The organism is Sporanaerobacter acetigenes DSM 13106 (assembly GCF_900130025.1).
GTDB lineage: Bacteria > Bacillota > Clostridia > Tissierellales > Sporanaerobacteraceae > Sporanaerobacter > Sporanaerobacter acetigenes.
In genome coordinates this window covers 1-57671 of record NZ_FQXR01000009.1, presented here as the reverse complement: position 1 = coordinate 57671, position 57671 = coordinate 1, and the positions used below count along the sequence as shown (strand labels likewise).

Genomic DNA, 57671 nt, shown 5'->3' with positions numbered 1-57671 from the left:
TAGATCTCACTTAGAGCCTACTATTCTCCTTGGAGGAGAACTTGATGAAATAGGTGGAAATGCTAAAATAGGCAGTAAAAAATTAGTATTAACAGAGGCTTGTGAGTACAAAGGAAATATTCTTAAATATCAGCCTACAATGGCTATAATATTAAATATGGAAGAAGATCATTTAGATTACTTTAAAAATATCGATCATATCGTAGCAACATTTGCAGAATATGCTAGTGGTATAGGTGAAGATGGATATCTCATCATAAACATTGATGATGGGAATGCACAAAAAGTTATAGAAAATACCAAATGCAATGTCACCACCTTTGGACTTAATGGTAATGGAGATTATGTAGCTGAAAATATAAGTTTTACCAGTGAAGGCTATCCAAAATTCATTCTAAATATAAGAAATAAAGAAAAATATCCTATTACACTAAATGTCATGGGCATACACAATATATACAACGCCCTTGGGAGCATTGCTGCAGCTCATACCTACCATGTACCTATGGAAGATATCATAGAGTCCATAAAAGACTATAAGGGTACTCATAGACGACTAGAATCAAAAGGAGCCATAAAAGGAGCTAAAATAATTGATGACTATGCTCATCATCCAACAGAAATAAAAGCAAGTTTAAATGCTCTTAAAAAAACAACTCAAAACAGACTTTGGTGTGTATTCCAACCTCATACCTATTCAAGGACTAAAATCTTGTTAAATAGTTTTTCCGAATCCTTTTATGATGCAGATAAAGTTATAGTTACAGATATTTATGCAGCAAGAGAAATTGATACTGGAATTATTCACTCTAAAAATTTAGTCAATGTGCTCAAAGAAAAAGGTATAGATGCAGTATATATTGATTCCTTTGACAAAATAGAGAGTTTTTTACTAGCCAATATTGAAAACGGAGACACCATTGTCACCATGGGAGCTGGCAATGTATACAAAATAGGAGAAGCTCTTCTTGAAGATGAAAAAAAGGCAATTTAGTGAAAAAGGTCCTTATTCTATAAGGACCTTTTTTTCTACTCCATAGATATTTTCTATGATTTCCTTAACCATTGGCTCATCGTATATAAAATAAGACAATTTTTTATTTTTTATTTTTTTATAAGTTCCCACGCCAGGCAATATAATAAAATTAAAATCCTCTGATCCCATTGCCAATGCACTTTTCCCATAATTTAAGGCTTCAGTCAAATTCACATCTGTCTTTACATAATCAAAACTAGTCTTTATAGCTAAAGGCATTTTTATACTTAACACTTTATCAAAAAAAGACCTTAAAAATTCTTGTTGCGCTTTAACTCTACCTAAGTCTCCATCACTATACCCACTTTTCCCATCATTATCTTTTCTATATCGCAGAAATTCCACAGATTTTTTCCCATTTAAAGTCTGTTTACCCTCAGGTATATCTATATACAATGGCGGTTTTGCTGTAGGATCTTTATACTTCATATGAAAAGGTACCGTTACTTCTACCCCTCCAACAGAGTCAACAATTCTTTCTACTCCTTCATAATCTATCATAATATAATGATGGACAGGTACTCCTTCCAATACATAAGAAACTACTTTTTTAACTCCACTAGCACCATGAGAAGCATATACTGCATTTATTTTCCTCTGTTCTGCTTCTTCATATCCCTTTCTATAAATATAAGTATCCCTAGGAATTGATATCATATCTACTTTCTTTAATTTCGGATCAAAAGAAATAAATATAATAGTATCAGATCTTATATCTTCCATACCCATAAGGACAAAATTTATTCTACTGCTCTTTTCATAAGCCTTTTCTAAAGTATCTATGGTTTCTTTTTTTTCTTCTACTTTTTTTTCTCCATTTTTCTGTGAAATATTTTTTTCTTCTTTGAGAAAATTTTCATTTTCATCTTCATGATTTCTCACTTTGGTCTCCAAATAAGTATAAGAACCCAGAAAAAAAGCCATAACAATACATACAGAAAAAATAATAAGAATTTTTAAATTTTCTTTCATCTATAATTCACCTTTTCTAAGCCTCCTTTCCCATCTTCACAATAATATTTTGTACAATAGATAAATTTTTACTCATAAAAAAAGCCGATCCTATTGGATCGGCTTTTTTATTCTTATTTTGTATAATCGTAAAATCCTTTGCCAGTTTTTCTACCTAATTGTCCACCTCTGACCATCTTTCTTAGTAGTGGATGAGCTCTATATTTTGAGTCACCAAATTCTGTATAAAGTACATCCATTATAGCTAAGCATACATCAAGTCCTATCAAATCTCCCAAAGCTAAAGGTCCTATTGGATGGTTTGCACCAAGTTTCATAGCTTCATCTATATCTTCAACTGTTGCAACACCATCCGCATAAATGCCAACTGCTTCATTTATCATTGGAATAAGTATTCTATTCACAACAAATCCTGGAGCTTCTTCTACTTGAACTGGAGTCTTCCCTAATTTTTCAGCCAATTCAAATACTGTATTTCTAGTTTCTTCACTTGTTGAAATACCTTTTATAACTTCAACTAATTTCATAACTGGAACTGGGTTGAAGAAATGCATTCCTATAACTTTTTCTGGTCTATTTGTAGCACTTGCTATTTCAGTTATTGATAATGATGAAGTATTGCTTGCAAGTATTGCTTCTGGTTTACAGATTTCGTCTAATTTCTTAAATGTTTCTTTCTTTACACACATATCTTCTGAGATAGCTTCTACAACAAGGTCACAGTCTTTTAAATCCTCATATTTTGTAGTTATTTGAACTTTTGCTAATACTTTTTCTTTATCTTCTTCAGTCATCTTACCTTTTTGTACTTTTCTATTTAAATTTTTGTCAACACTTTTTAAACTACCTCTTGGGTTTCCTTCGTCAATACTTCTAACCCACATAACTACATCATAATCATTTTCTGCCAACACCTGAATGATACCAGAAGCCATAGTGCCTCTTCCAAGAACTCCTACCTTTTTCATAAAAACACCTCCAAAATTTATCTTAATTTATAGTTTGGGCTACGTTTCTCTAGAAACGCTCCCATACCTTCTTTTTGATCTTCTGTTGCAAAGCAAAGACCAAACAAATCTCTTTCTATAGCCATTCCAGTTTCAATATCAGTTTCCATTCCTCTATTTATAGAAGTCTTTGCAAATCTCACAGCTATCTGTCCCTTTGAAAGTATCTTATTCGCCAATGCAATAGCTTCATTCATAAGCTCATCTTGAGGAACTACTTTGTTTACCAAACCTATCCTATATGCTTCATTGGCATCTATCATATCTGAAGTAAATATAAGTTCTTTTGCTCTGCCCATTCCTACAAGACGTGCAAGTCTTTGAGTACCAGCAAATCCTGGTATAATTCCAAGTCCCACTTCTGGTTGTCCAAATTTAGCTTTTTCTGAAGCTATTCTTATATCACAACACATAGATAGTTCACAGCCACCACCAAGAGCAAAACCATTTACAGCTGCAATAACTGGTTTTTCCATTAATTCAATTTTTCTAAATACGCCTAGTCCATTTTTAGCAAATTGTCTTGCTTCCTTTGAATTCATTTCCTTCATTTCAGCTATATCTGCTCCTGCTACAAAAGCTCTTCCTTCACCTGTTATTATCAATATATGTATATCTTCATCATTTTCTATCATATCTATAGCTTTGTCCAATTCACATAGAACTTGAGTATTGAGTGCATTTAGTGCTTTAGGTCTATTGATTGACAATATACCTATATTTCCTTCTCTTTTAAAAATCAAATTTTCAAAATCCACACTATCCCTCCTAGACACAAAACAATATTTTCTCAATTTGTTTATATTTTATCAAATTCAAGTATATAGTGCAATACCATCTTTGATAACTGTTTAACAATCCCTATTGGTAAAAAAAGATTTTTTCGCATAAATCTTTAAATTGCTCCTGTTTTCTTGACTATACTCCAAAACCTCTCATTTCAGTTTTTTTTAACATTCTTTACTTATATTCAATAATGACGTTAAAAATTTATCAACTATAAATGAGATGAATATTCATCCCATTTATATTCTAATATCCAGGTTTACCTAAAAGTCTAAACATATTCTTTTTATATTCCTCAACTCCAGGCTGATTAAATGGATTTACTCCCAATAAATATCCACTGATAGCACAACTTTTTTCAAAGAAATATATAAGTTTGCCAAAATTGTATTCATTCATTTTTTCTATATTTAAAATAATATTGGGAACTCCTCCACTTGTGTGCGCCATAAGAGTACCTTCAAAAGCCTTCTTGTTCACAAAATCTATAGTTTTCCCTGAAAGAAAGTTGAGACCATCTAAATTTTCTTTATCTTCTTTTAAGATCATATCAACTTTAGGTTCTTCTATATTTATAACTGTTTCGAATATATTCCTCCTTCCATCCTGTATTAACTGACCTAAGGAATGGAGATCTGTAGTAAAGCTTGCAGAAGATGGATATATACCTTTTAAATCTTTCCCTTCACTTTCACCAAACAATTGTTTCCACCATTCTTGAAGATAAAACAAACTAGGTTCATAACTTGTAAGCATTTCTATTTCTTTGCCTTTTCTATACAATACATTTCTTATAGCTGCATACTGATAAGAATAATTTTTATCTAAATCTAAAACCCCATACTCTTCCATGCCATCTTTGGCACCATTCATTATCTCATCAATATTTAAGCCAGATACTGCAATTGGAAGTAAGCCTACTGAAGTAAGGATAGAATATCTTCCTCCAATATCATCTGGAACTGTAAATGTTTCATAACCTTCTTTAGAAGCTAGTTCTTTCAATGCTCCCTTTTTGCTGTCTGTTGTAATATATATTCTATTTTTAGCCTCTTCTTTTCCATATTTCTCTTCTATATATTCCTTAAATATTCTAAAAGCAATGGCAGGCTCTGTAGTTGTACCAGATTTAGATATAGTATTAATACTAATATCTTTTCCATCTATAAGCTCTAAAAGTTCCAATATATAAGAACTACTCACATTGTTCCCAACAAAATATATTTCTGGTCCATTTCTCTTTTCGCTAGTTAGCATATTATAAAAGTTGTGATTCAATGCCTCTATGCAAGCTCTTGCACCTAAATAAGAACCACCTATACCTATGACTATGAATACCTCCGAGTTTTTTCTTATCTTTTCTGAAGCTAGTTTCACCCTTTCATATTCATCTATATCAAATTCCTTTGGATAATTAACCCATCCTGTATACTCACTACCTGGTCCTTTTTCATTATGGAGCATATTGTGAGCTATATTTATATATTCCTTTATATTTTCCAACTCATAATCTTCTATAAAACTATGAGTATAGTCTAAACTAATACTTCTCACATTAGCACCCCCTCATATTTTTCTCAATATATATAATATCACATTCCTCAAAAAAAATCCTAAAAATTGCTACAGCAGGGACGGTTCTCACTGTCACAAAAGCATCCTAGAAGATATAATTTCTAGGATGCTCTTTTTACATTGTCAGGATAATTTGGACTATCTGGGTTTAAATCTCTCATGATATACTCATATATCAAGGGCTCTACCTTTATTCCCATATGATTTAAACCTTCATTTCCAAACAATACATTGAACTCCAATATATAATATTTATCACCCACTACCGCTATATCAAATCCTGCATGATTTATCTTAAGTGAACTAGCTACATTCTCCACCAATTTTATACTAGCTTCAGGAACATCTCTAAAAGAATAGGTACCACCTTTAGCTATATTGTTGTGAAAAGCTCCTTCCCTTCCTATTCTCCAATAAGACGCTACAACTCTATCTCCAACATAGACAATTCTCAAATCCCTATCTATTGGAAGTTTCTCTTGAATATAAAGAACTTCGTTGTTGTTCATATATTCCAACAATTCTCTTCTATTTTCTACAAGGAACACTCCCCTTCCCATAGAATTTCTGACTTCTTTACATACACAAGGATATCCAAATTCCTCCTCTATATCTTCTACACATACTCTATCTAAATTTGTAATCTTTGTATAAGGTACATTTTGAGGAAAAGTAGCCCAAAGTATTCTTGTCATCTCAATTTTGTTGTGCCCAAGGTGATATGTGCTTATATTCGGAAATATTTTCTTATCTAGACCATATACAAGAGTGTTTAACTGCCAATATTCTGGAAAAAGCACATAATCTGCCTCTTTAATAATCTCCTTTTCTCTAAACATATTTTCTGGCTTTATATATATAATATTTGGAATACCAATGGTCCTATATGGATTAAAAGAAATAAATTTCAATTTTACACCACCCTTTCATTTTAGCAAAAATATAATACATCATGCTAAATCGGGTGTCAATACATTTTTTATTCCATAACTTCAACAAGAACTAATGCAAAATCATCTTCTTGTTCTCCCCATTGGAAATTTTCTACTTCCCTATTTATAGCATTTAGAATATCTCCTCTGTTGTTTTTTATAACACTTAAAACTCCTTCTAAGCCAAACTGATTTTTTCCCTTGTCATGAACTTCAGTTATCCCATCTGTATAAAAAAGTATTTTGTCGCCTTTATGAAATTCAACATTATCTTCTAAATAAAATATCTCGTTAAATATGTATGAAATAGGGAAACCTCTGATCTTTAGTATTTCTAATTTTTCATCATTAAAAAGTATTGGAATGCAATTATGCCCAGCATTTGAATATTTAAAAGTATTTGTCCTAGTGTCTAATACACCATAAAACATAGTAAAATATTTGTCATCATCCAAATTTAAATCCACAAATTTCTTATGCAGTTCTGTAAGCGCTTTTGATGGACTCATAATCTCATCCTTTATAGAACGCATAGTTTGTCTCACAAACATAGTCATCATAGATGCTGTAACACCATGACCAGCTACATCACTTATATATATTCCTACATGATTTTCATCTATGCTGAATATATCAAACATATCTCCACTAATCATTTCGCATGGTTTATATATATAATTAAATTTTATATTTTTATATATGCCTTTTTTAGGAAGAATTTTTTGTTGCAAAGTTTTAGCAAAAAGTAAGTCTTTACTCATCTTTCTATTTTTTTCTTTCAGTTCCTTCTCCAGTTTTCTTTCTCTAGTCACATCTCTGAAAACTTCCACAGCAGCATATATATTGCCTTCCGAATCTGCCACAGGTGAACTTTTTGCTGAAAAAATCCTATTTCCTACCTTTTCCTCTTTTTGAACTATTTCTCCAGTTTCTATACTCCTTTTGGTAATACAAAAACTACAAGGTAAATCTTTTCCCAAAACTTCATAGCATTTCTTTCCCTCTATATCCTCCCCTAAACTTTCCTTCATTGTTCTATTTGCATATATTATAATTCCATCTTTATCTACAATTCTTACCCAATCTGCCATTCCCTCTAATGCGTGATAATTGAGTATACCAAAGTCCCTATATCTTTGTACTTTTTCTTCTATGAAACTAACCTTCTCTTTATTTAACATATCCATCACCTAATTTTCAGAAGATTTAAAGCCCTTTACCTAATCATAGCATACTATCCAATTGAAAATAAAGTAGTATTTGAAACAAGCATTCATTCCATATAGAAACTCCATAGAACGAATGCTTGTTTTATCTACCTAACTGTTGAACCGTGTATAACATTTAAAAATTCTGGATTAAAAATATCTTTTTTTACAAAAGACTCTCTTTCTATATCATAAGTATAGTCAGATAGCTTTAAAACAGCTGAACCTGTTTGTAGTGTCAAAATATGATAGTCATTCTTTGATGTGAAAACCCAAAACTCTAATGTTCCAATTTGAACATATTCATCAAATAATATATATTCTTTATCCTCATCATGAACTAGCAAAAACCACTTTTGACCATCATCCCACATCATTTCACCATTTTTATCTCTTTGAGCAGTAGTATATAATTCTATAATTTCTTCTTTGTTGTCATTGTCTATATCAACTTTAACACTATCCAACAAAGTCAAATCGGAAGTATCTAATCTATCTGTTGATGGAAATATGGCAGTGAATTTTTCTCTTTCTTCTACCTGTTCTTCCTCTTCTATCTGTTCTTTCTCTTCACGTAAAATCTTCTCGTATATTTTCCCAAAAGTATCATTTTCTTGTATTTCTTCAAGTACAAATGAGCCCCTTTCTTTTATGCTGTAAGTCAAGAAATAATATTTATTTTTCTCAATAGCACTCCATAAATCTTCATCCAAAACTTCAAAGGAAAGTTTATTAAGTTCGTTTTCATCTTCTCCAAAAGTTTCGATAGTTATAAAATGAATTTTCCCTGATTGATTTTTTTCTATAACTAATCCAGAAGTAATTTTAATTTCTTTTTTGTTTTCATCTACATTCTTAAGAACAAAGAAAGCACAAATTATAGCTAATATGACAATTAAAATTATAATATTTCTAGATTTATCGCTCATATTTTCACCTTCCTTTTTCATTAATATTATCATTTAATAACTAGAATATCAACCTTATTTTGTATATCAGTACAATTAATATTTTAAAAAATAGCAAATTTTACTGTTTGTATTTCATTTATTACAATATTAGTGTAAAATATTATTAAAGTACAAAGAAAGGAGAATTTTTATGGAAAATAATTCCGAAACAAAAAAGTCTAAAGAAAAATTTGGAAATTTAAAAGCTAAAATTATTTTAGCACTTATTTTGACTTTATTCTTAAGCACTATGGTTTCAAATTTAATTTATGATCTTTTAGAAAGATTTATCCATATCAACCCTAAATTTGCCATGTTTTTTTCAACCCTTATAAACATTGGAATAGGTCTTTTGTTTGCTTATATTCTAATCAAGACATTCTTTGTAAAAAACATTAGAACAATATTAGCAAGCATAGACAAAATAGCTCAAGGTGATTTAACTCAAGTTAAAGTTCTAAAAGACAAAAGCGAATTTAATGCCATCAATACATCTTTAAATAAAGTAACAGAAAGTTTTAAAGATATATTAAAAGAAATAAAAGCGAATTCTGAAATACTTGCAGAAAGTACAAAAACACTATCTTCTATTATAGAGGAAACAACAGGATCTACAGAAAATATTGCAAGCAATGTAAATGACATAGCTCTTGGTTCAGAAGATACTTCTAAAAATATAGTTGAATTAAACGAAGCAATTTCTAATTTAACTGAACTTTCTCAAACAACTGATAAAGATACCAATATAGCAACAGAACTTTCTAAAGATATGGCTAATTGTGCAGAAAAGGGCAGCAAAGACATGGATATGATCATTGAAAAAGTAACTCTAATTGACAATTCTACCAAAAACACTTCTACTATCATCGAAGATTTAAATGAGAAAATTAAGGATATTGACAATATTGTCGTCATAATAAACGAAATATCTGAGCAGACAAACTTACTAGCACTAAATGCTGCTATAGAAGCTGCCCGAGCTGGAGAAGCAGGAAAAGGATTTGCTGTTGTAGCTGAAGAGATTAGAAAATTGGCAGATGAGACCCATACATATTCAGAAGAGATATCTAAAATCACAAGTTCTGTAATTTCTAGCAGCACCAATGCAGTAGAAAGTATAGAAAAAGTAAGCAATATTGTTGATGAAAGTGTAGATGTAGCAAATTTAACAAAATCTTCTTTTGAAGAATTGTTAAATAAAATAGTTGAAATAAATTCACTAATAATAGATATATCTAAAGCTGCTAAAGAAGAAAGAAGCAATAGTGAATACATTCTTGAAAGAGCCACAGAAGTTTCTGCAATATCACAGGAAACAACAGCTTCGTCCGAAAACAGTGCTGCTGCCGTAGAAAAAAATCTTGCTTCAATGGAAGAAATTACAGCTTCGATTGAAGATTTAACAAAAATTGCAGAAAAGCTTAACAATATGGTGGAGAGATTTAATATCTAATCTCTCCACTTTTTTTAATTATTTTTTAGGAGGTCTTGGACCATAATATTGGTAATAGTCTACTTTTATTCTTCCATTATATAATTTTCTTTTTCTATCTGCTTTTCCCCCATAAAGCTTTTCAAAATTCTCATTTGAAGTAATTATATAAATAGACCATGTGTCCAATTGCCTAAATATCTTTCCAATTTCGATATATAATTTTTCAACTTTTTCTTTATTCCCAAGTCTTTCCCCATAAGGAGGATTGGAAATTATCACACCATATTTGTCATGAGTTTTAAAATCCAGTACATTTCCTACACTAAATTCAATACAGTCATCAACTCCTATTTCAAATGCATTTTCTTTGGAAATTTCTATAGCTTCTTTGTCTATATCAAAAGCTTTAATATTTAATTTTCTATCTTGGAGTATTGCTTTTCTTGCATTTACTTTTTCTTCTTTCCAATATTCTTGATTTATTCTTGGCCAATTCTCTGATGCAAAAGATCTTTGAATACCTGGTGCAATGTTTTTCCCTATCATAGCTGCTTCTATAGGAATAGTTCCTGACCCACAAAAAGGATCTACCAATATTCTCTCATGATTCCAATAACTTAAATTTATTAAAGCCGCTGCAAGAGTCTCCTTTATAGGCGCTTCTACACTTGCTTCTCTATAGCCCCTTTTATGTAACCCTTCACCACTAGTATCTATAGTCAAAGTTGCAATATCCTTTAAAAGAGCTACTTGAATAGTAAACTTTGCGCCTGTTTCTTTAAACCATTCTGTATGATATTTAGTTTTCAATTTTTCAACTACTGCCTTCTTAACTATTGCTTGACAATCTGGGACGCTCATGAGCTGTGAATCCACAGCTTTGCCTACTACTGTGAACTCTCCATCTTCTGTTATCCAATCTTCCCAGGGGAGAGCTTTGGTCTTTTCAAATAATTCTTCAAAAGTAGTTGCTTTAAATTCTCCAATTTTCAACAATACTCTATCAGCACTTCTCAACCAAATATTAACTCTTGGAATATCTTTTTCTTCTGCACTAAAAATAACTTTCCCATTTTCTACTTTCACATCTTTATAGCCTAAATTTATAATTTCTCGCTTCACTACGGATTCCAATCCAAAAGTAGATGTTGCAATTAACTCTATATCGCTCATTTTATCTCTCCTTTATCTTGTCCTTCATTTATATTATAACTAAAATTTTAAATAATTACTTTATAAATGTGTATTTTTTTATACATGTGGGTATAAACTTTTATAGAAAAGAAAGTAATCCCCATTGGGGAATAAAACATAAAATTAACAAGGAGGATTTGAATATGAAAAGTTTAGGAACATTTTTACAAAGCGGAGATTGGAAGGGCGAAAAACATGTACCAGTTATACACGCTCCTGAAAATGCAAAAAAAGGTGAAGAAATTGAAATAAAAGTATTGGTAGGAGAAGAAATCAAACATCCAAATACACTAGAACATCATATTTCATGGATTAAAGTATTTTTCCATCCAGAAGGCTCTAAGTTCCCTATTGAAATAGGAAATTATAATTTTTCAGCTCATGGTGAAGGTGAAATTTATGAAGAACCTGAAATTGCAATCAAAGTTAAACTTGACAAACCTGGCTCAATACATGCATTGAGTTATTGCAATATTCATGGTCTTTGGGAAAATAGCGTAGAAATCAAAGTAGAGGACTAATAAGTCCTCTTTTTTCCCCTTGACAAGGGAAACTCTTTATATTATCATATAACATAAATTACATATTGAAACTATGAAAGATTCAGTAGTCCACTATAGTTAAAAGACAGAGAATAGACTATTGGTGAGAAGTCTATAACAAGTAGTGAGACGAATTACACTCTGGAGTTCCAATGAGAAATCATTGCGTCTATCACACGTTAAAGTGATTTAAGGCTTTTTGGCGAATTAAGGTGGTACCACGGGGTTCTTCTCGTCCTTAGATGGAGAAGAATCCCTTTTTATATTTATTTTAAAAAAGAGGAGGTTTTCATTTTGGCTAATGTACTTGATTTGTTAGAAGAAAGAGGCTATATTGACCAAGTTACTTATGAAGATGAACTACGCGAACTTTTAGATAAGGAATCTGTTACTTTTTATATTGGCTTCGATGCTACAGCAGACAGTTTGACCCTTGGACATTTTGTTCAAATAATGGTTATGAAGCATATGCAAGAAGCTGGGCATAAACCTATTGCACTACTTGGTGGTGGTACAACATTAATTGGAGACCCAAGTGGAAAATCAGATATGAGAAAGATGCTCACAAAAGAACAAATCGATCACAATGCAAAGAGATTTAAAGAGCAGCTTTCACAATTTATCGATTTTAGTGATGACAAGGCATTGGTGGTAAATAATGCAGACTGGCTTTTAAATCTCAATTATGTTGAATTTTTAAGAGAAATCGGTGTACATTTTTCAGTAAATAGAATGCTTACTGCTGAGTGCTATAAACAAAGACTAGAAAAAGGACTAACTTATTTTGAATTTAGCTATATGCTTATGCAGTCCTATGATTATCTAAAACTTTACAGAGACTACGATTGTAAACTTGAAATAGGTGGAAGTGATCAATGGTCCAATATATTGAGTGGATATGAATTGGTGAGAAGAATTGAAAATGATAAAGTCTATGCTATGACATTTAAACTATTAACCAATGCTGAAGGCAAAAAGATGGGAAAAACAGAATCTGGTACTATTTGGCTAGACAGTGAAAAAACTTCACCTTATGAACTATATCAATACTTGAGAAATATTGATGATAGAGATGTAGAAAAATGTCTATCAATGCTTACATTGCTTCCTATGTACGAAGTAAGAAAATTATCATCCCTTGAAGGAGCAGAAATAAACAAAGCTAAAGAAGTTCTTGCTTATGAAGTAACCAAAACAGTTCATGGAGAAAAAGAAGCAGATAAAGCTCAAAAAGCTGCAAAAGCATTGTTTGAAGGTGGAAGCCAAGGTGGTTCTATTCCCACTACTGAAATAGATAAATCTAATTTTACAAATGGCATGGGAATATTGGACTTAATGACAAATTTAGGCTTGACTAGTTCTAACAGTGAAGGTAGGAGACTTATAAAACAAGGTGGAATCTATATTGGTGACAACAGAGTAGATGATCCAAATCTAAAAATAGAAATAGCTGATTTTGATGACAATAAATTGATGATAAGAAAGGGCAAAAAAGTTTATCATCAAGTTAAATTAGTCTAGAAGCTATAACTTTCACACTAATAAGAAGTTCTGCAATATATTGTAGAACTTCTTATTTTTTTACATATTGCCTTCTTATACCTGTATGTCCACATATTAAGGGTTTATCTGAAAAGTCATTAATGATATACTCATAAACAAATTCAAAAAAGAAAGGGGGAAAGTCAAGTATCTTTATGTATTACACTCAAAATCCAAGGAGGTAATAAATAATGAAAAAAAGAACCATGAAAAAAACTCTATTATCAATAACTGTAGCCCTGCTACTACTTTCTTCAACAAGCTTTGCTAGTGCTGGAGGATTCACGACCGTAAGGTATACAATAAATACAAACTACTCAAATTATTATCAAATAAATAACCAAAATGTCCAACATAGATACGTAACCTATTCACCATATAAATATACTTATAATAGATATGCTGTACCTAATACTACTAACACCAATAATAATAATAATAATACTACTAATACTAATAATAATAATAATATCAATACTAATAATAATATCAATACTAATAATAATATCAATACTACTGTATCAAGTACAGCAAATACAATGGAGTTAGAAGTCTTAAAACTCATAAATGAAGAGAGAAAAAAAGAAGGACTAGCTCCCTTTACTTACAGTGAAGAACTTTCAAAAGTAGCTAGAACTAAATCTCAAGACATGGCAGATAAAAATTATTTTAGCCATACCTCACCTACTTATGGAGATCCTTTCACTATGATGAAGAGCTTTGGAATAAAATATAGAACTGCAGGAGAAAATATCGCAAAAGGATATTACAGTGCTTCTTCTGTAGTCAATGGCTGGATGAACTCCGAAGGACATCGTGCAAATATATTGAATCCAAGCTTTAACAAAATTGGTATAGGTTATGCTACCAATAAAAGTGGTACAACTTATTGGACGCAAATGTTTATAGATTAGCATTGACTAATTTAAAATAGCGTTTATAATTATAGTTAGAATTCTAATAGTTAGAATTCTAACTATTTTTTTTATCTGAGGTGAAAAAATGATAAATAATTCTATTTATGAAGATATCAGATATGATTTGATTAAATTCATGTCCCTATTTCACAGATTATTTAGTCCAACATTTAAAAAAGAAACTAATGACAAATATAGCTGCAATAAAAATCAAGTAAAAACCATAATGATCATTGGTAGAGCTGAAAAAGTCACACCTACTATATTAGGAAAATGCATGGACATGGAAAAAGGAAGTCTTACTTCCCTCATTGATTCCATGGAAAAAATGGGGTTAGTATATAGAGTTAATGATGAAAAGGATAGAAGAAAAACCTGGATTTACCTCACAGATGAAGGCGAAAAATACTATATAAATCAAGAAAAAAAATTCATGGCAAGAATAAAAGAAGTATTTGGAACTCTTTCGGAAAAAGATGTAAAAGAATTCAATGATAGTTTAAAAACCATAGTGACAATATTAGATAAAATGAGAGGTGAATAATATGAATCGTTCAAAACAATTAGGTGAAGAAAATATAGGTAAGTTACTTTTTCAGTTTTCTATTCCTGCTATTGTAGGAATGATGGTAAATGCTCTATACAATGTAGTAGATAGAATATTTATAGGTAAAGGTGTTGGAAGTTTAGGAATTGCAGGCATATTTGTTGGATATCCGATTTCTCTCATACTTATGGCCTTTTCTATGCTTATAGGAATTGGAGGAAACTCTTTGGTTTCTATAAAATTGGGAGAAAAAAAAGAAGAAGAAGCTCAAAAGATTTTAGGAAATGCTTTTATATTGCTAATACTTATTTCAGCAAGTATTAGTGTTATAGGTCTTATTTTTCTAGAACCACTTTTGAAAGCTTTTGGTGCCAGTAAAAATATACTTCCCTATTCCATAGATTATATGACAATAATACTCATAGGAGCTCCTATGCAAGCTTTAGGCTTTGGACTTAACAATTTTATAAGGGGAGAAGGAAATCCCAAGGTAGCCATGGGAACTATGCTCATTGGAGCTATTTTAAATACTATATTGGATCCGATATTCATCTTTGTATTTAAAATGGGTATGAAAGGAGCTGCATATGCTACGATTATATCCCAAGGGGTTTCTGCTATTTGGGTCTTGAGCTATTTCATGGGGAACAAAAGCCTTCTTAAACTCAAAAGAGAAAATATAAAACTACAAGGAAAAATAGTAAAAAACATTATATCTATAGGGTTGGCGCCATTCAGTATGCAAATAGCTGCAAGTGCAGTTACAATTTTATTAAATAAAAGTCTTCAAAAATATGGAGGAGATGTGGCAACTTCAAGTATGGCAGCTATAAATAGCATCACAATGATGATTCTTATGCCAATTTTCGGTATAAATCAAGGAGCACAGCCTATAATAGGATTTAACTACGGTGCCAAAAAATACAATAGAGTCAAAGAAACTCTAAAATTAGCTATAATATTTGCAACAATTATATCAAGCACAGGATTTATAATAACTCAAACTATACCAGAAAAATTGATTGGTTTGTTTGGAAAAAATGAAAAAGAACTTATTGAAGTCGGATCAAAAGCACTTCGAATCTATCTATCTATGTTACCTATAATAGGAGTTCAAGTAATAAGTTCAAACTATTTCCAAGCTACAGGAAAGCCTAAACAAGCAATGATTTTAAGCCTATCAAGGCAAGTTCTAGTACTCATACCTGCTCTTGTAATACTTCCAAGACTATTTCAGTTGAATGGTGTATGGCTTGCAGGTCCAATATCAGATTTGGTATCATCTATCATCACAGCAATAGTTTTGATAAAAGATTTAAAACATCTTGAAGAACAATCTATTGCATACACTCCTAGAACTGAAGAAAAATAAAAAAAGCTAATATTATATTAGCTTTTTATTATATCTATAAAGTTTTTGGTAATTTTTGCTGTCATACCCCAAATTGTATATTTCTTGTATTCATAAAAGTAGACTGAATATTTTCCTTGTTTCCAATCATAATTTTTCCCACCCGGAATTTTTTCATATGGAAATTTTTCTCCAATAGATGTCTCTAAATCTATATAATAGACTTTAGGTTCATTTTCCATAAAAAACTTAAAAGGTACTGTAAAAATAGAACTTACTTCATCTTCACTATATTTTATATCCTCAAAATTTGTATCATGAAGAATTCCTAAAAATGGATATATAGAAATGTTTGAGTAAGAAACCAAATAGTCTAAATGTCCTATCACTTCAATGTTTTCTTTACATATATTGAGTTCTTCACAAGTTTCTCTAGCAGCTGCCTCTTTAAAGTTTTCCCCTATTTCCACTTTGCCTCCTGGAAAAGATATTTCTCCCGGTTGATTTTTTAAATTTTCTGCTCTTATCTCATATAGCAATTCTATTTTGCCATCTTTCTTAATTAGTGGTACCAATACTGCATAATTATCCTTTACATCTAATGGTTTTGAAACTCTTCTATGAAATTTTTCCCTAATCATATCAAAATTCATATGTAAATCTCCCCTTTTAACAAATAAGTGGCCAAATTTGGCCACTTATTTAATCTATAACAAATCTTCTCCTTCTTCCCAATCTACTGGGCAAAGTCCCCCAGTCTTTAAGGCTTTTAATACTCTCAAGGTCTCATCAACACTTCTACCTACATTTAAATCATGAATAACTGAATATCTAACTACTCCTTCAGGGTCTATAATGAATAATCCTCTTAAGGCAACTCCTTGTTCTTCAATAAGTACTCCATAATCTTTGGACACTTGCTTTGTCATATCTGCCCCTATAGGAAAGTTAATTTTTCCCAAACTAGTATTTATCCAAGCTTTATGTGAATGCTCACTATCAACGCTTACAGCCAAAACTTCGGCTCCCTCTTTTTTAAAATCCTCATATCTTTTACTATATCCTGTAATCTCTGTTGGACAAACAAAAGTAAAATCTGCAGGATAGAAAAACATTACAAGCCATTTGCCTCTATAGTCATTTAAACTCACAGTAGTAAAATTTTCTCCACTACCTAAGCTAGCATTCATTGTAAATTCAGGTGCACTTTTCCCTACCAGTCTTTCCATAATATACCTCCTCATTATATAATATTTGCTTTCAATTTATATATTCCCAAATAAATATTATTTAAACGATTTTTCATTTGATAATGATTATCGTATATCTTTTTCTATTTTTTCTCCTATATATTCATTTTGTCTATAAATACTCTTTATATACTTATCTATATTCCCATCAAAATACAATTTCTTGCCAAAAGCAATTTTTTCTAGGGCTACTCTGACTTTATTGACAATAAATTTATCATCTTTATCTACTCCATATCTCATATAATCTGCTATTATTAAACTCAATGCTTCTACCACTTTATCTATGTCAAATTTTTTATCATTCACATTTAAATTTATATCATCATCAATATAATACTTTTCATTTTCTCTTGCATCTTTAAGAATTTTTTTAGTATATCCAATAATACATTCATTTCCCATGCACATACCACAAGTTCCTTCACCTAAACAAATACCATTTACTGCTTCATTTAGTTCTTGCATCTGTATATAAAGTGTCGCTGCTACTTCCTTTAATGCTGATTTTTCTCCAGATTTTCTTTTCAATATGAGTTTTTTTATGAATATAATAGCTAATAATGACAATATTCCAAAATAAAGTCCAATATTTAAAGATGTTAGATACTTACTTGGCATAGTCTGAAAAAATTTTAGTGTACCAAAAGTTATGAATACAAAGGATGAAATAAGCTTTATAAAAATATCTGGAATTTTTTCACCTATTTTGCTCCCTACAAAAATCCCTATGCCACTTACAGCTATCATTCCCAAAGTAGTTCCCATAAGTATGAAAAACGGATAATTTCCTTCTGTAGCCAATGTCATAGCAGTAAGTTGAGTTTTATCTCCCAATTCTCCAACAAAAAATGCCAAAGCCACAGTCATTACAGGACCAAAGTTATTTTTATTTCTACTTTGTTCTTCATCGTCTTCATCCACTAATGCTAATATACCAAAAACTACAAAAAGCAAACCTGCAACTATTTGAATAAAACTCATTGGAATGATCTTCGAAAGATATCTTCCAAGGACTATAGCTATACCATGATTTAAAAATACTCCAAAAAAAACACCTAAAAGCACTTGTCTCACCTTGTATTGAGTTGCAAAAGTCATAGCTAAAATTTGAGTTTTATCTCCCATTTCAGCTGCAAAAATAAGTAAAAAACTTCTCATCAGTTCACTAAACACAATTCCATCCTCCTTTTGTTTACATAGAAAAAAAACTTTTAGCTTAATAGGTATTGTTCCCCATTAAGCTAAAAGTCTCGCTCCTCTTTTTTGTAAGAGTAAATAGAACCAGGTATTTCTACCAGTATGTTGATCCTATTTGCAAATATTTGCAGCTACTCCCCTCTAGCAAAAAATCACTTAAATTTTACATCCATTATACATTATACAAAAATTATTTGCAAGAATCACTGTTTTTCATTTTTTCCCTGTTTATAGCCATTATTTTGTTGTTGATATAGTCATACCCATTTGGCGAATGAGGTATAAGACAATTGCTACAATCTTTTATTCCATTATAATCTTTATGATTCCCTCCACAGTCTTCCAAAAAATAGAGAGGACAGTAGCAAAACATGCAATTAAAATCCTCTTCATTTTTCACCTTGTGACATGGAAAATACTTACACGCCGTATTTCTATAAAACCTATATGAATTTTCCATAGCTATTCTCCTTTCTTTTTTTGATTTCTTATAATTTTTTCAATTTCATCTAAATCATCAATTCCATCTTCTTTTTCTCTCCCTATTACTATAGGTAATATATTTAATTCATTACAAGCAAGTATCTTTTCTAATGTCCCCCCTGCTTCTCCACTGTCTTTCATAACTACATAATCTGCATTGTATTCTTTAAACATAGATTTATTGAAATCTATAGAAAATGGTCCCAGAATAGCTACAATATCTTTCATTGCTACATTCCATTCCTTACATTCTTCTATACTACTATTGGCAGGAAGTATCCTATAGATAAATCTATTGTTTTCCCTTATTTTTTCAAAATCTCCTATGTTTTTTGAACCTGTAGTGAAAAATACAGTCCCAGAAATATTTTTAAGATACTCTATACAATCTTCATAAGTTTTTAAATATATAGCATTTGAAGGAATTTCTGATTTTTTTCTAACATATCTTATATACATTATATTTTTTATTTTGGATACTTTCCTAGCATTTTCACTTACAATTTTGGCATAGGGATGAGACAAATCAACTATAAGACTTATATCCTTCTCTTCAACAAAATTCAACATATCCTCTAATCCCATTCTTCCAACAATTAGCTTGTTCAAATCTATAAATTCCTCTTCACTTTCAGTAGCACTAGTTATGACAAAATCATCTACATCCTCTATTTTCCGTGAAAGAATACTTGCTTCACTAGTCCCTCCTATTATCCATATCAAATTTCATACCCCCTAGGAGTTATAATGAAGCCATCTTTTATATAGGTGTTGTTGTTGCCAATAATTAAAACACACATCATATCTACAATATCATAGTCTATATCATCTAAAGTAGTAATATATTTTTCCGTATCGGCCCTTCCCGAGTTTTTAACTATCCCCACAGGTGTCTTTGGTCCTTTATATTTAAGCATTATATCCACAGCTTTTTTTAAATGATCAGTCCTAGTTTTACTCTTTGGATTGTAGATTGTTATAACAAAATCCCCACAAGATGCATATTCTATTCTCTTTTCTATTACATCCCAAGGAGTCATCAAATCACTCAAGCTAATAGAACAATAGTCATGCATAATGGGAGCACCCAATTCACTAGCAGCTGAGAAGGCAGCTACTATTCCAGGTATTATTTCTACGTCTATTCTTTCAGCCAATTCCAAAATTGGTCCAGCCATACCATAAAGGCCTGAATCTCCAGTGCTTATGATAGCAGTGTCTTTTCCTTCTTTTGCTTTTTTTATGGCTATATTACATCTTTCAATTTCTCCCCTCATTCCCGTTGAATAAATTTCCTTTCCTTTTTTTAAATCTCCCAAATATTCAATATAGGGAGCATATCCTACTATTACTGAACATTTTTTTATAGCCTCTACTGCTCTGATTGTCATATTTTTTCTTCCGCCTGGCCCTATACCTACTACATAAAGTTTAGACATACTAAATCATCTCCTTTGAAACTGCCACAGTTATACCATTACATTTGGTTTTCCCTACCACTATCTCTCCTCCTGATAGATACGCACAGGGTTCACTGACAGAATAAACTCCTACATTTCTTTTAACAAAATCGCTTTTCCCAAATTTTTCTTCCACTATTTTTATTTCTTCTACAGTATAAATATTCCTAGGACATTTAAAATAACTTGCAGCTTCTAAAATACCTAATTCACCGCTTTTTATTTCAATAGTATTTATAGACTTTATAGAACTTGATGAAAAATTATTTTTATCAAGCACATCTAATATAGCATTTATTATTTCTTTTCCACTAGTACCTTTTTTACAACCTACTCCTATATTTAAATTTTTAGGCCTCAATACTACATGGGGTATAGTGATATCTATATACTTTATAGAACTTATACACAATACTCCATCTACCTTGTCTTGATATTTCTTTACATTTTCTAATCCATGAATAAAAACCAAATTATCATATCTTATATGACCTTCCATTTCAGAAAAATAGCCTATTCTTTTATCATTAACCATCATACTGGTTATCTGCTTTACCTCTTCCATATTCTCCATAACATAGCCTTTTCTCATGGCAAATATATCTACTGCTTCTATCTTCCTCCCATCAGAAGCAGTAGTTATGATTGACTTTGCCCCAAGTATTTCTCCTACAATTTCACACAATCTATTTCCTCCACCTATATGCCCTGACAATAAGCTTATGGAATATCTTCCCAAATCGTCAACAACTACTACAGCTGGATCTACAGTTTTATCTATTACGTATGGAGAAATCATTCGTACTGCTATACCCGTAGCTGAAATAAATACTATCCCCTCATATTCCTTAACTATATTTTCTAATATGGATTTTATTCCACCCTCGACTTGTGAATTGTTATAGTGATGAATTTCTAGAAAAGCTTTTTTATCCCTATATTGCTCTAATTTACACCCTATATCTCTACCTTTGTCTGTAAAAGATAGACATGCTACCTTCAATTTTTCGCCTCCCTATATTCATGGGTGAACTTTGGATCATACAATTTAGATCTCTCATAAGAACTATCTATAAAATCCCCCACTAATATTTGAGCAGTTTTATTTATGCCTTCCTTTTTCACTTTGTCTACAATATCATTTAAAGTACCTATAAGGATTTTTTCATCTTCCCAAGTAGCTTTATATACTACTGCAATAGGTACATCTCCTCTTTTATATCCTCTTTTTAATTTTTCAACTACATTTTCTATCTGTTGCACAGAAAGAAATATGGCCATAGAAGCCCCATAAGAAGCTAATTTTTCTAAGTCTTCACTTTCTGGCACACTGGTTCTTCCTTCTATTCGGGTAAGTATAACAGTTTGACTTAAACTTGGAAGTGTAAATTCACTTTTTATAGCTGAACAAGCTGCAGTGAAAGAACTAACCCCTGGAATAACCTCATACTGTATATCTTTTTTATCAAGAAAATCCATCTGTTCTTTTATTGCTCCATATATAGTAGGGTCCCCTGTATGAAGTCTCACAACTTTAAGCCCTTTTTCTTCTCCTTCTACCATTTTTTCTATAACTTCTTCCAATGTCATATAAGCACTATTGTAAAATTTACATTTATCTTTACAATAATCTAAATGTGCCTTAGATACTAAACTCCCAGCATAAATAACAATATCTGCTCCTTCTAAAAGTCTTCTACCTTTGACCGTTATAAGATCTACATCTCCTGGACCTGCTCCAACAAAACTAATCATTTTCTAGCCTCCTTTTCATTCCCTTAACTATAAATATTGGATTTTGTCCCTTCATAAGTCCAATTTTATCCATATAGGAAGATTGAATTAACTGTACTCCTATATTTTCGTATTTATATTCTTCTAGAAATTGAATAAAATTGTCTAAATTTTGCAATCTAATAAAGTTCCCACAAACAATACCACCTGCTTCTAGATGAGTTTCCAAATATTTGAATATCTCATTAAGTTTTCCTCCACTGCCACCTATAAAACATTTATTGAACTCAATATCTGGCAAATCTTCTGGAGCTTGTCCCTCTATTAAATTTAAATTTACATTAAACTTAATACTATTTTTATTTATAATATCTACTCCTTCTTTCTCCTTTTCAATAGCCCAGACATTTGCACCTTGCAATGCTGATTCTACAGATATACTACCTGTTCCAGATCCTATATCTAATAGTCTATCTCCTTTTTCAATAGCTAAATGGGCAATGACAAGTATTCTAATATTAAATTTAGTCATAGGAATATCTCCCCGAATAAATTCCTCATCTCTAATCCATTTCATTTTCCACCACCACCACTGCCAAAGAAGAAATATCTTCTATTTCTTCTCCTATATTTATTTTCAATATGCATTCATCTTTATAGGACAAATTGTATCCTATATACATACTTCCTCTTAGCCCCAATTCATGCAATTTTTTAGATATAACTCTTGGTGTATTTGTGCTATCTGTAAGTATAATAGTCATAGGACTATTAAATGCTACTTCTAGACTTTCATCTCTCCCATGAAGAGATAGAAATCTGGAATTGTGCCAGCTTTTCTTAAGCTTTCCCATCATATATTGAAAAGAAGACAACCCAGGAAAAACTTCATCTACTAATATATCTTTATTTTTTAAATACTCTAGTATACCATAAAAACAAGGATCCCCAGATGCAAGAATCAAAACATTTTCTTTCATTAACGAATATCTATACACTTCATCTACATTTTTAACTTTTATATAATCACTTCTCAAAGCTTTTATTGACTCTCCTGCCCTTCCAAAAGCTACAATACATTCAGCTGAATTTATAGCTTCCACTACTTGAGCAGTTAAATATTTAGTATTCCCAGGTCCTATCCCAGCTACTGTGAGCAAGTAAATGCACCTCTTTCCATAGAATATATAATCACCTTCACAGGATAATGTTCATCTTTCAAATACACTTTTATCTTTTCTTCGCAACCTCTTTCCATATCATAAACTATTTCATCATATCCATTGTCTATACATATATTTAAGGCCTCTTCTGCCGTCATAGCAGCCTTTACTTTTTCTATGATATCTATAGGAGCACACCTCAGTGCTAAGTAATATATAAAAGCTTCAATTCTTCCATCACATACTCTACTATGAGTATTAAATATTCCTATTGATAGTTTTGAAAATTTTCCAATATGTCCAACGAGGGTTATAGCCTTAAATTTGTTATTATAGACATACAGTAGACTATCTCCTATATAGTTTGAAATCTTTACTTTTCCTCCTTGTAAATTCAATGCATCTGCAATTTTTTCTCCATAATTTCCTGGTACAAGTATTATATTCTCTTTTCCTATGTTTTCACCCACTGTATCAACTTCTAAATATATAGTCTTTATGAGAGCATCTTCTGACATGGGATATACTATTCCTTTGGTTCCAATTATAGAAATACCGCCTTCTATTCCTATGTTTGTATTGTAAGTTTTCTTGGCAATTTCTTTTCCCATAGGAGCATATATGACCACATCATATCCACAATTTGAGATTTCTTTTATCTCCTTTTCTATCATACTTCTAGGTACGGGATTTATAGCTGCATCTCCTACTTCTCCAAACAGTCCTTTTCTGCATATTCTACCTATTCCCTCTCCTCCATCTATGAAGACTTGTCCATCATTTCTTTTTCTTACCTTTGCACATATTTCCATACCATCTGTCACATCTGGATCATCTCCACCATCTTTTATGATAGTAGAATGAGCCCACTCCCCATCTATATATTGATTTTTCACTTCAAGTTTAAGTTTAATTTGGGCGGGAGTGTCTATCTCTATAAAAAAAGCTCTTTCACCTTTAAGTAATTTAGCTGACGCTTTAGCAGCTGCTGCAGCACAACTACCAGTTGTATAGCCACATTTAAGTTTTTTGCCTTCTTTTATTACATATAATTCCTCATTCATCTTCCTACCACCATATATAATATTGCATTTATAATAGAGGCTGCTACATTGCTTCCACCTTTGGTTCCAACTGTTGATATAGATGGTATAGCATATTTTCTTAAACTTTCTTTTGATTCAGCCGCTCCTACAAAACCAACTGGAACTCCCACAACAAATTTTGGATTTACCTTTCCTTCATCTATCACTTCAAGAAGTCTAAAAATAGCAGTAGGCGCATTGCCTATAACAAACATATCTATTCCCTCTGATACTGCTATATCTATTGAACAAGCTGATCTAGTAGTCCCCAATGTTTTTGAAAGCTCTACTACTTTTTTATCATCTATAAAATATTTCAATTGGCATGAAGTCTTTGAAAGAGCTGTTTTATTTATTCCTGCTGCAACCATTTTGGTATCAGTAAATATAGTTCCACCAGCTTTTATTCCTTTAACAGCAGTATTTAAAAAATCATTTTGAAATACTGCTATTTTTCTATAATCAAAATCTCCTGTAGTATGAATCATTCTTTTAACGACTAGTTTTTCTTCTTCAGAAAAGTAAGTATCTCCCATAATCTCCTCAATAATTTCCATGCTCTTTTTTTCTATTTCCATAGGTTTTTTTACATACATTTTAATTTCTCCTTTTCAACAATATCTAATAAATTTAAAAACGCATTCATATTGCCTAAAAAATTTATATGAGGATATCCTGCCAATACATTTTTGTATATATATCCACAATTCCACCTTTTGCTACTCATAGGTTTAGTTATACTATAAACTTCTTCTTTATCTATTTGGATCATAGATTTATGAAATTCATGACCAGTCAAGACATCCCCCTTTTTCCCTAAAATACAATCCTTCATTAGTTCTATATTTATATAGCCAAATCTTTGTAATTTGTCAGTCATTTTGCTTGTTCCATTAAATACACCGCACATTTTATGTCCTTCTATATCACTCATCAAATACATAAATCCTCCACATTCCGCATAAATATGTCCTCCACTTTCAGCAAATTTTTTTATTGATTTTCTCATCTCTATATTTTTTGAAAGAAATTCACTGAAAACTTCAGGATAGCCACCCCCTAAGTAAAGAAGATCACATTTAGGAATTTGCTTATCCTTTATAGGAGAAAAATAAGCTACCTCTGTAGTGTTTTCAAATAAATTTAAATTTTCTCTATAATAAAAAGAAAAAGCTTTGTCATAGGCTATAGCCACTACTACATCTCTTTTGGTTGGATATACATATTCTTTTGTCGCTACTTGACTCATACTAGCTATCAAACTATCTAAATCCACATTGTTTTCTATCTGCACAGAAGCCTTTTCTATAAGCTCATCAATATTTTCTATTTCTTCACCTTGGACAAGCCCTAAATGTCTACTATTTATTTTCAGTTCCCTGTCTTCTTCTACAAACCCCAATACTTTTACACCTATATACTTTTCAATTTGTTCTTTCATCAATGCATATATGTCTTTTCTGACTTTATTTAAAATAACTCCAACTATATTTGAATCTTGAAAATCTACCATACCCTTTATCTTGGGTATAGCTGAAAACATTTCTCCCTTTGGAGTATATACAAGTATTGTATTTATATTAAGTTTTCTTGAAATATCATAGGATGAATTTTCAAAAGTATTGTAAATTCCATCAAAGTATCCCATAGCACCTTCTACTACTGCAACTTCTCCATTCCCCATGGAAAGGGAACGTTCTATTCCATCCATTCCCATAAGATGAATATCTAAATTCCCAGCAGCTGATCCAGAAGCCAACTCTAAAAATTTCTTGTCTATATAGTCTGGACCTGTCTTATAGCAACATACATTTAATCCTCTTTTTTTAAGGGCCCTCACAATTCCTAATGTAATTATAGTCTTCCCACTTCCACTAGAAGGAGCCGAAATCATAATACTCTTCATCTATATCCTCTCCAAATTTTTAAAAGTCTCAATGAGCTTTAGATTATCTTCTCTTCTTTTTATGGCTATTCGAATATAGCTAGTATCAAGTCCTTGAAAACCAGAACACTTTCTTATAACCATACCTTCTTTAAGAAAATAATTGAATACATATTCTTCATTCCATTTAAGCAATTTAATAAGCATATAATTGGTATCAGTACTATGGGGTTTTAATCCATTTATTTTTGAAAGCTCCTCAAATATAAATTTTCTTTCATTTCCCATATATAATTTACTTTTTTCTATATAATCCTTACAACTAAAAATATAGTTTCCAGCTATTTCTGCCAAGGAGTTTATACTCCAAGGTAATTCCATAGCATCATATGTTTTTTTTAAATCTATGGAAGTACATCCATATCCCAAACGAATTCCTGGAAGAGCAAAAAATTTAGTTGCTGCCCTTATGATTCCTACATTTTCAAAGTCATAGTCCTTAAATATGTCTATGCTATCATAATCTTCAGGACAAAATTCATAAAATGCCTCATCTAAAAGTAAAAAACCATCTTTCTTTTTAACTATTTTATATATACTTGACAATATCTCTCTTTCAATTCTTAAACCTGTGGGATTGTTGGGGTTCCCTAAAATAAGTAAATCTCCATGTTTTATATTAATTTCTAAAATATTTAAATCTATCTTGAAATCTTCTGTATAATTTAATCTTAAAACTTCTTTTCCATGTATTTTCCCTCTTTTTTCATATTCAATAAAAGAAGGTACAAATACTACAACTCTGTTAAATAGCTGTATAAAATTATCTATTATTTCAACTGCCCCATTGCCAACCACTACATTCCCAACTCTACATTTTAAATAATCAGCAATACACTTTTTAAGATGTCTATATTTTATATCTGGATATCTTGTCAAAGTATGAAGGGAATTTGAAAGGATTTCATACAATCCACCAGGAGGCCCTAATGGATTTATATTGCTAGAAAAATCTATAAGTTCTCCATCATAAAAATCACTATAAGAAATTAAATCTCCACCATGTTCCATAAACTCACCTACTTTTCTAAAAGAACAATACAAATATAAATAAAAATCAAAATCATTTCAGCTCTATACATTATTTCAACAGTTCTTTTTATATCATCTTTTTCTAATGACCTATTGTCATCTCCAATAGTAGGTTTTTCTACTATCTTCCCAAAATAATAGCTGCTTCCGCCAAGCTGTATATTTAAAAGTCCTGCCACAGCTCCTTCAGGATAAGCTGAATTGGGACTTTTATGATTTTTTCTATCTCTAAGCATTATTTTAAATCCATTTTTTACATCATATTTAAACATAGAAGATACGCACATCAAAATTCCTGAAATCCTTGCTGGGATAAAATTAAATACATCATCTACTCTCGCTGGAAAATAGCCCAAATCTATATATTTTTCGTTCATATATCCAAGCATAGAATCCATAGTATTTATCATTTTATACATCATTCCACCAGGTGCTCCAAAAAGTAAAATATAAAATATAGGTGCAATGACTCCATCAGAAGTATTTTCTGCTACCGTTTCTATATCTGCCTTGATTATTTCAGATTCAGTCAAGTTTTCTGTATCTCTTCCCACTATATACGAAAGTTTCAATCTAGCCTCTTCTATTCCATCGTCAAATGCTTTATATACTTTCATTGCTTCTTTGTGAAGACATCTAGCGGCAATACAAGTATATATAAGATATACATTAACTATATGATATATAAGCTCATATTTTTTTATACTTTTAAGTAGTAAAAACGGAACAAAATAGGCTATGCAAATATTCAAAAAAACTATTATGAATCCTCCTATTTTAAGTCCTCTTTTAGTTTTGAAAATCTTTCTTTGCAAATTGTCTTCCGCTGAAATAAGCTTTCCCATATACTTCACTGGATGAGGAAAACTGTAAGGATCTCCTATAAGCAAATCTAAAAGAACTGCCAATATAATATCCATCACATAATTCACCTATTTCTTTAAAACAGAGTAAATATACTCCATATTCATATTTTCTCTAACTACCTTTGCAAGTTTAGATATCTCTTCTTCTCTTTCCCATTCCCTTTGTTCTTTGCTATTGCAATTCTTTTCATAATCTAAAAGACTATCTTCATCTTCAAGTTCCAAATGAACATAGGGAATAGTTCCAACTACAGGAATATGAATTAGTTTTTCTATCATGTCTATGCCTGATTGTAAAAGAGATATATCTCCTCTAAACTTATTTATGACAAGTCCTTTTATTCTCTTCCTTTCTTCTTCCTCTAAAAGCATTACTGTTCCATAGAGAGATGCAAATACACCTCCTCTATCTATATCAGCTATCAACAATACTGGAGAATCTGCCATTTCAGCCATACCCATATTTACAATATCATTTTCCTTTAAATTTATTTCTGCTGGACTCCCTGCCCCTTCTATGACTACTACATCATAAGTGCTCTCAATTTCTTTAAACGTCTTTAATATCATAGGTTTTAAACTACTTTTAAATTTAAAATATTCTACCGCATCCATAGTATATTTATTTTCGCCATCTATAAAAACTTGACTAGTTCTATCTCCAGTAGGCTTCAAAAGAATGGGATTCATTCTTGAATCTGGCTTAAGTCTAGCAGCAGCAGCTTGAAGTGCTTGTGCTGTACTTATTTCACGGTCATCTTCAAGGATATAAGACTTAGATGACATGTTTTGAGATTTAAATGGAAATACAGTAAATCCATCTTCTACAAATATTCTACACAATGCTGTGCAAAGCATACTCTTTCCTGCAGAAGAAGTAGTACCTTGTACCATAATACTTGTCACTTTCTCACCTCCAAAAAAAAGAGAACCTTCTCGAAGTTCTCTTGCCTATAAACCAAAAACAAACACTACCTTTCCCTCCGAAAGAATGCTTTTAGTTCAGGCAGGTTTCCTGACTCATGGCTAAATCCTCTTTCCTCCTTCCCAGCAAAGCCAGTGGATATGGAATTCGTCACCATTTACAGTAGCGGGGGCTGTAGTGGAATTTCACCACTTTCCCTTTTAACCCATAGGGCACCTAAACCACTATTCTATTTTCAATTTAATAATATCATTCTTATTTATTTTATGTCAAATAGATTCGTCCCCATGCTTTAAAATATGATATCCGCAATGTTTAAAGTTGTTTCATCTTTGTTCAATGCAGAAAGAAAATCTACTTTTTTTACAACTTTAGCTAATATTCCTCCATTGTCTTCTTTTATTTCTCTTTCTTTATATTGTTTCTTGACAATATCTAAAAATTCATCATAAGAATATATCTTGAATTTTTCTATATCATATTTTTCTGCCAATATTTCGAGGAATCTTATGACAATATCTTCATAATCATTTTCTTTATCTGTTCCTAAAATTTCACTTATCTTTGGCATTATAAACTCAAACAAAGCCCTTCTATAAGGTACATTTTCTATACCAAGAACTTGTCCTATCTCTAAAATTTTGTCTTCACCTAAATTTAATAGAGTATTTAAAAAATATTCTTCATCTCTTTTAGGTTCAATATAGTATTTATAGCCCTTAAGTTTTCTCAAAGCCTTTATTCCATCATAATATCCAAGTTGCAAATCCCTTCTAGCTGTTTCACTGTCAAAATCTAAGGTTTTCCCTAAATCCTCATTGGGCGAAATATATATAATATTTAAATCTTTAGTGTCAAATTTTTTAGCTCTCCCTACCCCATGAGTCCTTATAGCAATTAAATCTTTATATCCTTTATCCGAAAGCAAATTTATAGGAAGATTGTTGTAAACTCCTCCATCTATATACTTTTTCCCATCTATTTTTTCTTTTTTAAATACAGGAAAATATGCACTAGCAATTAAATAATCTACAAGCATTCCTTTAGGGATATCTTCAATATATATTTCCACAGGTTTTAAATCTGAAAGGGATACTGTGACTATGCCAAAATCCTTTCCTGAATTTCTAATTTTTTCTTCATCTATTACTTCTTCTAACAAATTTCTCAAAGGAGTTATATCTAATCCTCCATCATTTATAACTCCTTTAATTGCCCCTGCTAAGTTTTTTATATCACTTCTACTCATCTTCCCATTTTTTATTTTTTCTATTTTCTCATCATTGGCTTCTATGACTCGTGAATAAGTCATATTGTACCAAAGTTCATAGGCTTTCTCATATTCGCCTTGAACCAACATGGCACCATTCAACGCTCCAACAGAAGTGCCTGCTATTCCGCCAATTTCAATTCCCATATCCATTATAGCTTTATATGCTCCTATATGATATGCTCCTTTGGCTCCTCCACCTTCAAGAATTACACCGTACATAAAAGCACCCCCATTTATTTTCTTTTTATATACCCATAATAGCTTAATAAATATTATAAATTCTACTTTATATCTATAAATCCTTCTTTTTCTATCTTGGTATTAAACCCTTTAGATAGACCATTTATATAGGATATGGCTTCTACTTTATCTTTGCCCTCTAAAGGTATAGGTCTTGAATTAACTATTTTACATGGTATGATATTTACTCTTTCTATTTTCTTATTCTTTATGACTACTTGCCCAATCATAGTCTTCTTGCTTAATTCACTTGTTGAATTGAAAACAAAATTTCCTAAGCTATAAAAAATAGGTTTTCCCTTATAAACCTGTATCCCTTGCAGAACATGAGGATGATGACCCATGACAACATCTGCACCATTATCTATTGCTTTTTTAGCAAGCTTTATCTCTTGTGCCCTTGGAGCAGTACTTCTTTCAACTCCCCAGTGAATAGAGAAAACTACTATATCTATGTTTTTCTTCATCTCTTGAATCTTTTTACACATTTCATCTACATAAGGATCATATCCGCTGAGAACTCCAGGTCTTTTATCGTTTGCATACCACTTTGAATCCGGTATAACTCTTGAATAAGCTACAATGCCAATTTTAACTCCATTCTCCTCAGCTACAATTCCCTTCACTGCTTCCTTTTTATTTCTTCCAGCTCCTGTATACTTGATTTCGTATTTATCTAAATTATTTAGCGTATCCATAAATCCATCATATCCATAATCTAGCACATGATTGTTTGCAAGAGTCACCACATCTATACCTGATTCTTTCATCGCCTTTGGTGTCATGGGACTAGATCTAAAATTGTACTGCTTGTTTGGCCATTTTTTCCCTCCATTGGTAATGCTGGTCTCTAAATTTACTATTGTCAAGTCATCCTTTGTGAAATAAGTTTTTACTTTTCCCCAAGGATATCCTATCCCATATTGATTGTAATACTTTCTAATTACTCCATCAAATAAAACATCTCCTGCCATGGATATAACCGTTTCATCTTTCTCCCCATTGTCTTCCGCTTTCACAGAAATAGTAGAAAACAGTAAAATAAATATTAAAAGCATGGAAATTTTTTTTCTCAATTTCATCCCCCTTATTTGACTATTAAATATATTCATTTATCTAATATATTATATATTCTATAATTTGATTATGATGGCAAAATATTTTTAAGCACTCTCACAAAATTTTCTCCTAATATCTTTCTTATAGTAGATTCACTGTAACCTCTATTTAAAAGCTCTTTTGTAACTATTGGAATTTTAGTACAGTCCTCCAAATCTTTTGTCCCTTTGGAGCCTAAATACTCATTAAAATCAAATCCCAATCCTACATGGTCTTCTCCTGCCAATTTTAAAATATATTCTAAATGTTTCATGAAACTTTCTATAGATTCTTTTTCTTTATCCTCTGTAAAATATCCATTGAGTCCTATGACGCCACCAGTTTTAGCAATAGCTTTTATCTGTTCATCTGTCAAATTTCTCTCATGATTATATACAGCTTTAGCATTTGAATGAGAAGCAATAATAGGATTTTTAACTAAATCAATTATATCCCAAAAACCTTCTTCATTTAGATGTGAAACATCAACTATTATACCTAGTTTCTCCATTTTCAATATAGCATCTTTACCTAATCGGCTTAATCCACCACCTTCAGAAACACCTGCTGCAAAATAATTTCTCCAATTCCATGTAAGCATAGCACTTCTAAGCCCTAATTCATAAAAAACATCAATCAATCCCAATTCATTGCTTATAGGCTCCATCCCCTCCATTGATAGTACTAAGCCTATTTTATTTTTGCTAATTGCTTCATCTAAATCTCCTTTGGTGCGTATAAACATGGCCTCTTCAGTATTTTCAAGTTGTCTATACACTTCAGATATTTCAATCAACGCTTCTTTTAAAGAACCTTCAGGATGCAAATTTTCAAAAGTATTTACAAATACTAAATTTACACCTCCCTGTTTTAATAAGGGCAAATGTTTTGAAATAAGTATATCTCCACTTCCTTTCCTACCTTTTTCCATCAACATATGAAGTGGAATATCTGAATGTGCATCTACCACGTAAGAATTCTTATGTAAATCCATATAATTCATCATTTCATCCCCTCTATAGAAATTTATTGATACAATAAACATTGTACTATTTTTCTATATAAAAGAAAACACCCTCAAATGAAGGTGTTCTTATATGCACGCTACTCTATTTCTCCCACATCTTTTAGCTTCATACAAGGCCTTATCAGCTTCTATTATGACATTGCTTATATCACTATCTTTACCAATTTTATCTATTTGAGACACTCCAATGCTCACTGTCACTGATATATCAAAATTCCATATTCTAAAATTGTTGTTTTCAACTTGACTTCTAAGTCTTTCAGCTATTTTTTTTGCCGTATTCATATCAGTATTTGGCAATAAACATACAAATTCTTCTCCACCAAATCTAATTAGTATATCATCACTTCTAGTATTGTTTTTCATGATTTTAGAAATTTCCTTCAATATCATATCTCCTACACCATGACCATAAGTATCATTTATATCTTTGAAATGATCTATATCCAGCATGAGTACAGATATATTATTTTTTAAACCTTGACATTGTAGAGAAATTTCCTCTATTTTTTCATCTATATACCTTCTATTGTAAAGTCCAGTAAGAAAATCAGTTTTAGACTCCATATCCTTGACCCTATAAAATCTTTGAAGTTCTTTGTTAGCATTCTCAAGCTCCATTTTATTTCTCTTTAATTCTTCATTTGATTGAATAAGTAGCTTTACCAATCTGTCATTTTCCATAACAGTTAAAATTTGTCTTATAACTATAAATACACCCGTAATCAAAAAGCCTAAAAAAGCAATATCTATTTCTTTTACTTTGAAAATAGTAAATACCAAAAACATGACTATTCCTATATAAACTGATAATACTACAGAAACATTCTCTTTTCTATATTTTCTTCTAGAAATCATTTCTATATTTTCAAATATTTCACCTGAAAATGCAATGACAAGTAAAGGCAATATCCACATTGGCTCATAATAGATGAAACTTTTCCCAATATTAAATACCTTTATATGAATATAAACGCCATCCATTACAGTTTCTAATAAAAACCCACTAGCTCCAATATATGCAACTTTTTTAGGAAGTACTTCTCTCACAGCAAAATATAAAAACAATATACTGAAAAACAAATTAAAATCCCCTATAAGATATCCCATTATAACAGAAAAAGAGCCTAAATCTATATTATTTGGAAAAGATACTTTCATTTTATGATAATATAAAGCTAATGTAGAAATTGTTGTCAATATAATTAAGTTGTCAAAAAATAATTTTAAACTTGTCATCTTATTTCTTCTCTTTGAAATTATATAAAGTATACCAAATAAACTTATTGGATATCGCAATAAATAAAAAACACTATGAATTCCCGAAATAGAAAACTCCGTTTTTAAAATGAAATCATAGTAAGCCTGGCACATTTCAGCAATTATATAACTCAAAATTCCCAATGATAAAAAAAGCCAATAGTATCTTTCACTTTTCACGGTACCTCTATACACATTAAAAAGAACTATAAAAGCTATAAAAGAACCACTTATCCCCAATAAATCGTTTGCCAATTTCTGTATGTAAATGTTTTCCTTAGACATGAACAATACAATATAATATATAATTATGAAAATAGGAATAAAATATTTTAATGACTTTTTTTTCTTTTTTTCCCCCAAACCCCTCACTCTTTTCATAAATATTAAATATATGTTACAATACATTATATAACATAGAAGTATTTTTTGCTATACCATTATAGGTATAAGGTACCATTTTTTATTAAATTTAATTAACTTTTAGTCGTAAAGGAGGAAATATCATGGAAAGAAGAGATAAAACTAATTATTATTTGGACATAGCTGAAGTTGTGGCCGAAAGAGGTACTTGCCTTAGAAGAAATTTTGGTGCCATCATAGTTAAAAATGATGAGATAATTGCTACTGGATATACTGGTGCCCCTAGAGGAAGAAAAAATTGTTCTGATTTAAACTATTGCAGAAGAGAACAATTGAATATTCCTAGAGGCACTCACTATGAATTGTGCCGTTCGGTTCACGCTGAAGCCAATTGCATCATAAGTGCACCAAGAAAAGACATGATTGGCTCTACTCTCTATCTAGTATGCAAAGATCCTAAATCCGGAAAACTAGTTGAAAACACCAATTCTTGTGCTATGTGCAAAAGGCTCATCATAAACGCCGGTATTGAGAATGTAATCATCAGAGATACCAAAAATAGTTTTAGAACAGTAAAAGTAAAAGATTGGATAGAAAATGATGATTCTCTAAGTAATGAATTTGGCTACTAATTCGTATCTATCTTTAAACTAGCTCTAGCAAGTTTATCTACTTCTTCATTGTAAGTATCTCCACTATGAGATTTAACTTTTATGAATACTACACTCAATCTATCCTTTATGGAATCATAAAATTCTTTGTATTTCTTCGTACCAATTTTATTTGTTTTCCATTCACCAGTAAGCCATTTCTCTATACCCATATAATCATAGTAAAGATAAAGTGTATCTATATTTTTTTCTAGGGCAATGTTCATAGCGACCATTGCCCCTTCTATTTCTCCTGATACATTTCTCATCTCTACCAATTCTTTTTCATTTCCTCGACCTGAATATGTGTTTTTTCCATCTTTTGAAAACAATATAACACCATAAGCATAATATCCAACTTCCACATCGAAACTTCCATCTACATAAGCTATCATCTCATTGTCTTTTAAATCACAAATATCTTTTTCTTCACTGTTCTTTTCACCATTTAAATAAGCTTTAGCTTCTTCCAAAGTGAGAAAACTCTTGTATTCTGCACCCGAATAGCCCTTTACTTGTTTCTCACACTCACTCCAAGAATCATATATCCCTACTCTCCTTCCATTTTTAACTGCATAATACTTTTTCTTCACACAATCACCTCGCATTTTGATTATGACATGATGAGCTACTAGTTTCAACCATATATTTATTTATATTCACTTAACTCCATGACTTGAGCCATATCTTTGTCTCCCCTGCCAGATAAATTGATGATTATTATCTTATCTTTTGGAAGAGTACGAGAAAGTTTCATTCCATAAGCTACAGCATGAGCACTTTCAAGAGCAGGTATAATACCTTCTAATTTTGAAAGTTTATAGAAAGCTTCCAAAGCTTCTATGTCAGTAACAGAATCATATGAAACTCTTCCTATATCTTTTAAATAACAGTGTTCAGGCCCAACCCCTGGATAGTCAAGTCCTGCTGCAATAGAATATATATCTGCCTCTTCTTTTAGAGTATAACATTTAAATCCGTGAATAACTCCCACTTCACCCTTAGAAATAGAAGCTGCATGACATCCCGTATCAATACCCTTTCCAGCAGGCTCTACTCCTATAATTTTTACTTCACTATCCTCTATAAAAGGATGGAAAAGACCTATGGCATTGCTACCACCGCCAACACAAGCAACCAGATAATCAGGTAGTCTTCCCTCTTGTTCAATTATCTGTCTTTTGGCTTCTTTCCCAATTATACTTTGAAATTCTCTAACCATTAGAGGATATGGATGAGGTCCTACAGCCGAGCCCAATAGATAAAAGGTATCTTGACTATTTTCTACGAAATCCCCCAAAGCTCTATCTACTGCCTCTTTTAATGTTCCTCTTCCTTCTTCTACAGGCTCTACTTTTGCCCCAAGCATTTTCATCCTGAAGACATTGTGTTCTTGCCTTTTCACATCTATACTACCCATATATATAGTGCAATCCATACCAAACAATGCACAAACCGTAGCAGTAGCAACTCCATGTTGCCCTGCCCCCGTTTCAGCAATGATTCTCTTTTTGCCACTTCTCTTTGCCAACAATGCTTGACCTAGTGCATTGTTTATCTTGTGAGCTCCTGTATGATTTAAATCTTCTCTTTTTAAATAAATCTTTGCTCCTCCAGTATATTGGGTTAAATTTTCTGCAAAGTATAGTGGACTTTCTCTTCCAACATAATTTTTATAATAATATTTAAGCTCTTTCAAGAAGTCTTCATCTTCAATATACTGATAAAACAAATTTTCTAATTCTTTTAATACCTCTTTCATAGATTCTCCAACATAAGAACCACCATATTGTCCAAAATAACCATCAAATTTTTTCACAAAAACCCCCCCCTTATTTTTTTAATAGAAATAAAAAAACCCTCGCCCAAATATAAAATAGGGCGAAGGTTGAATTCGCGGTACCACCTAAATTGTGCAAAAAGCACATCTCTTTCACGGGATACTAACATATCCTGTCCTTAGATAACGGTAGGCTTCCGGCAAATGCTACTCTCCATTTGATTTCGCAATACATCTTAAGGATCCATTCATTAGAGTCTGTACTACTGAGATCTCACCACCCTCAGCTCTCTTTAAATACTTCATTCTAACTACTCTTTCCTATCACAGAATTTTTATATTATTATTTTAATACATACTACTAGATTTTAATTTCAAAGTCAATACATTTCAATAATTAATCGTTCAACAATTCCATAAGTTTTTCTTCTATATAGTCTACAAGTGAACTTTCTCCAATCGTCACTTTGTTTTCTTCATATAAATCAGCTTTAATTCTAAAGAAATTGATTATGAGTTTGTTATCTACTATTTTGTACTCTTCTTCAGTTCCAGGAACAAATATTACTTCTAACTCTTCAAATTTTGATTCTACGCCACTTTCATTTATTTTATCCATTACTGAATTTAAATTTAGTGTTTTCACTGGATTTACCATCATTTGAGTAAATCCTAAATCTTCCATCATCCACATATTATAGTTCCAAAATCTTCTTTCCTTCTTGCTTTCACTATTTAACATTTCTCTATTTTCTATTGCGCTTAATACTCTTCTCACACTATCTTTATTAAATTCATCATCATATACATATTTCATATCTTCTGAATCAGCTACACTTATCAAGTAAGGATCTCCTACCTTTCCTTTTTCACTAACCACTTGCCAAAAATAATTTAACATTTCAATAGTATCAAATTTTGTCTTGATTCTTTTAATCATATAAATCCTCTCCTTTATCTCATTGTTTTAAATTTAATACCTCTTCGAGTAAACTCAATTTTCCCTTCCTTTAGCAGTCTTCCTACTGCTCTTTTAAACGCACTCTTGCTCATATTTAGCTCTTCTTGTATTCTTCTTGGCGAGCTATCATCATTTAAATCCAATTCTCCCCCGTTAGCCTTCATCTTATTTATAATAGTATTTGCATCTCTATCCATTTGTTTGTAAGACTTACTTCTCAAACTCAAATATAGTCTACCATCTTCTCTTACTTTAGTCACCCTCAATTCTACTTTATCTCCAGGCCTATAGACCCCATATAGTTCATTTTTGGGAATAAGTCCATCATATTTGTTATCAACTGCTACAAAAGCTCCCATTTCAAAATTCATACTATATATAGTGCCAAAAACTTTGTCATTTTCTTTGTATGGAGAATTGGTAGAAAGTAATCTCTTTATCTGCATAGTTGCACATGGTCTATTGCTTTTATCTACATATACACCAACTAAATATTTTTCGCCTCTTTCAATTTTCCCAAACTGTTCTCTAAAAGGAAGAAATAAATCCTTGTCCAATCCCCAATCTAAAAAGGCACCTATTCTTGTTGTTTCCACAACTCTCAAAAAACCTATTTCTCCAGCAACTATTTTAGGTCTTTTAGTAGTAGCTAACAGTTTATCATCTTTATAGACAAATACTTCTATCTTGTCTCCTATTTTAATCTTTTCTTGAATCTCTTTCTCTGGCAAGAATGCCCCTTCATCGCTCCCTTTTAAACCTAAAAGAGCTCCCTTTGGAGTAATTTTAACTACATCTAACTCTTGAATTTCACCTACTTTTATCATGTTTCACCTTCTCTTTTCATATTATTCAATATCTTTTATACTATATATTCGACAATACAAGCCAAAATCCTTTTTTGTATATGCAAATATTCATTTTCAAAACCTATTAATATTATACCTTTAAATAACAATATTACACTAATAAACTCTCAAAGTATTTTAATAGCAAAAATACTAAATAGTATAGTCAACATAAAATATTCTGATATAATTAATTTAATGGGGAAATATATACGAAAGGAGTTCTTTATGAAAATCTATATATCATTAGACATGGAGGGAATAGCAGGTAGCTTTGATTGGGAGCAAGAAACTAAGAGCAAAGCAGATGTAAAAAATTGCATTTACGAACAAATGGAATGGGTGTTACAAGGAATAGTTGAAAGTTCAATAAATAAAAAAATAAGTGAAATTGTAATTGCTGATTCTCACGCTATGGGAGACAATCTTTCATACGATTTCACTTCCCTTGATGATAGAATTTATATCATCTCTGGATATCCAAGACATCAATATATGATGCCTGGATTTAACAATACTTATGATATAGTATTTTTCATTGGCTATCATGCAGGAGTAGGAGCATTAAATGGAGCTATGGATCATACATATTCAAGTAGGAGAGTACATAAAATATGGATAAATGACAAAGCTATGAACGAATCCTTTATAAATGCTGCTTATGCAGGGTATTACTCTGTTCCTGTAGGCCTTATTGTAGGAGATGAAACACTCCATAGTGAACTCAATACAGATGATGGAATGCCTTGGGTTGAATATGTGTCTACAAAAGAAGCCTTGGGGAAATTTTCTGCAAAGCTAAAACCTAAAAACATAGTTAAAAATGAAACAATACATGCTGTAAAAAGATGTCTAAATCAAGATATAGAAAAAATTCCAATATACACATTTCAATATCCAGTCACTTTAAAGATAGAATTTGCAACAACAGCCATGGCAGACGTAGCATCTCTCATGCCTTATACCAATCGAATTGATGGGCGAACTATCGAATTTATTCATATGGATTATAAAACAATATTTGACGCTCTAATGGCATTAGTGACTCTTGCTAGTAGTGTAAATGCATAAAAGCCAAGGATAATCTTGGCTTTTTTCTATTCATCTTCTATTTCTTCATATTTTCTAAGCCTTCTACAGTTCTAATATGAATTCTTTTAGAATAATCAATTATTTTTCTTTCATATTCTTCTTCCATTAGTGGCGATGAAAGCAAAAAATCTGCTGTAGCTTGATTGTTTGCAACTGGTATATCATATAATACTGCAATACGAAGAAGTGCTTTTACATCTGGATCATGGGGTTGAGCTGACAAGGGATCCCAAAAGAAAATCATAAAGTCTATTCCACCTTCAGCAATACGAGAACCAATTTGTTGATCCCCTCCTAGTGGTCCACTATTAAAAGCTCTCACAGGCAAATGAACTTTTTCTGAAATAAGCCTTGCAGTAGTTCCTGTTCCACATAAAAAATGTCTTCCAAGCTTATCTTTATTTGTTTCTACCCACCGAATCAAATCTTCTTTCCTATTGTCATGAGCAATTAGAGCTATATGTTTTTGTTTTCCCATTTTAACTGAGATAAATTCATCTCCTAAACCCATTTGAAATCCCCCTCATACAAATTAGTATATTATTTATACCCAAATATAATTTAATACTAAATAAATAAAATACATTCCAACTAAAAAAGCACCTTCTCCTTTACTAATAACATTATCTTTGTTTTTAGCAAAAAAGTGAAAAGCAAATAGTACAATTAGCATAGTTGGTATTTGAAGTTTGTAAAAATTAGTCGGAACAAGTAAACCTTCTTTAGTTACTGCTGCAGCACTACCGACAACAAATAGAACATTCAATATATCCGCTCCAATAATATTGCCAACCGCTAATTCTCCATGTCCTTTTTTCACAGCAGTTATGGCCGTTACAAGCTCAGGTAAACTTGTACCAAAAGCAACCAAGGTAGCTGCAATAACACTTTGTGGAATACCCACACGAATAGCTGTAAGCTCAACAGCAGGTATAAGTAACTTAGATGAAAAAATAACTAATACTATACCTAATGCAAATTTTATAAGCTGTAAAATCAAAGAACTTTCTTTTCCTTCGATTTCTGATGATGCCGAAGTACTAGAATTTTTTGCTCCTCGAATACTCCCAATAATATATATAACTAATAAACCAATAAAAACAAAACCCATCCATTGTGTAATTCTTCCTTCAGGTCCTTTAGATAAAAAAGGCAAACACACAACAGACAACAATATGCCAGCAATTAATTGCAAAGGCCCTTGTCTGTTTATAGTATTTCTATCTATTGGCAATGTTCCTACTAGAGCTGCAAGCCCAATAATGAGACCTGTATCTGCAATTATTGAACCAATAGCATTTCCTAAAGCTAAATCTGGATTGCCATTAATTGCAGCAAATACAGATACAGTAGCTTCTGGCAATGTTGTTCCTAGACTCACAATAGTAGCACCAATAATCATTTTAGGTACACCCCAGCGAATAGACAATGCTACCGCTTCATTGACTAAAATATCAGCACCTTTACTCAATACAAATAAACTAAAGCCAATAACCATAAGTAAAATAAGCGTTGATGCTTGATTAAGAATTGAATAAATTAGTTCTTCCATTATTACCTTCCTTTCATTAAATATTCTCTTGTTTTGTAAAAAATAAAAAAGCTCTATAGTTTGTATGCTTAAACAAACTATAGAGTCTCACTAAGCTGATTAGCCACCAAAGCCGGGATATTTATCCGTCATGACGACTTTGATTCCATAAAGGAAAGTTACTCCCTCTAATATGGAGATTGTATAGGTTTTTATAAGTGATGTCAAGGCCAAATAAAAAATAATCAATGTTTATTATCATTCAAATTACAAATAATAAAATTATATAAATCGTATAAAGAAGGTGAAGAAAATGAGTATCATTGAAGCAACATATGATCATATTCTAAGAATAGTATTTAGAATAGCAAATCCAATTAAAAAATCAATAATCAAAACTCAATGTAAAGTTCATAAATCAATCAATATGGATGCTTTAAAAATTCTTAAAAATGATAAATTTTTAATACAATACAATTTTTTTAAGAGTTATATTCAGGATATAAATGAAGGCGCTGTATGGGCTGATCAAGATTTCAAAAGCTCAAATCATTTTTACAATCCTCATAAAAAAAAGGGACTATATGGAAGAAAAAGTGCAATGGACTTAGGGGTTGATTATTATTCTAAAGCTCTTATCCTATGGAAAAGTGGTGACTTAAAAAAATCCATGTTTTATTTAGGTGCAGCTATTCACATTGTCCAAGACATGACAATTCCTCAACATGCCAATATTCGCCTATTAGATAATCATCATCAGTATGAGTCCTATGTAAAACGTACATATAAATATTTAGAAGATTTTAAGATAGAAAAGGGAGCCTATTTACTAGATTCTATAGAGGACTATATAAGATTCAATGCAAAAGTTGCTATTAAAATCTATAAAAAATTTAAAACCATATCCGATGATGAAGAAAGATTTTATCGAATAACAAAATGTGCCCTCCCCCTAGCAAAGAGAACTACAGCTGGAGCTATGATTTTGTTCTATAATGAAATTGATAACTAATTTTAATTTAATTCAAAAGAAGTATTTTCTAATATACTAATTGTTTCATCAAAAGGCATCGGTTTACCAAAGAAATATCCTTGAGCTTTATAACAACCTATTTCCTTTAAATAGTCTATTTGTTCTTTCCTCTCAATGCCTTCAGCAACAACATCAATACCTAACTGATTGGCAAGTTCTATAGTTTGTTTAGTCACAATATACTTCTTTTTATTTTTCTCAATATCATCAATAAAAAATTTATCTATTTTGATTCCATCAACAGGCAAAACACATAAATTATTTAAATAACAATAGGATGTACCAAAATCATCTAAATAAATTCTTGCTCCTAATTTCTTAATCTCTTTTAAATTATTTATAACAGACTTTTGGAGCTTATATGGTTCATGTTCTGTAATCTCAATATTTAAAGAAGAAGCTTTTATATTGAATTTTTTTAATAAATCCTTAATAAGTAAGTGAAAATTCTCGTCTTCCAATTGTTCAATGGACACGTTAACAGATACAATAATATCTTTATATCTTAACTGATTCCATATTTTCTTTTGACGACAAGCTTCCTCCATTATCCATTTCCCTACTTCATTTATTGCTCCATTTTCTATTAACTTATCAATAAATAAAAAAGGGGGTAGTAGACCATATAATGGATGATCCCATCTTATTAATGCTTCAAATCCATATATTCTATTAGTATATAAATTCACTTGAGGCTGATAATATAAAATAAATTCTTTATCAGTTAAAGCATTTAAAATATCCATCTCCTCTATTTCTTTCATTGCAACCTTTAAATACATATCAAAATTAAAAAATTCATATTTCTTACATGAGTCTTTTTGACAATAATCCAATGCAATGTCCGCATATCTTAAAAGCATTTCTATTTCCTCACCATTTTGTGGATAAATAGCTAAACCAATGTTCATTTGGATTTTTATCTTATGATTCATTATATCGCATGGATTTTCAAATTTAGCTAAAAATTCTTCAATAAATTTCTCTAGCTCCATTTTGTTATTAAAATTCCACAATACAAGAATTAATATATTATCATGAACTCTAATTACTACTCCCTTATTGTCAAGATATTTTTTTAATTCCATATAAACATGACATATCATGGCATGTCCATATTTGTACCCAAATCTATAGCAATACATTTTAAGATTTGTAACCTTTAATTGACATATGGCAAATCTATCTTTATCGTTTGTTAAATCTTGTATTAAATCTTTACATTTATTAAATGAAAAGTTGATACCTTCAACTATTTCTGAATAGTCTTCATTTTGATTATAAATTTGAGCCATATTTTTTTACCTCCACGATATACTTTAAAATATGATACAAAATAAACATTTTGTATACTGGAGACTGTATTAATTTATAATAATAATTGCATTAAACGGATAGGGGTGTCAAACAATAGTAAAAAAAGTATTTTTTTGCTAAAAACAAAGCCAAAATAATATATTTTATAAAAATATATTAGTATATTTATTAAAATATGGTACAAAATGTTTATTTTGTACAACTTATCTTATTAATAGGAGGTATAAAAATGGTACAAGATACAAACAACAACACAATAAAATATTTCACTCAAAATGAAATGCAAAAACTTTTTCAAGCTATTAAAAATTCCACTTCTAAACACTCTTTAAGGGATTTTGCAATAATTAGAGTCTGTTATAGATGCGGATTAAGGGCTTCAGAAATAGCTTTAATTAAACTAAATAATTATAATAAGGAAAAGGGGGAATTATATTGCCAAAGATTAAAGGGAAGCAAGAATAATACAATAAGATTAGATTCCTCAACCAAAAAAGCCCTTGATGAATATATAAAAATATATAATATATCAAATAGCAATGAAATTTTATTCAAAAGTCAAGAAAATAAACCTATATCTAGACAAACCTTAGATTATATTATGAAAAAATATTGCAAAGAAGCAAATATTCAAGATAAATCAAAACATCATTTTCATACAATAAAACACACAACTGCTGTTCATCTTGCTGAATCTGGTTTAGATATAAAAGAACTCCAATGGTGGCTAGGACATAAATCAGTTTCTAATACAGAAATATATTTCCAATTTACAACAAAACAGCAAGAAATGATGTATAAAAAATTAAATGAAAAAAATGAAATGGTATAGGCTATAATACTTGATTTAAAAATATAATATATATATTGTGAATTTAAAGGAGTGAAATAAATATGACATGCGAAGTAAAATTAATAAAAAGTGATGAATTTCAGATAAGTGAATGGTCAGGAGGAACTACAACACAAATTGCTATATATCCAAAAGAGGCTATATATAGCAAAAGAAATTTCACTTGGCGTATTAGTTCAGCTAAAGTTGAAGTTGAAGAATCAACTTTTACCCATCTTCCAGGAATCAATAGAATCATTATGATACTTGATGGAGAAATTGAGCTGGTACATGAAAATCATCATAAATGTACTTTGAAACCTTTTGAACAAGATAGTTTTAATGGTAGCTGGAATACAAAAAGTTATGGAAAGGTAGTAGATTTTAACTTGATGATGAATGAAAACGCAAGGGGAGATTTAGAAAGTCTATTCATCAAAGAAAATGAAGAAAAGAAGTTTACTTTAAGTATAGGCAAAGAAGACTATTTTAAAAATACTCAAGTTATTTATTGTGTATATGGACAAACAAAATTGCATATTCCTTTAACTAATAATACATTAACCTTATATGAAAAAGAAGCTGCTATGCTAACTATAGATAATATAAATCCAGTAGAATTTACAATATATAATGATCATAAAAATATAGCTAAGCTAGTCAAAACTAATATTATGTATTAATACTACTACATGCAATTTAAAACTATAATGCTTATGAAAGGGTGAAAATAATTTGAACGAACAAAAAAGAATTAGAGATTTCTATCCGTCTATCGGAAATATGAAAACAGGAAATAAAAACTCCATTACTGATGTACCCGGAGTCAAGGTAGGTCATGTAACATTGGATGATGGTGAAATAAAAACAGGCGTTACAGCAATTGTCCCTCATAATAGAAACTTATTTAAAGAAAAAGTTATAGGTGCTTGTCACGTAATTAACGGCTTTGGGAAAAGTATAGGATTGGTACAAATTGAGGAATTAGGAAATATAGAAACTCCAATAATACTTACAAATACTTTAAGTATAGGTGCAGCTCATGAAGGACTAGTAAAATACATGCTTTCAATAGATGAGAATATACAATCTTTAAATCCTATTGTATGCGAATGTAATGATGGATATCTAAATGATATTAGGGGACTTCATGTTAAGGATTTTCATATATCTGAAGCTATAAAAAATGCAAGTTCTGAATTTGAAGAGGGAAACGTAGGTGCTGGAACTGGAATGATGTGTTATGGACTAAAAGGTGGAATTGGAACATCTTCACGTATAGTAAATCTTGACAATAGAGAATACATAGTAGGTGTACTGGTATTATCTAATTTTGGAATTATAGATGATTTTATGATAAATGGAAATTTTATTGGGAAAGAATTGAAATATATTGTAAATACTGAAAAACAAAGAGATGATAAAGGATCAATAATCTTAATAGTAGCTACTGATATTCCCCTTTCTTCTAGACAGCTAAAAAGAGTTATCAAAAGAGTAAATCCAGGCATAGCTAGAACTGGAGGATTTATTGGCCATGGCAGTGGAGAAATAGCTATAGGGTTTTCTACAGGAAATATTATTAAACATCAAGAAAATAAAGAAATACTTGATATAAAAATTATTAATGAACCAAACATTAATAAAGTATTTAGAGCCACATCTGAAGCAACAGAAGAAGCTATTCTCAATTCCTTGATATGTTCAAATACTACTACAGGAAAAAATGGACATAAAGTTTATTCTCTGGCTAATTTTCCTATCAACTCTCCCTACAATTTTAGCAGTTCTAAATATAAATAATTTTAATATATTGTGAAAATGATTAAATATTTTGATATTTTAAAGAGGGTTTTGGCATATCATGGAGAATACAATATATAGTACATTGTGAAATTTTATTCATATAAAGGAGGTGACGAACTATGGATCAATTTAAAATTGTTGAAATCAAGCAAAGTATTTATAAAAATAATGATATAGAAGCAGAAAAACTTAGAAACAAATTAAAAGCAAACAATAAGTTTTTATTGAATTTAATGAGTTCACCAGGCTCAGGAAAAACAACAACACTTTTAAGAACCATTGAACAATTAAAAGATTCAATGAAAATTGGAATTATGGAAGCCGATATTGATTCAGATGTAGATGCTAAAACAATCGCCGATACTGGAGTAAAAACCATCCAACTTCATACAGGTGGTATGTGTCATTTGGATGCACAGATGACTAGTGAAGGACTCGACAATCTAGAAATTGATGATTTAGATCTTATTGTTCTTGAAAATGTCGGCAATTTAGTATGTCCAGCTGAATTTGATACTGGTGCAACTAAAAATGCAATGATTCTATCAGTTCCTGAAGGAGATGACAAGCCCCTTAAATATCCTCTAATGTTTACAGTTGCTGATGTTTTATTAATCAATAAAATTGATACTTTACAAATGTTTAATTTTGACATAGATGCTGTTTGTGACCGTGCTAGAAAACTTAATCCAAATATTAATATTTTCCCAATTTCAGCCCGTACTGGTGAAGGGATTGAAGCTTGGATCAATTGGCTAAAAACTCAAGTATCAGAAGTGAAAAAATAATGCTTAAATATAAGGGGGACAATGAAATGCGTGCAAAAATTATTGAAATGGCACAACATATCAGTGGCTTAAAAATAAATTTCACTGAAGATGACCCACGATATTATGTATTTGCTGATTTAGTAAATGATGAACAAGCTGATGTTGTTATTGCCATGAAAAGAAGAAAACCTGAAGCAGTAGAAGATATTGCAGCAAGGGTAAATAAAAATTATGCTGAAACTTTTGATATTTGTATGCAACTTGCTGATATGGGAATCATTGAAATTAAACCACAAGAAGATGGAACAGATAAATTTGAACTTCCAATTTATGTTCCAGGAATTTATGAACTAATGATGCTTAATCCTGAACAAGTTGAAACACATCCTGAAATAGCTAGAGCATTTGAACAATATACACGAGAAACTGTTGAGCCTGTCACCAGCATTATGCCAATGGGTAATGGAGCAATGCGCGTTATTCCAGTTGAATCAGCAATTCAAGCTGAAACCAGAAAAGCACCATATGAAGAATTGTCCTATTGGTTAACTAAATATCAAAACCATATTGGTATTGCACCATGTCAATGTCGTTTGGTTCGTACTCAAATGGATGAAGGTACTGGTAGTATAGCAGAAGAATTGTGTATTCTTCTTGGGGCTACTGCTGAATCAGCTATTAGAACAGGGAAAGCAAGACGTATTACAAAAGAAGAAGCTGAAAAAGTGCTTTTACAAGCTGAGAAAAAAGGTTATATGCATCAAGTTACAAATATGGATGGAACTAATAAAATTTGGGCAATTTGTAATTGCCAACGTGATGTTTGTCTAGCTTTACGTACTTCCCAATATTTTAATACACCTAATATGTCACGTTCTAATTATGTTGCAGAGGTTGACCCTGAAAAATGTGGAGCTTGTGGACAATGTGTTGAAACATGTCCTGCCAATGCTGTAAGATTGGGACAAAATTTATGTACTAAGAAGCCAATTGAATATCCATTTACCCCACTTCCTGATGATCACAAATGGGGTCCAGAACGCTATAATCCAGATTTCAGAGAAAATTTCGAGAATGTTTACGACTGTGGTACTTCACCATGTAAGACGACTTGTCCAGCTCATATTGCTGTTCAAGCATATATAAAATTAGCAGCTCAAGGAAAATATCTTGATGCTTTAGAGTTAATTAAAAAGGAAAATCCATTCCCTGCAGTTTGCGGTCGTATTTGTCCACATAATTGTGAGAGTGAATGTACTAGAGGAGATATTGATGAACCTGTTGCAATAGATGAAATCAAAAAATTCATAGCTGATATAGAATTAAATAGTGAAACAAGATTTGTTCCAGAAAAATTATATAATTTTAATGATATTAAGATTGCCATAATCGGTTCAGGACCAGCAGGACTTTCTTGTGCATATTTTCTAGCTCAAAAAGGCTATACAATCACAGTATTTGAAAAACAACAAAAACCTGGTGGAATGTTAACTTTAGGTATTCCTTCATTTAGGCTTGAAAAAGATGTTGTTGAAGCTGAAATTGATGTACTACGTCAATTAGGTGTTGAGTTTATATGTGGTGTTGAAGTAGGCAAAGATATTACTTTAGATGAATTACGTACTCAAGGATATAAAGGGTTCTACATTGCTATTGGTGCCCAAGGTGGTCGAAAACTTAATATTGAAGGCGAAGACCATGAAGATGTAATTAATGGTGTAGATTATTTAAAGGACATTAACCTAGGTAAAGATATAAAGACTGAAGGCAATGTTGTAGTAATTGGTGGCGGTAATGTAGCAATTGACGTTGCAAGAACTTCCCTTAGAACGGGAGCTAAAACTGTAAATATGTTCTGCTTAGAAGGCGAAAATGAAATGCCTGCCCAAGATGAAGAAGTTCTTGAAGCTAAAGGCGAAGGTATTGTTATAAACAATGGTTGGGGTCCAAAACGAATCATTATTGAAGATGGTAAAGTTAAGTCTGTTGAATTTAAACGTTGTTTAAGCGTCTTCGATGAAGATGGGAGATTTAATCCAAAATATGATGAAAGTGATATTAAAACCGTGAAAGCCGATAAAGTATTGTTATCAATAGGGCAATCTATCGTTTGGGGTGATATGTTAAATAACAGTAAAGTAGAATTAAATCGCAATATGACTGCCAAAGCTGATCAATTGACTTATCAAACAGGTGAACCCGATATCTTTATTGGTGGCGACGTTTATAGCGGACCAAAATTTGCTATAGATGCTATCGCTGCAGGTAAAGAAGGAGCTGAATCATTACACCGCTATGTTCATCCTGGTCAATCATTGACATTAGGAAGAAATAGAAGAATCTTTAAAGCAGTTGATAAAGATAATTTGAATCTTGATGGCTATGATAAAGCTAAACGTCAAAAAGTTCATCTTGATTCAGCTAAAAACAATACTTTCTCAGATCCACGTGTTACATTTACGGAAGAACAATTAAAAGCTGAAACTGATCGTTGCTTAAAATGTGGTGTTGCTCATGTTGATGTAAATAGATGTATTGGCTGCGGAGAATGTACAACAAGATGTAAATTTGATGCAATCACAATCCATCGTAAATTTGATGCTCATAGCTATGGCTATGAAAATATTAAACCACATGCACTTAAACGAGCAATCAGTATCAAAGTCAAAACAGCTTTAAATCCAAATAAAAATAGTATGGATAAATAGGGAAACATTATGCATGAAATAACTGTATTGGTAGAATTGATAAAAATGGTTGAAACAGCTGCCATCGAGAACAATATCGATGAGATAGATACCGTTGTTGTACAAATAGGAGAAATGTCATCAATTGTACCTAGATATATGATGGAGTATTTTCCCAATGCTGCAGAAGGAACCCTTTTAGAAAATTCTAAATTGAAAATTGAGATGATTTCCGCAAATGGTTTATGCCATCATTGCAATAAAGTTTTTAAAATCGTAAAAAACAAGGGAAAATGTCCTTATTGTAAAGCTGATGATTGGGAAATGTTGAGCGGAATGGAATTCATCTTAAAAGAAATTGTTATTAAAGAAACTTTAGCACCTGAATAAATTAGTTTTTACTCTCAAAACCTTAATTAAGGTTTTGAGAGTTTTTTCATTATTGCTTATGATTTTTTGATCATTACAGTTTTACATTTTGGACAAGTAATAGAAATCTTACCTTTACCTCTTGGTACACGAAGGACTTGTTTACAATTAGAGCATTTATAATACTTATAATCTTTCAAATCCTTTATTCGCTGAATTCTATTGTTTACTTTCCTCTTTATAGAATTCCATTTGTTTAGAAACTTCGTATTTTCCTGATACCTAGCTGATATATTTTTAGAAAACATTCTATATACAACTATTCCTAAAGCTACTATACCAAGTACATCCAGTATTCTATTATTAAAAATTCTTGCCATAATGGATATAAAAAAATAAACCACTAGAATAACCCATGACAATTGATCCGCCCCATAACGACCTGTCATAAATCTTTTTAGCCAATTCACAAATAAGCCCCCCTTTCTAAATCATATTCTTATATCTCTCTATATTACCATCACTTAAAAACTCATAAGCATTATTTATCTGTTGGAACATCTCTGTTGCATTTGGTGATTTGTTTAAATCTGGATGATATTCCTTTGCTTTTTTCCTGTATGCTAATTTTATTTGATACTTATCTGCATCATATCCGACGCCTAATAAATCACAGCTTTTTTCATATTTGCTTTTGAACTCACTAGTTGGATTTGCATAAGTCTGATTGTCATAACCAGTATTTTGACCATACCATTCATAATTGGTATGTCCATTATTTCTTCTTTGATAATTTTGATATTCATTCCATTGTCTAAATTTTTCTTCCCATTCTTTTTGTTGCTCTTCCTGACGTCGTTGTTGTTCTTTTCTTTTTCTTTCATATTCCATTTTTTTGTATTTATCTTTATATCCATTAAATGATTTAAATTGATAGCTTATTCCATCCATAAGGTAATAAGCACGATCAAACAGATACTCAGTTATGATATACTTTATATACTTTAAATAAGATACAAATTTAGTTCCCAGTATTGGAAATATAACAAAAAATAATATAGTCAAAAGTACAGCTGGATGCAATAATAATGCAAATCCTAAAGGTCCAGCTAACATAAAGACTAATAAGCACCCTCCCATACCTATCAAGGCAATAAATCCTTTTGCTATACCTCCTACAATCGTTACTATAGTTTCTATTATTTTTGTTAGAACATCAAGTATTATTGATATTAGTTTAGCTATAGCATACAAAACCTTCCCTGCTATCTTTTTCAATGTGTTCATATTTTTATATACTCCTCTTAATTTTCTACTTATACTTTTAACCAAAACTTATTATTACATATATAATGAATTATATCATGATTTGAGGCTAATATATAGAAAAATTAACCTGTACATGACAAATCATCATTATTCATAAAATCCTAATATAAACACACCTATACTTATCACTATAATAGTAAAATATTGCTCCCTTGTTAATTTTTCTTTTAAATAAATCCTTCCAAATATAACCGCTACTATACTATCAACTGACATAAGTGGTGCTGCAACTACTGAATTGGAATTTAAAGCATAAACATAAAAAAATTGACCTGCTGTTTCAAATAATCCACCATAAATATTGTATTTTTCATTTACTAACTTGTACCCTTGTTTTTTAATTACTATTATATAAAATAATGATATTATGGTCACAATAAAAAATGTTAATTCAAAAGAAATCAATGCTTCCTCTGGCGTGAAATGTTTACTTAAATATACATCGTCTAAAAATGTACCTACCCCATCTAAAAGAGAATAAGCAATGGGAAATAATAGAGCTACTGCTCCCATTTTATTTTTTTTATCTATTTGTTCTGAGTTTTTTAGTTTTTCTCTTTCTGATTCTTTTCTTTCTAAAATAGCTAATAAAATTAAACCTAATGTAATTAAAGTTACCGCAAAAAGCTGCAAATTGGACATGGTTTTCCCTAATACCTTAAAGGACAATATACCTGCTATTGCTCCTGAAGTGCTAGCAACTGGTGATCCCACAGATATTAATAAATATCTATAGCCATAAAAATCTATAGCCATGGATAAGATATATAAAAATGATACTGGGAAATATGTAATTACATTTTTAATATCATATTGCCAATTTATTTTTATTAGTTCTATGACTGCATGAATCCCCATCATTAGACCAATCATTATCAATATTCTTAAATGACCGTATCTATCATTAGGGTCTGTCCCTTTTTTAAAAAATACATCAGATAACCCCCAGCAAAACGTTGCTAATATTGCTAATGTAAACCATGTAAACTCCATATAATTCCTCCTATACCCTTCTCTTAAAATGACAGAGTTTATTATATAACAACTATTCTTTATTAGCAAAAATATAAAAAAATAAAATCCTATGTCATTTATATAAACACAGGATTTTACTCTAATTGCTCTATAAAATATTTAACCTAATATTTCTTTAATAATTCTTAAGAAATTTTTATATTTAATTTTTTCTATATCTTCCTTAGAGTAACCCTTTTTCTCTAATAATTCAATCATCTTTGGAACTTTAGTTATATTTTCAAATCCTATTGTTTTTGCATCTCCTTCTGCAAAAGCACTCAATGTATCTCCTTCTAGATAATCATCAAAATCAAAACCAAATCCAACATGGTCTATTCCCATGACTTCAACCATGTGATCAACATGATTTGCTAGATGTTCAATATCTCTATCTTTTACTTCATCTGCTACAAAATCTGAAAAAGCATTTAATCCAACAACTCCACCTTTTTCACTTATAGCTTTTAGTTGTTCATCAGTGAGATTTCTTGGAGCTTTGCATAATGCTTTGCAATTAGAATGAGAAGCAATAATAGGTTTTGTAGTTGTTTCGCATATATCCCAAAATGTCTTTTCATTAGCATGTGAGACATCAACTATCATTCCTAATTCTTCTAATTTTTTAACTGCTTCTACACCATATTGGGTAAGTCCCCTATTTGGATTGCCTTTTACTCCAGTCGCCAATTCATTTTCCTCATTCCAAGTCAAAGTTGCATGTCTTACACCAAATAAATACAATGCATTTATAAAATCTACATTCTTTCCAATATAACTAAGACCTTCTGAGCCTAAAACTATTGCAAATCTATTGCTATCTACAGCCTCACTTATATCGCCATAATTTTTTACAATTTTAAATATATCTTGGTTAGCTGTTATTTCAACTGACATGTTTTCTATAATTTCTAAAGCTCTTTGTTTTGGATTTTCATCATATGGAGGGTCAATCCAAATTACAAATATTCCACCATTTACTTGACCTTTATTATATTTTCCTAGATGAAAATTTTTAAATACATCTTTATTACCTTTTTGCCTTTTAACTGTGACATCTGTCCATATATCTCCATGTGCATCAAATATCATTATTATCACATCCTTATTAAAATTATTAAGAAGGGATTTCTCCCTTCTTATATTATTGATTAATTATCATCATTTAAGTAAATTTCCTACAAGTATACCATAATAGTTACCGATGACATAACCCAAAGTACCAACCAACAATGCAGGAACTATTAGTTTGTCCCAACCTTTTGCTATTGCCATAGCTGCTGAAGTAGTAGGTCCTCCTACATTTGCATTGGAGGCTATTATCATTTCTTCTAAGTTAAACTTAAATATTCTACCCATTAAGAATGTAAATAGCATATTTGTAAAAACAATTATTGCACAAAATACTAATAGTAAAGGTGATTTTGTAACAATCAAAGGTATTGATGCTGGTGCACCTATTACAGTAAAGAATATATAGATTAAAAATGTTCCTATTTCTTGAGCACCTTTTATGTTTTCAAAGAAATCACTGAAAGCTGTTGCCGCTATCATAGTTATAGTAGTCATTATTAAATATTTATTTCCTAAAAGTCCATTCAATAAATTCAATCCCAAGTTTCCTGTAGGAATAACTTTAGAGAAAAATCCAGAAATTTCTACTGATAATGAAACTATAATAAAGGATATTGCAACTGCAGTAGCTATATCTTTCAAGGAAATTTCCTTTGCCCCCCAAAATTGAGCGGCTTTAGTCTTTCCTTCTCCTGAATCACCTTCTTTTTCTACTTGATCAACAATTGGATGTTTATATCTTTTCAAGAAAAAATTCATTGTTGGAATGGCAATCAAAACAAAGAAATATAAGGCCATAAGAAGATTGTCTGCAACTACTGATGTTGAGACTAATTCTGAATTAGCGTCAAAAGCATCTGCCATAGCTACAAGATTGACACTCCCACCTGTATAAGTTCCTGTCATCATTGCAGCAGCTTTATAAGCATCAGGAATTTTGTTTTTCAATACTCCAAATGCCAAAATACTACCTAAAACTGTACCTATACCACTGACAAGATAAACTAATAATAATCTACCACTTTCTTTCCATATTTTCTTAACATTCGCATTATAAAGTAATAATGGTATTGCAAGAGGTACCACATAGTCCCAAACCATATCATAAGTTGGTGCTTCTACTGGTATAACCTTTATATTAGCTAATATCATTGCAAATAATAAAGCCAATACACAACCTGTAACTTTACCTGCCCATTTATATTTTTGCTCCAACCAAATACTCAAAGCTGAAATACCAGTTAAAATTGCCCAAAGTGCCCATGTATTTTCTGGGCTTATCAAAGATTTTGCCATAATTCTTCCCCCTAAAATCTACATTTTGTTCTTTATTAATTTTTTATTTTTGTGAGATGCAACTCCTCTCTATTTTTGTTAATAGTTTTTAATTTTGATCAAATATATATAAAGATTTGCAAACCTTTTGTATATTACAATACTAATACTATGATAATTCTTTGTCAATTGTAAAGGGAATTTTTGTTTTTTTCTCAATTTTTGATGAATTCTCAACTATAGCATAAGTGTCAAACATCCTCCACCTGTTAAAGATGGAGGATGCATATTAGATTATTCTTTGTCAAAATTTTCACATTATTATGGAATAATTCCAACTTCTACAGTTGAACTTGAAAATAAATCCATTATCATCTGTTTGTCTTCGGAACTTATTAGCTTATCTTCATTTTCTATATAACTTTTATAAATACGCACAGATAATAAAATGCTTTTACCATTTTATTGTAGACAAAGCTTTATTATTTATTAAACCAATTTTAAACATCAATGTCATTTTGCTATTTAATTGGAATTCGGATACCATTTATAATTATAGCTGTAACTTTGGTAACATCTAAAGGTGCTTTCGTATTCCAACTTGAATTGAAGGTATGTTTATCGGGATTTTGGCTTCCTCCGCCACCTTCCAATGGAACAATACCATCTACTGTTTCAACCTCAAGTACCATATCACTGGCCTTACACTTTTCTCCTTCATAGGTGCCTATTGCTTGCAACCCTAAAGGATTAAGTGTTATAAACTCAAAGAGATGACCTTCAACTGAAATGTCATTTATCAAAATACGCATATTTTGGTTAGAATCATTTAGATTTGCTGCTACCTTCCATCTACCTTCAACCCCAGAGAAGACTGAACCAGTAAAACAAAGAGTATATCCACTAAGATCTTTAGTACTTACAGGAAATACAAATTCTTCATATTTGTATTTCGCATCAACACAATCGTTTTCTTCAAGATTAAGTAGGCAATTTTCCTTATCACCAAGGAATATCAACATATAATCGTATGAAATTAAATTGCCACTTGAATCTTTTAAAGAAAGCATTGCAGTGCTACCAAACTCTTTGTTAGAAATATTTCCTAGCTGCACATGTAGTTTCCCATCTATAATGCCAATATTTGAAATCCATTGATCTTTTTCACCATGAGGCATATCAGCATAATGGCTTGGTATAAGTGCCTCTGTGAATGAATTTAAATCATCAGGCATATTGCTACTACCCCAAATTTGCATTTTCTCAATAGGTATAGTTTCTACATTTTCAATTCCTGTAAGAGATATGGGAATTGGTTCGTCTTTATAGACTTTTTCGTCAAAATAAATAAGAGAACTGCCAATTTCCAATGGATCTGCCAAAGGTGTACCTGGATCAGCCGTTATATAAAACTCATAATAAATAGTATTGGTATCCTCATCAAAATATAACATTTTTTGCTTCCATGAAACACTGGCTGATACAACCTCATCTGATCGTCCAGTTGTCTTTTGTGCCTGTGAATTCATTTTTACATTAAATCCATCTCTAAAGTCAGTCTTTTCTGTCAATCGATTTTGACCTGTTATATCTTGAATAGACAAATAAACAATTGACATATTACCATATTTCTGTGCGCCTATAACCTCCATACGAATTCCTTGATCTTCACTATAAACTTCAACTGGTTCAACAACCTTACCAAAATCAGGATTAAATTTTTCTATAAACCAATCAAAATTTCCTAAAGCCGCAGCAGTTACACTAACAACTAGCACCATAGACATCACTATAACTGCAACCGTTGACCTTGCCCATCGTCTTCGGTGCTTAACAGAAATGTTGTTATTTTCCTCATGCAATCTGTCCTTAACTTGTTCTGCAATTTTGCTTGAATTAACAGTAATTTGGGAAAACATATCATATATATTTTGTTCATCAATATCAAATTTACTCATATTTAGACTCCTTTCTACAATATTCAAAGTTTAAATATTTAGCTAATTTATCCTTGACCCGCTGGTATTGCTTACGCAAAGCAGCAGGAGAACTTCCTGTAAGAAGGGATAGTTCCTCGTAACTCTGCTCCTCCATTATTCGCCCATATAACAAAGCACGTTCCTTAGGTTTAAGCCTCTTTAAAGCACGAAATGTTTCATCACTCAACCCTTTATCTTCCTCTGATAAAACTACTTTACCACGGATTTCACTAAAATAAAGTAACTTACGCTTTTTTAGTTGATTTAAACTGAGATTATATGTGATTTTATATAGCCATGCAGAGAGATTAGCGCCATCAAATGTAGCACGGTTTTCATATGCTGAAAGAAAAACTTCCTGAACTATATTTTCTGCTTCATAGTAATCACATAAAATTGCTGTTGCATAGCGAAGTAGTTTTTCACTATAGAGATTGATTATCTCTTCCAGTTCATTCTCTCCGCCAGTAACAAATCTTTCTCCAAGATCTGCATTGCTCATAAGTTCACCACCTTCATTGTTTATCAGTCGACTGTACTCTTATAACAATTTAAACAACTATTTTGTGACACAAATTTTACCCCAAAAAAGCTTTTAAAAGGTAAGCGTAAAATAGCCCCCACCTATTAAAGGTGGAGGCCATATATTATACTATTTTTTGTTAGGAACTTTACATTCTTGTGGAATTGAATCTGACCAAGGTAGAAGATTATCTAACTCTTCTAGATTATCTAAATCTATATTAGGCAGTTTTTCAAATAGATATGTTAAATAGTAGAATGGATTTAAATTATTTGCTTTTGCCGTCTCTATTATACTGTAAACTACGGCAGAAGCCTGAGCACCTTTAGGGGACTTTGAAAATAGAAAATTCTTTCTTCCTATTACAAATGGTTTAATCGCTCGTTCTGCTCTGTTGTTGCTT

General features: G+C 31.1%; 59 protein-coding genes, 1 riboswitch and 1 other annotated feature (1 of these 61 running past the window's edge). Of the genes, 16 read left to right on the top strand and 43 right to left on the bottom strand.

The window, feature by feature from the left end:
* Nucleotides 1–994, top strand: partial view of a UDP-N-acetylmuramate--L-alanine ligase gene (gene murC, locus BUA21_RS09790; RefSeq protein WP_072744650.1) — the 3' portion only. Its footprint begins 404 nt before the window's first position; only the last 994 of its 1398 coding nucleotides appear in the window; its start codon lies beyond the left edge, outside the window; its stop codon occupies nt 992–994.
* Between the two features lie 12 nt (nt 995–1006).
* On the opposite strand, the gene BUA21_RS09785 is transcribed toward murC, so the two are convergent.
* The 7 genes from BUA21_RS09785 to BUA21_RS09755 form a co-directional block, all read right to left on the bottom strand.
* On the bottom strand, nt 1007–2008 hold the full coding sequence (locus BUA21_RS09785) for an LCP family protein (RefSeq protein ID WP_072744649.1): 1002 nt from the start codon (nt 2006–2008) through the stop codon (nt 1007–1009).
* A gap of 113 nt (nt 2009–2121) precedes the next feature.
* Nucleotides 2122–2976, bottom strand: coding sequence for a 3-hydroxybutyryl-CoA dehydrogenase (locus BUA21_RS09780; protein ID WP_072744648.1), 855 nt, complete (start codon nt 2974–2976; stop codon nt 2122–2124).
* Nucleotides 2977–2993: 17 nt separating this feature from the next.
* Nucleotides 2994–3773, bottom strand: a complete 780-nt coding sequence (locus tag BUA21_RS09775; protein WP_072744647.1) for a short-chain-enoyl-CoA hydratase — start codon at nt 3771–3773, stop codon at nt 2994–2996.
* 274 nt (nt 3774–4047) lie between these two features.
* Nucleotides 4048–5346 carry a glucose-6-phosphate isomerase gene (locus BUA21_RS09770; RefSeq protein ID WP_459550724.1) on the bottom strand — a complete coding sequence of 433 codons (1299 nt, stop codon included), beginning with the start codon at nt 5344–5346 and terminating at the stop codon, nt 4048–4050.
* A gap of 131 nt (nt 5347–5477) precedes the next feature.
* Nucleotides 5478–6287: an ATP-grasp domain-containing protein gene (locus tag BUA21_RS09765; RefSeq protein WP_072744645.1), complete on the bottom strand. Its 810-nt coding sequence runs from the start codon at nt 6285–6287 to the stop codon at nt 5478–5480.
* 68 nt (nt 6288–6355) lie between these two features.
* The gene (locus BUA21_RS09760) at nt 6356–7489 is read right to left on the bottom strand and encodes a SpoIIE family protein phosphatase (RefSeq protein WP_084604234.1); all 1134 of its coding nucleotides are present in this window, start codon (nt 7487–7489) and stop codon (nt 6356–6358) included.
* A 134-nt stretch (nt 7490–7623) separates the two neighbouring features.
* Nucleotides 7624–8466 (bottom strand): hypothetical protein, encoded by an 843-nt coding sequence (locus BUA21_RS09755; protein WP_143147154.1) that lies wholly within the window; start codon nt 8464–8466, stop codon nt 7624–7626.
* Between the two features lie 151 nt (nt 8467–8617).
* Here BUA21_RS09755 and BUA21_RS09750 point away from each other — a divergent pair, with 151 nt between their 5' ends.
* Entirely contained in the window at nt 8618–9919 is a 1302-nt protein-coding gene (locus tag BUA21_RS09750; protein WP_072744642.1) for a methyl-accepting chemotaxis protein, read from the top strand.
* A gap of 18 nt (nt 9920–9937) precedes the next feature.
* Here the strand turns inward: BUA21_RS09750 and BUA21_RS09745 are convergent, their stop codons facing one another.
* Complete coding sequence (locus tag BUA21_RS09745) at nt 9938–11074, bottom strand: THUMP domain-containing class I SAM-dependent RNA methyltransferase (protein WP_072744641.1); 1137 nt, start codon at nt 11072–11074, stop codon at nt 9938–9940.
* Nucleotides 11075–11238: 164 nt separating this feature from the next.
* Here BUA21_RS09745 and BUA21_RS09740 point away from each other — a divergent pair, with 164 nt between their 5' ends.
* The 5 genes from BUA21_RS09740 (at nt 11239) to BUA21_RS09720 (ending at nt 16015) form a co-directional block, all read left to right on the top strand.
* Nucleotides 11239–11616 (top strand): class II SORL domain-containing protein, encoded by a 378-nt coding sequence (locus BUA21_RS09740; RefSeq protein WP_072744640.1) that lies wholly within the window; start codon nt 11239–11241, stop codon nt 11614–11616.
* 315 nt (nt 11617–11931) lie between these two features.
* Nucleotides 11932–13158 (top strand): tyrosine--tRNA ligase, encoded by a 1227-nt coding sequence (tyrS, locus tag BUA21_RS09735; protein ID WP_072744639.1) that lies wholly within the window; start codon nt 11932–11934, stop codon nt 13156–13158.
* Nucleotides 13159–13370: 212 nt separating this feature from the next.
* Nucleotides 13371–14093: a CAP domain-containing protein gene (locus BUA21_RS09730; RefSeq protein WP_084604233.1), complete on the top strand. Its 723-nt coding sequence runs from the start codon at nt 13371–13373 to the stop codon at nt 14091–14093.
* A gap of 88 nt (nt 14094–14181) precedes the next feature.
* Complete coding sequence (locus BUA21_RS09725; RefSeq protein WP_072744638.1) at nt 14182–14640, top strand: MarR family winged helix-turn-helix transcriptional regulator; 459 nt, start codon at nt 14182–14184, stop codon at nt 14638–14640.
* A 1-nt stretch (nt 14641) separates the two neighbouring features.
* Nucleotides 14642–16015: an MATE family efflux transporter gene (locus tag BUA21_RS09720; protein ID WP_072744637.1), complete on the top strand. Its 1374-nt coding sequence runs from the start codon at nt 14642–14644 to the stop codon at nt 16013–16015.
* Nucleotides 16016–16032: 17 nt separating this feature from the next.
* On the opposite strand, the gene BUA21_RS09715 is transcribed toward BUA21_RS09720, so the two are convergent.
* The 20 genes from BUA21_RS09715 to BUA21_RS09620 form a co-directional block, all read right to left on the bottom strand.
* Complete coding sequence (locus BUA21_RS09715; protein WP_072744636.1) at nt 16033–16647, bottom strand: NUDIX hydrolase; 615 nt, start codon at nt 16645–16647, stop codon at nt 16033–16035.
* A gap of 54 nt (nt 16648–16701) precedes the next feature.
* Nucleotides 16702–17223 (bottom strand): peroxiredoxin, encoded by a 522-nt coding sequence (locus tag BUA21_RS09710; RefSeq protein ID WP_072744635.1) that lies wholly within the window; start codon nt 17221–17223, stop codon nt 16702–16704.
* An 87-nt stretch (nt 17224–17310) separates the two neighbouring features.
* On the bottom strand, nt 17311–18420 hold the full coding sequence (locus tag BUA21_RS09705; RefSeq protein ID WP_072744634.1) for a TMEM165/GDT1 family protein: 1110 nt from the start codon (nt 18418–18420) through the stop codon (nt 17311–17313).
* A gap of 214 nt (nt 18421–18634) precedes the next feature.
* Nucleotides 18635–18904 (bottom strand): cysteine-rich small domain-containing protein, encoded by a 270-nt coding sequence (locus BUA21_RS09700; RefSeq protein ID WP_072744633.1) that lies wholly within the window; start codon nt 18902–18904, stop codon nt 18635–18637.
* Nucleotides 18905–18906: 2 nt separating this feature from the next.
* The gene (cobK, locus tag BUA21_RS09695) at nt 18907–19650 is read right to left on the bottom strand and encodes a precorrin-6A reductase (RefSeq protein ID WP_072744632.1); all 744 of its coding nucleotides are present in this window, start codon (nt 19648–19650) and stop codon (nt 18907–18909) included.
* Nucleotides 19647–20366, bottom strand: coding sequence for a precorrin-3B C(17)-methyltransferase (cobJ, locus tag BUA21_RS09690; protein ID WP_072744631.1), 720 nt, complete (start codon nt 20364–20366; stop codon nt 19647–19649). The genes cobK and cobJ overlap by 4 nt, the downstream gene beginning before the upstream one ends.
* Nucleotide 20367: 1 nt before the next feature.
* Entirely contained in the window at nt 20368–21390 is a 1023-nt protein-coding gene (gene cbiG, locus BUA21_RS09685) for a cobalt-precorrin 5A hydrolase (RefSeq protein ID WP_072744630.1), read from the bottom strand.
* A complete protein-coding gene (gene cobM / locus BUA21_RS09680; RefSeq protein WP_072744629.1) occupies nt 21387–22142 on the bottom strand; it encodes a precorrin-4 C(11)-methyltransferase in 756 nt (251 codons plus the stop codon). Before cobM ends, cbiG begins: the two co-directional genes overlap by 4 nt.
* Nucleotides 22135–22698 carry a precorrin-6Y C5,15-methyltransferase (decarboxylating) subunit CbiT gene (gene cbiT, locus BUA21_RS09675; protein ID WP_072744628.1) on the bottom strand — a complete coding sequence of 188 codons (564 nt, stop codon included), beginning with the start codon at nt 22696–22698 and terminating at the stop codon, nt 22135–22137. Before cbiT ends, cobM begins: the two co-directional genes overlap by 8 nt.
* Entirely contained in the window at nt 22685–23281 is a 597-nt protein-coding gene (gene cbiE, locus BUA21_RS09670; RefSeq protein WP_072744627.1) for a precorrin-6y C5,15-methyltransferase (decarboxylating) subunit CbiE, read from the bottom strand. Before cbiE ends, cbiT begins: the two co-directional genes overlap by 14 nt.
* Nucleotides 23269–24348 carry a cobalt-precorrin-5B (C(1))-methyltransferase CbiD gene (gene cbiD / locus BUA21_RS09665; protein WP_072744626.1) on the bottom strand — a complete coding sequence of 360 codons (1080 nt, stop codon included), beginning with the start codon at nt 24346–24348 and terminating at the stop codon, nt 23269–23271. The genes cbiE and cbiD overlap by 13 nt, the downstream gene beginning before the upstream one ends.
* Nucleotides 24345–24965: a precorrin-8X methylmutase gene (locus BUA21_RS09660; RefSeq protein WP_072744625.1), complete on the bottom strand. Its 621-nt coding sequence runs from the start codon at nt 24963–24965 to the stop codon at nt 24345–24347. The genes cbiD and BUA21_RS09660 overlap by 4 nt, the downstream gene beginning before the upstream one ends.
* Nucleotides 24956–26275: a cobyrinate a,c-diamide synthase gene (locus BUA21_RS09655; protein WP_072744624.1), complete on the bottom strand. Its 1320-nt coding sequence runs from the start codon at nt 26273–26275 to the stop codon at nt 24956–24958. Before BUA21_RS09655 ends, BUA21_RS09660 begins: the two co-directional genes overlap by 10 nt.
* Nucleotides 26276–27325 carry a pyridoxal phosphate-dependent aminotransferase gene (locus BUA21_RS09650; protein ID WP_072744623.1) on the bottom strand — a complete coding sequence of 350 codons (1050 nt, stop codon included), beginning with the start codon at nt 27323–27325 and terminating at the stop codon, nt 26276–26278.
* Between the two features lie 8 nt (nt 27326–27333).
* Nucleotides 27334–28266 carry an adenosylcobinamide-phosphate synthase CbiB gene (gene cbiB / locus BUA21_RS09645; RefSeq protein WP_084604232.1) on the bottom strand — a complete coding sequence of 311 codons (933 nt, stop codon included), beginning with the start codon at nt 28264–28266 and terminating at the stop codon, nt 27334–27336.
* A 12-nt stretch (nt 28267–28278) separates the two neighbouring features.
* Nucleotides 28279–29118, bottom strand: a complete 840-nt coding sequence (locus BUA21_RS09640) for a cobyric acid synthase (protein ID WP_072744621.1) — start codon at nt 29116–29118, stop codon at nt 28279–28281.
* A gap of 82 nt (nt 29119–29200) precedes the next feature.
* Nucleotides 29201–29372: riboswitch (cobalamin riboswitch) on the bottom strand.
* Between the two features lie 57 nt (nt 29373–29429).
* Nucleotides 29430–30629, bottom strand: a complete 1200-nt coding sequence (locus BUA21_RS09635) for a patatin-like phospholipase family protein (protein WP_072744620.1) — start codon at nt 30627–30629, stop codon at nt 29430–29432.
* Between the two features lie 62 nt (nt 30630–30691).
* Complete coding sequence (locus BUA21_RS09630) at nt 30692–31726, bottom strand: CapA family protein (protein ID WP_159429098.1); 1035 nt, start codon at nt 31724–31726, stop codon at nt 30692–30694.
* A 68-nt stretch (nt 31727–31794) separates the two neighbouring features.
* A complete protein-coding gene (locus BUA21_RS09625) occupies nt 31795–32754 on the bottom strand; it encodes a dipeptidase (RefSeq protein ID WP_072744686.1) in 960 nt (319 codons plus the stop codon).
* A gap of 87 nt (nt 32755–32841) precedes the next feature.
* Complete coding sequence (locus BUA21_RS09620) at nt 32842–34290, bottom strand: GGDEF domain-containing protein (protein WP_234973703.1); 1449 nt, start codon at nt 34288–34290, stop codon at nt 32842–32844.
* Between the two features lie 251 nt (nt 34291–34541).
* Between BUA21_RS09620 and BUA21_RS09615 the strand changes: the two genes are divergently transcribed.
* Nucleotides 34542–35030 carry a deoxycytidylate deaminase gene (locus tag BUA21_RS09615; RefSeq protein ID WP_072744617.1) on the top strand — a complete coding sequence of 163 codons (489 nt, stop codon included), beginning with the start codon at nt 34542–34544 and terminating at the stop codon, nt 35028–35030.
* Here the strand turns inward: BUA21_RS09615 and BUA21_RS09610 are convergent.
* The 4 genes from BUA21_RS09610 to BUA21_RS09595 form a co-directional block, all read right to left on the bottom strand.
* A complete protein-coding gene (locus BUA21_RS09610; RefSeq protein ID WP_233242597.1) occupies nt 35027–35641 on the bottom strand; it encodes a ribonuclease H1 domain-containing protein in 615 nt (204 codons plus the stop codon). The two genes, BUA21_RS09615 and BUA21_RS09610, sit on opposite strands and share 4 nt — an antisense overlap.
* Before the next feature lie 56 nt (nt 35642–35697).
* Nucleotides 35698–36867, bottom strand: coding sequence for a tryptophan synthase subunit beta (gene trpB / locus BUA21_RS09605; RefSeq protein WP_072744616.1), 1170 nt, complete (start codon nt 36865–36867; stop codon nt 35698–35700).
* Between the two features lie 55 nt (nt 36868–36922).
* Nucleotides 36923–37165, bottom strand: a binding site (T-box leader).
* 60 nt (nt 37166–37225) lie between these two features.
* Nucleotides 37226–37768, bottom strand: a complete 543-nt coding sequence (locus tag BUA21_RS09600; RefSeq protein WP_072744615.1) for a TDE2712 family protein — start codon at nt 37766–37768, stop codon at nt 37226–37228.
* A 14-nt stretch (nt 37769–37782) separates the two neighbouring features.
* Nucleotides 37783–38616, bottom strand: coding sequence for a CvfB family protein (locus BUA21_RS09595; RefSeq protein ID WP_072744614.1), 834 nt, complete (start codon nt 38614–38616; stop codon nt 37783–37785).
* Nucleotides 38617–38865: 249 nt separating this feature from the next.
* Here BUA21_RS09595 and BUA21_RS09590 point away from each other — a divergent pair, with 249 nt between their 5' ends.
* A complete protein-coding gene (locus BUA21_RS09590) occupies nt 38866–39708 on the top strand; it encodes a M55 family metallopeptidase (RefSeq protein ID WP_072744613.1) in 843 nt (280 codons plus the stop codon).
* 37 nt (nt 39709–39745) lie between these two features.
* Here the strand turns inward: BUA21_RS09590 and BUA21_RS09585 are convergent, their stop codons facing one another.
* Complete coding sequence (locus tag BUA21_RS09585) at nt 39746–40240, bottom strand: methylglyoxal synthase (RefSeq protein ID WP_072744612.1); 495 nt, start codon at nt 40238–40240, stop codon at nt 39746–39748.
* 33 nt (nt 40241–40273) lie between these two features.
* Complete coding sequence (locus tag BUA21_RS09580; RefSeq protein ID WP_072744611.1) at nt 40274–41281, bottom strand: calcium/sodium antiporter; 1008 nt, start codon at nt 41279–41281, stop codon at nt 40274–40276.
* 292 nt (nt 41282–41573) lie between these two features.
* Here BUA21_RS09580 and BUA21_RS09575 point away from each other — a divergent pair, with 292 nt between their 5' ends.
* The gene (locus BUA21_RS09575) at nt 41574–42272 is read left to right on the top strand and encodes a zinc dependent phospholipase C family protein (RefSeq protein WP_072744610.1); all 699 of its coding nucleotides are present in this window, start codon (nt 41574–41576) and stop codon (nt 42270–42272) included.
* A gap of 2 nt (nt 42273–42274) precedes the next feature.
* Here BUA21_RS09575 and BUA21_RS09570 read toward each other — a convergent pair whose 3' ends face one another.
* The gene (locus BUA21_RS09570; RefSeq protein WP_072744609.1) at nt 42275–43588 is read right to left on the bottom strand and encodes a bifunctional diguanylate cyclase/phosphodiesterase; all 1314 of its coding nucleotides are present in this window, start codon (nt 43586–43588) and stop codon (nt 42275–42277) included.
* Nucleotides 43589–43839: 251 nt separating this feature from the next.
* On the opposite strand from BUA21_RS09570, the gene BUA21_RS09565 reads away from it, so the two are divergent.
* The 6 genes from BUA21_RS09565 to BUA21_RS09540 all read left to right on the top strand — a co-directional run bounded on the left by BUA21_RS09565 (nt 43840) and on the right by BUA21_RS09540 (nt 50095).
* Entirely contained in the window at nt 43840–44442 is a 603-nt protein-coding gene (locus tag BUA21_RS09565; protein ID WP_072744608.1) for a tyrosine-type recombinase/integrase, read from the top strand.
* A gap of 62 nt (nt 44443–44504) precedes the next feature.
* On the top strand, nt 44505–45125 hold the full coding sequence (locus BUA21_RS09560) for a HutD/Ves family protein (RefSeq protein ID WP_072744607.1): 621 nt from the start codon (nt 44505–44507) through the stop codon (nt 45123–45125).
* 52 nt (nt 45126–45177) lie between these two features.
* Nucleotides 45178–46245 (top strand): DmpA family aminopeptidase, encoded by a 1068-nt coding sequence (locus BUA21_RS09555; RefSeq protein WP_233242596.1) that lies wholly within the window; start codon nt 45178–45180, stop codon nt 46243–46245.
* A 122-nt stretch (nt 46246–46367) separates the two neighbouring features.
* Entirely contained in the window at nt 46368–47036 is a 669-nt protein-coding gene (gene hypB / locus BUA21_RS09550; RefSeq protein ID WP_072744606.1) for a hydrogenase nickel incorporation protein HypB, read from the top strand.
* Nucleotides 46991–49726 carry an FAD-dependent oxidoreductase gene (locus BUA21_RS09545; RefSeq protein ID WP_200796539.1) on the top strand — a complete coding sequence of 912 codons (2736 nt, stop codon included), beginning with the start codon at nt 46991–46993 and terminating at the stop codon, nt 49724–49726. The genes hypB and BUA21_RS09545 overlap by 46 nt, the downstream gene beginning before the upstream one ends.
* 9 nt (nt 49727–49735) lie before the next feature.
* On the top strand, nt 49736–50095 hold the full coding sequence (locus tag BUA21_RS09540; RefSeq protein WP_072744604.1) for a hydrogenase maturation nickel metallochaperone HypA/HybF: 360 nt from the start codon (nt 49736–49738) through the stop codon (nt 50093–50095).
* 56 nt (nt 50096–50151) lie between these two features.
* Here the strand turns inward: BUA21_RS09540 and BUA21_RS09535 are convergent, their stop codons facing one another.
* The 8 genes from BUA21_RS09535 to BUA21_RS09500 form a co-directional block, all read right to left on the bottom strand.
* A complete protein-coding gene (locus BUA21_RS09535; RefSeq protein WP_072744603.1) occupies nt 50152–50544 on the bottom strand; it encodes a hypothetical protein in 393 nt (130 codons plus the stop codon).
* 16 nt (nt 50545–50560) lie between these two features.
* Nucleotides 50561–51361, bottom strand: coding sequence for a J domain-containing protein (locus tag BUA21_RS09530; protein WP_072744602.1), 801 nt, complete (start codon nt 51359–51361; stop codon nt 50561–50563).
* A 129-nt stretch (nt 51362–51490) separates the two neighbouring features.
* Complete coding sequence (locus BUA21_RS09525; protein WP_072744601.1) at nt 51491–52396, bottom strand: DMT family transporter; 906 nt, start codon at nt 52394–52396, stop codon at nt 51491–51493.
* Between the two features lie 141 nt (nt 52397–52537).
* Nucleotides 52538–53509, bottom strand: a complete 972-nt coding sequence (locus BUA21_RS09520; RefSeq protein WP_072744600.1) for a dipeptidase — start codon at nt 53507–53509, stop codon at nt 52538–52540.
* 69 nt (nt 53510–53578) lie between these two features.
* Nucleotides 53579–54787 carry a DUF819 family protein gene (locus BUA21_RS09515; RefSeq protein WP_072744599.1) on the bottom strand — a complete coding sequence of 403 codons (1209 nt, stop codon included), beginning with the start codon at nt 54785–54787 and terminating at the stop codon, nt 53579–53581.
* A 500-nt stretch (nt 54788–55287) separates the two neighbouring features.
* Nucleotides 55288–56724, bottom strand: coding sequence for a hypothetical protein (locus BUA21_RS09510; protein WP_072744598.1), 1437 nt, complete (start codon nt 56722–56724; stop codon nt 55288–55290).
* Entirely contained in the window at nt 56717–57247 is a 531-nt protein-coding gene (locus tag BUA21_RS09505; protein ID WP_072744597.1) for an RNA polymerase sigma factor, read from the bottom strand. The genes BUA21_RS09510 and BUA21_RS09505 overlap by 8 nt, the downstream gene beginning before the upstream one ends.
* Nucleotides 57248–57397: 150 nt before the next feature.
* Nucleotides 57398–57671: transposase domain-containing protein (locus tag BUA21_RS09500; RefSeq protein WP_143147153.1), on the bottom strand; the 274-nt coding region annotated here is incomplete at its 5' end.

Bases quoted from the DNA above. Each gene is read 5' to 3' on its own strand.
- BUA21_RS09515 (WP_072744599.1), bottom strand. From the start codon at position 54,787: ATGGCAAAATCTTTGATAAGCCCAGAAAATACATGGGCACTTTGGGCA.
- BUA21_RS09560 (WP_072744607.1), top strand. From the start codon at position 44,505: ATGACATGCGAAGTAAAATTAATAAAAAGTGATGAATTTCAGATAAGT.
- BUA21_RS09745 (WP_072744641.1), bottom strand. From the start codon at position 11,074: ATGAGCGATATAGAGTTAATTGCAACATCTACTTTTGGATTGGAATCC.
- BUA21_RS09635 (WP_072744620.1), bottom strand. From the start codon at position 30,629: ATGTACGGTGTAATTCTTGAAGGTGGAGGAGCCAAAGGAGCATATCAT.
- BUA21_RS09720 (WP_072744637.1), top strand. From the start codon at position 14,642: ATGAATCGTTCAAAACAATTAGGTGAAGAAAATATAGGTAAGTTACTT.
- BUA21_RS09780 (WP_072744648.1), bottom strand. From the start codon at position 2,976: ATGAAAAAGGTAGGAGTTCTTGGAAGAGGCACTATGGCTTCTGGTATC.
- BUA21_RS09540 (WP_072744604.1), top strand. From the start codon at position 49,736: ATGCATGAAATAACTGTATTGGTAGAATTGATAAAAATGGTTGAAACA.
- BUA21_RS09660 (WP_072744625.1), bottom strand. From the start codon at position 24,965: ATGTATGTAAAAAAACCTATGGAAATAGAAAAAAAGAGCATGGAAATT.
- cbiD (WP_072744626.1), bottom strand. From the start codon at position 24,348: ATGAATGAGGAATTATATGTAATAAAAGAAGGCAAAAAACTTAAATGT.
- cbiB (WP_084604232.1), bottom strand. From the start codon at position 28,266: ATGGATATTATATTGGCAGTTCTTTTAGATTTGCTTATAGGAGATCCT.
- BUA21_RS09615 (WP_072744617.1), top strand. From the start codon at position 34,542: ATGGAAAGAAGAGATAAAACTAATTATTATTTGGACATAGCTGAAGTT.
- BUA21_RS09655 (WP_072744624.1), bottom strand. From the start codon at position 26,275: ATGAAGAGTATTATGATTTCGGCTCCTTCTAGTGGAAGTGGGAAGACT.
- BUA21_RS09760 (WP_084604234.1), bottom strand. From the start codon at position 7,489: ATGTTAAATAAAGAGAAGGTTAGTTTCATAGAAGAAAAAGTACAAAGA.
- BUA21_RS09505 (WP_072744597.1), bottom strand. From the start codon at position 57,247: ATGAGCAATGCAGATCTTGGAGAAAGATTTGTTACTGGCGGAGAGAAT.
- BUA21_RS09575 (WP_072744610.1), top strand. From the start codon at position 41,574: ATGAGTATCATTGAAGCAACATATGATCATATTCTAAGAATAGTATTT.
- BUA21_RS09755 (WP_143147154.1), bottom strand. From the start codon at position 8,466: ATGAAAAAGGAAGGTGAAAATATGAGCGATAAATCTAGAAATATTATA.
- BUA21_RS09510 (WP_072744598.1), bottom strand. From the start codon at position 56,724: ATGAGTAAATTTGATATTGATGAACAAAATATATATGATATGTTTTCC.
- cbiT (WP_072744628.1), bottom strand. From the start codon at position 22,698: ATGAAATGGATTAGAGATGAGGAATTTATTCGGGGAGATATTCCTATG.
- BUA21_RS09725 (WP_072744638.1), top strand. From the start codon at position 14,182: ATGATAAATAATTCTATTTATGAAGATATCAGATATGATTTGATTAAA.
- cobJ (WP_072744631.1), bottom strand. From the start codon at position 20,366: ATGTCTAAACTTTATGTAGTAGGTATAGGGCCAGGCGGAAGAAAAAAT.
- BUA21_RS09570 (WP_072744609.1), bottom strand. From the start codon at position 43,588: ATGGCTCAAATTTATAATCAAAATGAAGACTATTCAGAAATAGTTGAA.
- hypB (WP_072744606.1), top strand. From the start codon at position 46,368: ATGGATCAATTTAAAATTGTTGAAATCAAGCAAAGTATTTATAAAAAT.
- BUA21_RS09595 (WP_072744614.1), bottom strand. From the start codon at position 38,616: ATGATAAAAGTAGGTGAAATTCAAGAGTTAGATGTAGTTAAAATTACT.
- BUA21_RS09710 (WP_072744635.1), bottom strand. From the start codon at position 17,223: ATGGAAAGACTGGTAGGGAAAAGTGCACCTGAATTTACAATGAATGCT.
- BUA21_RS09625 (WP_072744686.1), bottom strand. From the start codon at position 32,754: ATGATGAATTATATGGATTTACATAAGAATTCTTACGTGGTAGATGCA.
- BUA21_RS09530 (WP_072744602.1), bottom strand. From the start codon at position 51,361: ATGAACACATTGAAAAAGATAGCAGGGAAGGTTTTGTATGCTATAGCT.
- BUA21_RS09700 (WP_072744633.1), bottom strand. From the start codon at position 18,904: ATGGAAAATTCATATAGGTTTTATAGAAATACGGCGTGTAAGTATTTT.
- BUA21_RS09590 (WP_072744613.1), top strand. From the start codon at position 38,866: ATGAAAATCTATATATCATTAGACATGGAGGGAATAGCAGGTAGCTTT.
- BUA21_RS09600 (WP_072744615.1), bottom strand. From the start codon at position 37,768: ATGATTAAAAGAATCAAGACAAAATTTGATACTATTGAAATGTTAAAT.
- BUA21_RS09520 (WP_072744600.1), bottom strand. From the start codon at position 53,509: ATGATATTTGATGCACATGGAGATATATGGACAGATGTCACAGTTAAA.
- BUA21_RS09525 (WP_072744601.1), bottom strand. From the start codon at position 52,396: ATGGAGTTTACATGGTTTACATTAGCAATATTAGCAACGTTTTGCTGG.
- BUA21_RS09785 (WP_072744649.1), bottom strand. From the start codon at position 2,008: ATGAAAGAAAATTTAAAAATTCTTATTATTTTTTCTGTATGTATTGTT.
- BUA21_RS09750 (WP_072744642.1), top strand. From the start codon at position 8,618: ATGGAAAATAATTCCGAAACAAAAAAGTCTAAAGAAAAATTTGGAAAT.
- BUA21_RS09740 (WP_072744640.1), top strand. From the start codon at position 11,239: ATGAAAAGTTTAGGAACATTTTTACAAAGCGGAGATTGGAAGGGCGAA.
- BUA21_RS09650 (WP_072744623.1), bottom strand. From the start codon at position 27,325: ATGGAACATGGTGGAGATTTAATTTCTTATAGTGATTTTTATGATGGA.
- BUA21_RS09580 (WP_072744611.1), bottom strand. From the start codon at position 41,281: ATGGAAGAACTAATTTATTCAATTCTTAATCAAGCATCAACGCTTATT.
- BUA21_RS09715 (WP_072744636.1), bottom strand. From the start codon at position 16,647: ATGAATTTTGATATGATTAGGGAAAAATTTCATAGAAGAGTTTCAAAA.
- BUA21_RS09585 (WP_072744612.1), bottom strand. From the start codon at position 40,240: ATGGGTTTAGGAGATGAATTTATCTCAGTTAAAATGGGAAAACAAAAA.
- cobM (WP_072744629.1), bottom strand. From the start codon at position 22,142: ATGATTAGTTTTGTTGGAGCAGGTCCAGGAGATGTAGATCTTATAACG.
- BUA21_RS09565 (WP_072744608.1), top strand. From the start codon at position 43,840: ATGGTACAAGATACAAACAACAACACAATAAAATATTTCACTCAAAAT.
- BUA21_RS09730 (WP_084604233.1), top strand. From the start codon at position 13,371: ATGAAAAAAAGAACCATGAAAAAAACTCTATTATCAATAACTGTAGCC.